The 54,967-nt window shown below is 62.2% G+C and carries 56 protein-coding genes and 1 pseudogene (1 of these 57 running past the window's edge); 29 read left to right on the top strand and 28 right to left on the bottom strand.

Annotated elements, in window-relative coordinates:
* From ACGLHT_RS08740 to ACGLHT_RS08705, 8 genes are all read left to right on the top strand, one after another.
* A protein-coding gene (locus ACGLHT_RS08740; protein ID WP_137164251.1) for a NahK/ErcS family hybrid sensor histidine kinase/response regulator crosses the window boundary here: on the top strand, positions 1-945 show its 3' portion. The gene continues 783 nt to the left of window position 1, outside the view; only the last 945 of its 1,728 coding nucleotides appear in the window; the start codon falls outside the window, past its left edge; its stop codon occupies positions 943-945.
* 363 nt (positions 946-1,308) lie between these two features.
* Positions 1,309-1,929 (top strand): isochorismate family cysteine hydrolase YcaC, encoded by a 621-nt coding sequence (gene ycaC, locus ACGLHT_RS08735; protein ID WP_046613875.1) that lies wholly within the window; start codon positions 1,309-1,311, stop codon positions 1,927-1,929.
* A 272-nt stretch (positions 1,930-2,201) separates the two neighbouring features.
* Positions 2,202-4,355 (top strand): FUSC family protein, encoded by a 2,154-nt coding sequence (locus ACGLHT_RS08730; protein WP_274119974.1) that lies wholly within the window; start codon positions 2,202-2,204, stop codon positions 4,353-4,355.
* Positions 4,345-4,551, top strand: coding sequence for a DUF1656 domain-containing protein (locus ACGLHT_RS08725; protein WP_025339545.1), 207 nt, complete (start codon positions 4,345-4,347; stop codon positions 4,549-4,551). Before ACGLHT_RS08730 ends, ACGLHT_RS08725 begins: the two co-directional genes overlap by 11 nt.
* A gap of 11 nt (positions 4,552-4,562) precedes the next feature.
* On the top strand, positions 4,563-5,501 hold the full coding sequence (locus ACGLHT_RS08720; RefSeq protein WP_085588350.1) for an HlyD family secretion protein: 939 nt from the start codon (positions 4,563-4,565) through the stop codon (positions 5,499-5,501).
* Between the two features lie 22 nt (positions 5,502-5,523).
* Positions 5,524-6,423 (top strand): LysR substrate-binding domain-containing protein, encoded by a 900-nt coding sequence (locus ACGLHT_RS08715; RefSeq protein WP_274078535.1) that lies wholly within the window; start codon positions 5,524-5,526, stop codon positions 6,421-6,423.
* Between the two features lie 145 nt (positions 6,424-6,568).
* Complete coding sequence (locus tag ACGLHT_RS08710; RefSeq protein ID WP_085616138.1) at positions 6,569-6,976, top strand: OsmC family protein; 408 nt, start codon at positions 6,569-6,571, stop codon at positions 6,974-6,976.
* 104 nt (positions 6,977-7,080) lie between these two features.
* Positions 7,081-8,505, top strand: a complete 1,425-nt coding sequence (locus ACGLHT_RS08705) for an OprD family outer membrane porin (RefSeq protein ID WP_274119973.1) — start codon at positions 7,081-7,083, stop codon at positions 8,503-8,505.
* A 328-nt stretch (positions 8,506-8,833) separates the two neighbouring features.
* Here ACGLHT_RS08705 and ACGLHT_RS08700 read toward each other — a convergent pair whose 3' ends face one another.
* The gene (locus tag ACGLHT_RS08700) at positions 8,834-9,730 is read right to left on the bottom strand and encodes a LysR family transcriptional regulator (protein WP_085616145.1); all 897 of its coding nucleotides are present in this window, start codon (positions 9,728-9,730) and stop codon (positions 8,834-8,836) included.
* A gap of 118 nt (positions 9,731-9,848) precedes the next feature.
* On the opposite strand from ACGLHT_RS08700, the gene ACGLHT_RS08695 reads away from it, so the two are divergent.
* Positions 9,849-10,775: a transporter gene (locus tag ACGLHT_RS08695; RefSeq protein WP_274119971.1), complete on the top strand. Its 927-nt coding sequence runs from the start codon at positions 9,849-9,851 to the stop codon at positions 10,773-10,775.
* Positions 10,776-11,018: 243 nt separating this feature from the next.
* Here ACGLHT_RS08695 and ACGLHT_RS08690 read toward each other — a convergent pair whose 3' ends face one another.
* Together ACGLHT_RS08690 and ACGLHT_RS08685 are read right to left on the bottom strand one after the other, a co-directional pair.
* Positions 11,019-11,807: a formate/nitrite transporter family protein gene (locus tag ACGLHT_RS08690; protein ID WP_046613854.1), complete on the bottom strand. Its 789-nt coding sequence runs from the start codon at positions 11,805-11,807 to the stop codon at positions 11,019-11,021.
* Positions 11,808-12,020: 213 nt separating this feature from the next.
* On the bottom strand, positions 12,021-13,742 hold the full coding sequence (locus tag ACGLHT_RS08685; protein WP_274119970.1) for an amidohydrolase: 1,722 nt from the start codon (positions 13,740-13,742) through the stop codon (positions 12,021-12,023).
* Positions 13,743-13,986: 244 nt separating this feature from the next.
* Here ACGLHT_RS08685 and ACGLHT_RS08680 point away from each other — a divergent pair, with 244 nt between their 5' ends.
* The 4 genes from ACGLHT_RS08680 (at position 13,987) to ACGLHT_RS08665 (ending at position 18,774) form a co-directional block, all read left to right on the top strand.
* On the top strand, positions 13,987-14,916 hold the full coding sequence (locus ACGLHT_RS08680; protein WP_137164245.1) for a LysR family transcriptional regulator: 930 nt from the start codon (positions 13,987-13,989) through the stop codon (positions 14,914-14,916).
* Positions 14,917-15,033: 117 nt separating this feature from the next.
* Positions 15,034-16,104 carry a C45 family peptidase gene (locus ACGLHT_RS08675; protein ID WP_274120015.1) on the top strand — a complete coding sequence of 357 codons (1,071 nt, stop codon included), beginning with the start codon at positions 15,034-15,036 and terminating at the stop codon, positions 16,102-16,104.
* Positions 16,105-16,157: 53 nt separating this feature from the next.
* Positions 16,158-17,492 carry an MFS transporter gene (locus ACGLHT_RS08670; protein WP_274119969.1) on the top strand — a complete coding sequence of 445 codons (1,335 nt, stop codon included), beginning with the start codon at positions 16,158-16,160 and terminating at the stop codon, positions 17,490-17,492.
* Between the two features lie 667 nt (positions 17,493-18,159).
* Positions 18,160-18,774: a hypothetical protein gene (locus ACGLHT_RS08665; RefSeq protein ID WP_274120014.1), complete on the top strand. Its 615-nt coding sequence runs from the start codon at positions 18,160-18,162 to the stop codon at positions 18,772-18,774.
* A 387-nt stretch (positions 18,775-19,161) separates the two neighbouring features.
* On the opposite strand, the gene ACGLHT_RS08660 is transcribed toward ACGLHT_RS08665, so the two are convergent.
* A complete protein-coding gene (locus tag ACGLHT_RS08660) occupies positions 19,162-19,311 on the bottom strand; it encodes a hypothetical protein (protein ID WP_170978856.1) in 150 nt (49 codons plus the stop codon).
* A 42-nt stretch (positions 19,312-19,353) separates the two neighbouring features.
* Here ACGLHT_RS08660 and ACGLHT_RS08655 point away from each other — a divergent pair, with 42 nt between their 5' ends.
* Positions 19,354-19,596: a hypothetical protein gene (locus ACGLHT_RS08655; RefSeq protein ID WP_003257678.1), complete on the top strand. Its 243-nt coding sequence runs from the start codon at positions 19,354-19,356 to the stop codon at positions 19,594-19,596.
* Complete coding sequence (gene xth, locus ACGLHT_RS08650; RefSeq protein ID WP_274119968.1) at positions 19,593-20,387, top strand: exodeoxyribonuclease III; 795 nt, start codon at positions 19,593-19,595, stop codon at positions 20,385-20,387. Before ACGLHT_RS08655 ends, xth begins: the two co-directional genes overlap by 4 nt.
* A gap of 18 nt (positions 20,388-20,405) precedes the next feature.
* Here xth and ACGLHT_RS08645 read toward each other — a convergent pair whose 3' ends face one another.
* From ACGLHT_RS08645 to ACGLHT_RS08610, 8 genes are all read right to left on the bottom strand, one after another.
* A complete protein-coding gene (locus tag ACGLHT_RS08645; RefSeq protein ID WP_274078457.1) occupies positions 20,406-20,741 on the bottom strand; it encodes a hypothetical protein in 336 nt (111 codons plus the stop codon).
* A 107-nt stretch (positions 20,742-20,848) separates the two neighbouring features.
* Entirely contained in the window at positions 20,849-21,958 is a 1,110-nt protein-coding gene (locus ACGLHT_RS08640) for a mechanosensitive ion channel family protein (RefSeq protein WP_274119967.1), read from the bottom strand.
* An 86-nt stretch (positions 21,959-22,044) separates the two neighbouring features.
* A complete protein-coding gene (locus tag ACGLHT_RS08635; RefSeq protein WP_274119966.1) occupies positions 22,045-22,182 on the bottom strand; it encodes a hypothetical protein in 138 nt (45 codons plus the stop codon).
* Between the two features lie 45 nt (positions 22,183-22,227).
* Complete coding sequence (locus ACGLHT_RS08630; protein WP_025339513.1) at positions 22,228-22,473, bottom strand: hypothetical protein; 246 nt, start codon at positions 22,471-22,473, stop codon at positions 22,228-22,230.
* Entirely contained in the window at positions 22,473-22,937 is a 465-nt protein-coding gene (locus ACGLHT_RS08625; protein WP_025339512.1) for a hemerythrin domain-containing protein, read from the bottom strand. The genes ACGLHT_RS08630 and ACGLHT_RS08625 overlap by 1 nt, the downstream gene beginning before the upstream one ends.
* 147 nt (positions 22,938-23,084) lie before the next feature.
* Complete coding sequence (locus ACGLHT_RS08620; RefSeq protein ID WP_004376294.1) at positions 23,085-23,528, bottom strand: DUF421 domain-containing protein; 444 nt, start codon at positions 23,526-23,528, stop codon at positions 23,085-23,087.
* 9 nt (positions 23,529-23,537) lie between these two features.
* Positions 23,538-24,044: a hypothetical protein gene (locus tag ACGLHT_RS08615; protein WP_075045506.1), complete on the bottom strand. Its 507-nt coding sequence runs from the start codon at positions 24,042-24,044 to the stop codon at positions 23,538-23,540.
* Between the two features lie 23 nt (positions 24,045-24,067).
* Entirely contained in the window at positions 24,068-24,571 is a 504-nt protein-coding gene (locus tag ACGLHT_RS08610) for a CinA family protein (RefSeq protein WP_274078453.1), read from the bottom strand.
* A 185-nt stretch (positions 24,572-24,756) separates the two neighbouring features.
* On the opposite strand from ACGLHT_RS08610, the gene ACGLHT_RS08605 reads away from it, so the two are divergent.
* Positions 24,757-24,990 carry a PLDc N-terminal domain-containing protein gene (locus tag ACGLHT_RS08605; RefSeq protein ID WP_004376302.1) on the top strand — a complete coding sequence of 78 codons (234 nt, stop codon included), beginning with the start codon at positions 24,757-24,759 and terminating at the stop codon, positions 24,988-24,990.
* A gap of 288 nt (positions 24,991-25,278) precedes the next feature.
* Here the strand turns inward: ACGLHT_RS08605 and ACGLHT_RS08600 are convergent, their stop codons facing one another.
* Positions 25,279-26,493 (bottom strand): zinc-dependent alcohol dehydrogenase, encoded by a 1,215-nt coding sequence (locus ACGLHT_RS08600; RefSeq protein WP_274119965.1) that lies wholly within the window; start codon positions 26,491-26,493, stop codon positions 25,279-25,281.
* Between the two features lie 84 nt (positions 26,494-26,577).
* Between ACGLHT_RS08600 and ACGLHT_RS08595 the strand changes: the two genes are divergently transcribed.
* Positions 26,578-27,411 (top strand): DUF2238 domain-containing protein, encoded by an 834-nt coding sequence (locus tag ACGLHT_RS08595; RefSeq protein WP_274119964.1) that lies wholly within the window; start codon positions 26,578-26,580, stop codon positions 27,409-27,411.
* A 336-nt stretch (positions 27,412-27,747) separates the two neighbouring features.
* Positions 27,748-28,233, top strand: a complete 486-nt coding sequence (locus tag ACGLHT_RS08590) for a glycine zipper domain-containing protein (protein WP_274119963.1) — start codon at positions 27,748-27,750, stop codon at positions 28,231-28,233.
* Positions 28,234-28,377: 144 nt separating this feature from the next.
* On the opposite strand, the gene ACGLHT_RS08585 is transcribed toward ACGLHT_RS08590, so the two are convergent.
* The 7 genes from ACGLHT_RS08585 to ACGLHT_RS08555 all read right to left on the bottom strand — a co-directional run bounded on the left by ACGLHT_RS08585 (position 28,378) and on the right by ACGLHT_RS08555 (position 34,424).
* The gene (locus ACGLHT_RS08585; RefSeq protein ID WP_085588129.1) at positions 28,378-28,737 is read right to left on the bottom strand and encodes a cupin domain-containing protein; all 360 of its coding nucleotides are present in this window, start codon (positions 28,735-28,737) and stop codon (positions 28,378-28,380) included.
* Entirely contained in the window at positions 28,734-29,327 is a 594-nt protein-coding gene (locus tag ACGLHT_RS08580) for a GNAT family N-acetyltransferase (protein ID WP_274078451.1), read from the bottom strand. The genes ACGLHT_RS08585 and ACGLHT_RS08580 overlap by 4 nt, the downstream gene beginning before the upstream one ends.
* Positions 29,328-29,891: 564 nt before the next feature.
* The gene (gene arsJ, locus ACGLHT_RS08575; protein WP_274119962.1) at positions 29,892-31,136 is read right to left on the bottom strand and encodes an organoarsenical effux MFS transporter ArsJ; all 1,245 of its coding nucleotides are present in this window, start codon (positions 31,134-31,136) and stop codon (positions 29,892-29,894) included.
* Between the two features lie 9 nt (positions 31,137-31,145).
* A complete protein-coding gene (locus ACGLHT_RS08570) occupies positions 31,146-32,150 on the bottom strand; it encodes an ArsJ-associated glyceraldehyde-3-phosphate dehydrogenase (RefSeq protein WP_274119961.1) in 1,005 nt (334 codons plus the stop codon).
* A gap of 22 nt (positions 32,151-32,172) precedes the next feature.
* Positions 32,173-32,889 (bottom strand): arsenical resistance protein ArsH, encoded by a 717-nt coding sequence (gene arsH, locus ACGLHT_RS08565; protein WP_137164236.1) that lies wholly within the window; start codon positions 32,887-32,889, stop codon positions 32,173-32,175.
* Positions 32,890-32,893: 4 nt separating this feature from the next.
* Positions 32,894-33,955 carry an ACR3 family arsenite efflux transporter gene (arsB, locus tag ACGLHT_RS08560; RefSeq protein WP_075045498.1) on the bottom strand — a complete coding sequence of 354 codons (1,062 nt, stop codon included), beginning with the start codon at positions 33,953-33,955 and terminating at the stop codon, positions 32,894-32,896.
* A gap of 112 nt (positions 33,956-34,067) precedes the next feature.
* The gene (locus ACGLHT_RS08555) at positions 34,068-34,424 is read right to left on the bottom strand and encodes a metalloregulator ArsR/SmtB family transcription factor (RefSeq protein ID WP_075045497.1); all 357 of its coding nucleotides are present in this window, start codon (positions 34,422-34,424) and stop codon (positions 34,068-34,070) included.
* 382 nt (positions 34,425-34,806) lie between these two features.
* On the opposite strand from ACGLHT_RS08555, the gene ACGLHT_RS08550 reads away from it, so the two are divergent.
* The 3 genes from ACGLHT_RS08550 (at position 34,807) to tcuB (ending at position 38,492) form a co-directional block, all read left to right on the top strand.
* A complete protein-coding gene (locus ACGLHT_RS08550) occupies positions 34,807-35,727 on the top strand; it encodes a LysR family transcriptional regulator (protein WP_274119960.1) in 921 nt (306 codons plus the stop codon).
* Positions 35,728-35,875: 148 nt separating this feature from the next.
* A complete protein-coding gene (gene tcuA, locus ACGLHT_RS08545; protein ID WP_274119959.1) occupies positions 35,876-37,330 on the top strand; it encodes an FAD-dependent tricarballylate dehydrogenase TcuA in 1,455 nt (484 codons plus the stop codon).
* Complete coding sequence (tcuB, locus tag ACGLHT_RS08540) at positions 37,311-38,492, top strand: tricarballylate utilization 4Fe-4S protein TcuB (RefSeq protein ID WP_274119958.1); 1,182 nt, start codon at positions 37,311-37,313, stop codon at positions 38,490-38,492. Before tcuA ends, tcuB begins: the two co-directional genes overlap by 20 nt.
* A gap of 60 nt (positions 38,493-38,552) precedes the next feature.
* Here tcuB and ACGLHT_RS08535 read toward each other — a convergent pair whose 3' ends face one another.
* Complete coding sequence (locus ACGLHT_RS08535) at positions 38,553-39,446, bottom strand: LysR family transcriptional regulator (protein WP_274119957.1); 894 nt, start codon at positions 39,444-39,446, stop codon at positions 38,553-38,555.
* A gap of 147 nt (positions 39,447-39,593) precedes the next feature.
* Between ACGLHT_RS08535 and ACGLHT_RS08530 the strand changes: the two genes are divergently transcribed.
* From ACGLHT_RS08530 to ACGLHT_RS08515, 4 genes are all read left to right on the top strand, one after another.
* Positions 39,594-40,673 carry a 4-oxalomesaconate tautomerase gene (locus tag ACGLHT_RS08530; RefSeq protein ID WP_003256767.1) on the top strand — a complete coding sequence of 360 codons (1,080 nt, stop codon included), beginning with the start codon at positions 39,594-39,596 and terminating at the stop codon, positions 40,671-40,673.
* Positions 40,674-40,746: 73 nt separating this feature from the next.
* Positions 40,747-42,060: a C4-dicarboxylate transporter DctA gene (gene dctA / locus ACGLHT_RS08525; protein WP_025339496.1), complete on the top strand. Its 1,314-nt coding sequence runs from the start codon at positions 40,747-40,749 to the stop codon at positions 42,058-42,060.
* 123 nt (positions 42,061-42,183) lie between these two features.
* Positions 42,184-43,488 carry a CitMHS family transporter gene (locus tag ACGLHT_RS08520; RefSeq protein ID WP_025339495.1) on the top strand — a complete coding sequence of 435 codons (1,305 nt, stop codon included), beginning with the start codon at positions 42,184-42,186 and terminating at the stop codon, positions 43,486-43,488.
* 58 nt (positions 43,489-43,546) lie between these two features.
* Positions 43,547-44,800, top strand: coding sequence for an OprD family porin (locus ACGLHT_RS08515; protein WP_274119956.1), 1,254 nt, complete (start codon positions 43,547-43,549; stop codon positions 44,798-44,800).
* A 48-nt stretch (positions 44,801-44,848) separates the two neighbouring features.
* Here ACGLHT_RS08515 and ACGLHT_RS08510 read toward each other — a convergent pair.
* From ACGLHT_RS08510 to ACGLHT_RS08500, 3 genes and pseudogenes are all read right to left on the bottom strand, one after another.
* Positions 44,849-45,001 (bottom strand): annotated as a pseudogene (locus tag ACGLHT_RS08510) (EamA/RhaT family transporter); the annotation flags it as partial.
* 157 nt (positions 45,002-45,158) lie between these two features.
* Complete coding sequence (locus ACGLHT_RS08505) at positions 45,159-46,670, bottom strand: sensor domain-containing diguanylate cyclase (protein WP_274119955.1); 1,512 nt, start codon at positions 46,668-46,670, stop codon at positions 45,159-45,161.
* A 160-nt stretch (positions 46,671-46,830) separates the two neighbouring features.
* Positions 46,831-47,931 (bottom strand): SDR family oxidoreductase, encoded by a 1,101-nt coding sequence (locus tag ACGLHT_RS08500; RefSeq protein ID WP_274119954.1) that lies wholly within the window; start codon positions 47,929-47,931, stop codon positions 46,831-46,833.
* 73 nt (positions 47,932-48,004) lie between these two features.
* On the opposite strand from ACGLHT_RS08500, the gene ACGLHT_RS08495 reads away from it, so the two are divergent.
* A complete protein-coding gene (locus tag ACGLHT_RS08495; RefSeq protein ID WP_137164227.1) occupies positions 48,005-48,418 on the top strand; it encodes a MerR family transcriptional regulator in 414 nt (137 codons plus the stop codon).
* Positions 48,419-48,494: 76 nt separating this feature from the next.
* Here ACGLHT_RS08495 and ACGLHT_RS08490 read toward each other — a convergent pair whose 3' ends face one another.
* The gene (locus tag ACGLHT_RS08490) at positions 48,495-49,556 is read right to left on the bottom strand and encodes an alkene reductase (protein WP_137164226.1); all 1,062 of its coding nucleotides are present in this window, start codon (positions 49,554-49,556) and stop codon (positions 48,495-48,497) included.
* Positions 49,557-49,675: 119 nt separating this feature from the next.
* Between ACGLHT_RS08490 and ACGLHT_RS08485 the strand changes: the two genes are divergently transcribed.
* Positions 49,676-50,578, top strand: coding sequence for a LysR family transcriptional regulator (locus tag ACGLHT_RS08485; RefSeq protein WP_274119953.1), 903 nt, complete (start codon positions 49,676-49,678; stop codon positions 50,576-50,578).
* Here the strand turns inward: ACGLHT_RS08485 and ACGLHT_RS08480 are convergent.
* The gene (locus ACGLHT_RS08480) at positions 50,567-51,379 is read right to left on the bottom strand and encodes an alpha/beta fold hydrolase (protein WP_274078444.1); all 813 of its coding nucleotides are present in this window, start codon (positions 51,377-51,379) and stop codon (positions 50,567-50,569) included. The two genes, ACGLHT_RS08485 and ACGLHT_RS08480, sit on opposite strands and share 12 nt — an antisense overlap.
* Before the next feature lie 282 nt (positions 51,380-51,661).
* Between ACGLHT_RS08480 and ACGLHT_RS08475 the strand changes: the two genes are divergently transcribed.
* Both ACGLHT_RS08475 and ACGLHT_RS08470 read left to right on the top strand, forming a co-directional pair.
* Positions 51,662-52,147: a DUF2165 domain-containing protein gene (locus tag ACGLHT_RS08475; RefSeq protein ID WP_085706092.1), complete on the top strand. Its 486-nt coding sequence runs from the start codon at positions 51,662-51,664 to the stop codon at positions 52,145-52,147.
* Positions 52,148-52,189: 42 nt separating this feature from the next.
* Entirely contained in the window at positions 52,190-52,906 is a 717-nt protein-coding gene (locus ACGLHT_RS08470; RefSeq protein WP_274119952.1) for an SDR family oxidoreductase, read from the top strand.
* Between the two features lie 22 nt (positions 52,907-52,928).
* Here the strand turns inward: ACGLHT_RS08470 and ACGLHT_RS08465 are convergent, their stop codons facing one another.
* Both ACGLHT_RS08465 and ACGLHT_RS08460 read right to left on the bottom strand, forming a co-directional pair.
* Positions 52,929-53,933, bottom strand: a complete 1,005-nt coding sequence (locus ACGLHT_RS08465; RefSeq protein ID WP_274078441.1) for an AraC family transcriptional regulator — start codon at positions 53,931-53,933, stop codon at positions 52,929-52,931.
* Positions 53,934-54,011: 78 nt separating this feature from the next.
* Positions 54,012-54,794, bottom strand: a complete 783-nt coding sequence (locus ACGLHT_RS08460; RefSeq protein WP_274078440.1) for an SDR family oxidoreductase — start codon at positions 54,792-54,794, stop codon at positions 54,012-54,014.
* Positions 54,795-54,967 lie beyond the last annotated feature (173 nt).

The following is a 54,967-nucleotide window of genomic DNA, read 5'->3' as shown; positions in this document are numbered from 1 at the left end:
CTGGAGGGCGCCGAAGACCTGCTGACCGACCTGCTGGACATTTCCCGGCTCGACCAGGCGGCGGTCAAGCCGGACGTGGCGCTGTACCGCCTCGACGAACTGTTCGGGCCACTGGTCTCGGAGTTTCGCACGGTGGCCGATGCGGCAGGCCTGAAGCTGCGCGCGCGCATTGGCGACTACGCCATCAGTACCGACCTGCGGCTGATGACGCGTATCCTGCGCAACTTTCTCAGCAACGCCTGCCGTTATACCGACGAGGGCAGGATCCTGCTGGGGGCCAGGCGCCGCGGCGATCACTTGCGCCTGGAGGTGTGGGATACCGGGCGGGGCATCGCGGCGGATCGGCTGCAGGCCATTTTCCTCGAGTTCAACCAACTGGACGTTGGCCGCGCCGCTGACCGCAAGGGCGTGGGCCTGGGGCTGGCCATCGTCGAGCGGATCGCCAAGATTCTCGGCTACCGCATCGAGGTGCGTTCGTGGCCGGGGCGTGGCTCGATGTTCAGCATCGACGTGCCGATCGGCGAAGCCATGCCGTTGCCTATCCACCAGGCCGCGCCGCAGCCGGGCGCCGGCAACCCGTTGCCGGGCCGCCGCCTGCTGGTACTGGACAACGAAGTGAGCATCCTCGAGAGCATGGGCGCGCTGCTCGGGCAGTGGGGCTGCGAGGTGGTTACCGCGACCGACCAGGCCGGGGCCTTGGTGGCCTTGCAGGAGCGGGCACCGGAATTGATCCTGGCGGACTTTCACCTGGACCACGGTGTTGTCGGCTGCGAGGTGGTCAGGCACTTGCGTGAACATTTCGGCGTCGCCATTCCCGCGGTGATCATCACTGCCGACCGCAGCGATCAATGCCGACGCTCCTTGAACAAGCTCGGTGCGCCGTTGTTGAACAAGCCCGTCAAACCGGGGAAGTTGCGTGCGGTGTTGAGCCAGTTGCTGGGCTGAAGCCTCAACTCACGGCCTTGCGCGACAGATAACTGAATTCGCAAGCGATCCTCGAACCCTGTGGGAGCGGCTTTAGCCGCGAAGAATCCAACGCGGTGCATGGCACCGGCTGCGCCGGTGTTCGCGGCTAAAGCCGCTCCCACAAGGGCCCTGCTAATTCAATGAGTCATGTGCAGTTCTATGAGAGCAGCCTTGTGCTGCTCCTACAGGGGGGCGCGCAGTGCCAGGTGGCTGTTCCCGAAATGGGACTCTGTGTTGCGGATGCCAGCCTGTCACGGCTCTGCCTGGCTGGTTATCTTACCGGGGCGCCATTGTTTGGGCGAAGTCATACCAAACGCATCCAACCCGAGTAAGGAAAACATCATGGCCTTTCAATACAAGCGACTGGACAAGAACAACGCCGCCGTACTGCTGGTGGATCACCAGACGGGTTTGCTCTCTTTGGTAAGGGATATCGAACCCGACCGTTTCAAGAACAATGTGCTGGCCCTGTCGGACCTGGCCAAGTACTTCAAGTTGCCGACCATCCTCACCACCAGCTTCGAGAACGGCCCAAATGGCCCGCTGGTGCCCGAACTCAAGGAGCAGTTCCCTGACGCGCCGTACATCGCGCGCCCGGGCAACATCAATGCCTGGGACAACGAAGACTTCGTCAAGGCGGTCAAGGCCACCGGCAAGAAGCAGCTGATCATCGCCGGTGTGGTGACCGAGGTTTGCGTGGCCTTCCCGGCGCTGTCGGCCCTGGAAGAAGGCTTCGATGTGTTCGTGGTCACCGATGCCTCCGGTACCTTCAACGAACTGACTCGTGATTCGGCCTGGCGCCGGATGGAAGCCGCCGGTGCGCAGCTGATGACCTGGTTCGGCGTGGCCTGCGAGCTGCACCGCGACTGGCGCAACGACATCGAAGGCCTGGGCACGCTGTTCTCCAACCACATCCCGGACTACCGCAACCTGATGACCAGCTTCAGCAAGCTGTCGAAGTAATCCGGCCGGGGAGCCATGCGCGTGCATGGCTCCCCGATCGCTTGTGTCACACGTCAGTTTTGTGCCGCCGGTACCTGCGCCTCGAGCAGGGCGGTACCCAACCTGTCGTCAGTTAATCTGCTTATATATCTTACGGTTGCTCGACTCGCGCACTTGAACGGTAATGTGAGTGTGCTCGCGGATGCGTAGAGACGCCTCCAGCTCATGAATCAACCCGGCCCGGAATGCCATGCGCCCATGCGCGGCTCCCTGGCCGTGTCCCGAGGTGCCGGATGGCTCCACTGATTTCCTATTTCAAGATGGCCTTGAACCCTGGCCGTGGGGTGCTGTTCTTCGCGCTGCGTACCATCGTTGCAGGCCTGTTGTGCCTCTACCTGGCGTTCATCTTCGACCTGGAACAACCGAAGTGGGCGCTGATGACCGTGATCATCATCAGCCTGCCGTTGGCCGGCATGACCCTCAAGCGCAGTTTCGCCCAGGTACTGGGCACCGCAGCGGGGGCGGCCATGGCGGTGGTGATCATGGCCTTGTTCCCCCAGGCGCCAATGCCTTTCATCGTCTGCCTGGCCCTGTGGCTGGCGTTCTGCACGGCGGGCGGCACGCTGCTGCGCTATACAGACTCGCATGCCTTCGTCCTCAGCGGGTTTACCGCTGTGGTGGTCGCGATGCTGGCCGTGCCGGAACCGGACGGCATCCTCCTGCTGGCCATCATCCGGTTGACCGAAACCCTGCTGGCGGTGGCCTGCGTGGCCGTGGTCAGTTTGTTGAGCGCGCGCCCACAGGCAGTGGCGCAGGGCTACTTCAGCAAGGTCGATAGCCTGGTCAAGCTGATCGCCCGGCACGCCGCCGAGGTGGTGCGCAGCGAAGAGGACGAAGCCGCGCTGCACCAGCGGCAGGCGCAATTGATCAGCGAGATCAGTGCGCTGGAAGGCCTGCGCCGCCATCTCTATTTCGATGCGCCGCACCTGCGCAACGCCGATGGGCTGGTGCAGCTGCTGGCCAACCAACTGGTGCTGCTGGTGTCGCGCCTGCTGGTATTGCGCCAACAGCGCGAGTTGATCAAGCAGCACTGGCAAGGGCCGTTGCCAGACGAAATCCAGCTGTTGCGCCAGGACGAACTGGACAACCTGGAGGCACTGGCCCGTGACGGCGTGAAGTTGTCGGCGCAGCGCCGCGAAGCGATCCACCACCTGTACCAGCGCTTCGACGCCGCCGCTGACCGGGTCGAGTTTCTCGACGAGCCCTTGCCCCCGCGCATGCGCTCGCTGGCCTGGGCCCTGCGCTGGGAGCAGGCGCGCCTGCTGCAGCAGCTGAACGAACTGATCGAGCTCAACGAGGCGATCCAGCAGGGCAGGGGCGCCAGTTGCCCCCATGCCCAGGGGCAGGCCAGCGCGCTGCATCTGGACTTCCGCCTGGCCGGCATGAACGCCGTGCGGGCGTTCCTGGCGCTGTTTCTCGCCGGTTGGTTGTGGATCGAAACGGCCTGGGACGGCGCGCGTTCCGGGGTGATCCTGATCGGGGTCATGTGCTCGCTGATGGCGACGCTGCCGCGGCCGTTGCTGGCCAGCCAGAACTACAACCGTGGCCTGCTGGTCGCGCTGCTGTTGTCCGCCGTGTACCAGTTTGCCCTGCTGCCGATGTTCACCGATTTCGAAATGCTTGCCGTGTGCCTGGTGCCGTTGCTGTACCTGGCGGCCGTTGGCCTGGCCAGCCCCATGACCGCGGGCATCGGCATGGGCATCGGGTTGATCAGCCTGTTGATGATCGGGCCGCAGAATGTCGGCGCCTACCACAACAGTGCCATGCAGTGGTTCGAGTTTGCCGGTGGCTATGCGGCGGCTGGCGGGCTGGCGATGGTGGTGTTCGCCCTGGTGTTCCCGTTCAACCCGCAAAAGCGCATGGCCCGGCTGTTCCGCCAGACCCGCGAGGATGTGCATGAGTACGTGACGGCACCTGCCAGCGTGGCGCGTCAGTTCGATTTCGAGAGCCGCATGCTGGACCGCCTTTCGGCGATGATCGGCCTGTTGCCCGCCGCCACTGATGCGCGCTCCCGGGAACTGTTCGATTGCAGCCTGGTGTGCCCGGCGCTGGCCATTGCGCTGGGCCAGGCGCATGCCCAGTGCGTCAACCTCACGGTGTTGCCTGAAGGCACGAGGGCGCGTTTGCGCCTAGGGTTGCAGGAGATGGCGAATCTGATCGGTGCACGCCGGCGGGTGGATGTGGACGGGCTGTTGCGCGAGCTGGCCGAGCTTGCCGAAACCCTGGATGCGCTGCACCAGGCACACGCCGAGGCGGGCCGCGAGACGCTGCGGCAGTTGTTCATCCTGCGGGTCGCGCTATCGGTTGCCGGCCAGTTGCTGCAGCGCTATCGACTGGTGCTGGCAGCGCAGACGTTGCCTGAGGAGGAGGGCGCCTATGCCCGTTGATTTCGAGTTTGGCGGGGTCTACCTGCCGCCGATTGCCCAGGCGTTGTTGCTGGGGTTGCCGTTGTTTCTGGTGCTGGACGCCCTGTTGCGGCGCAGTGGCGTGCTGGCGCGTGTGTGGCACCCGGCGCTGTTGCAGGGCGCCTTGTATGCCGCGATCTGCGCGGCGCTGGTGTTGTCGATGGGAGCGAGTGCCTGAATATGCCTGTGTTGAAACCTGTTCTTGCCAAAGCCGTGACCCTGGCGGTGCTGGCGCTTGCGGTGGTGCTGGGCTGGTTTGCCTGGGACTACTACACCCGTGCGCCCTGGACCCGTGATGCCCGTGTGCGGGCCGATGTGGTGACCCTGTCGGCCGAGGTGGCAGGGCGCATCATCGAGCTGCCAGTGCAGGACAACCAGTTCGTCAGGCAGGGCGACCTGCTGCTGCAGATCGACCCGGCGCGCTACGAGCTGGCCGTGCTGCATGCTGTGCGAGCCGTCGAAGTCGCGCGTGCGGCGCTGGGCCAGTCGCAGGCCGCCATCGTCGCCAACGAGGCGCAGCTCAAGCAGCGGCGCAGCGAAGAGCAACGCCGACGCAAGCTGCAATCGATGTCGGCAATCTCTGCCGAAGAGTGGGAAAAGGCCGGCACCGACGTGGCCGTGGCCCAGGCCGACCTGCTGCGCGAACAGTCCAACCTCGGCCTGGCACAGGCCAACGTGCAACTCGCCGAGGCCACGCTGCAGCAGGCCCGGCTCGACCTCGAACGCACCCGGGTCAGCGCCCCGGTCAGCGGTTACGTGACCAACCTGCTGACCCGCCAGGGCGACTATGCCCAGCCGGGCATGCCGCTGCTGGCGCTGGTCGACAGTTCGTCGTTCCACGTCAGTGGCTATTTCGAGGAAACCAAGTTGCCGAAAATCAAGGTGGGCAGCCGTGCGCGCATCGCCCTGATGAGTGGCGAGGTGCTGGATGGCACGGTAGAGAGCATCGCCTATGCCATCACCGACCGCGAGAACCAGCCGGGCAACCGCCTGCTGGCCAACGTCAACCCAAGCTACACCTGGGTCAAGCTTGCCCAGCGGATCCCGGTACGGCTGCGCCTGGAGCGCAGTGCCGATGCGCCACCCTTGCGTGCGGGGACCACTGCCACCGTGACCATTCTCGAATAGCTGGGGGTGGGCGATGAGCATGATGTTCGATTTGAATGAGCTGTACCTGTATACCAAGGTGGTCGAGTGTGGCGGTTTCGCATCGGCCGGGCGCGCGCTCGGCCTGCCCAAGTCGCGGCTGAGCCGGCGAGTCGCCAATCTGGAGGACCGCCTGGGAGTGCGCCTGATCCAGCGCTCCACCCGGCAGTTCGCGGTCACCGAAGTGGGGTTGGAGTACTACCATCACTGTATGTCGATGGTCGATCGGGCATTTGCTGCCGAGGACGCTATCCAGCGCAGCCGCGCCGTGCCCAGCGGCATTGTCCGGCTGGCCTGCAGCACCTCGCTGCTGGATGCACGCCTGGCGCCGATGCTTGGGCAGTTCATGGTGCAATGCCCGGCGGTGGAGTTGCTGGTGAAGAGCTACAACCGGCGGGTCGATGTGATCGGCGAGGGCTTCGACCTGGTCCTGAGCGTGCGCCATCAACCGCTGGAAAGCAGCGAGCTGGTGATGCGCAAACTGGCGCAGAGCCGCCAGTGCCTGGTGGCTTCGCCCGGCTTGCTGGCGCAGTACGACCGCCCTCTGCAGCCTGCCGACCTGTTTGAACTGCCCAGCCTTGGCTGGGGGGCGAATGTTCAGGAGTACGTCTGGGACCTGGACGGCCCCGAAGGCGGGGTGGCGTCCATTCGCTTCCGCCCACGGTTGGTCTCCGACGATATCGCGGTGCTGTACCAAGGCGCGCTCGCGGGCGTGGGCGTGGTGCTGCTGCCAGCGGATATGGTGAAGGATGACCTGGCCGCCGGGCGTTTGCTGAACGTGCTGGAGAGCTGGGTACCCAGGATGGGCGAGGTAATCGCCCTGTTTCCTTCGCGGCGAGGGCTGACGCCTGCAGTGCGGGAGTTGATCGACTTTCTTGCGGTGGCGTTCGAGCGGACGGCGTAGCGCCTTTGACCGGGCGCAGCGTTCACCAGGCAGAACGCTGCGGCGCATTTCATCGCCTACCGTCAGTTACGTCGGGCATCTATCATTCAAGCTTTGCAGCCTGTGCAGCAGGGTGGCCGCAGGCAATCGTCAATCAGGAGTTTCAATGTCAGAGCGAGCAATCCGCGCTTCGTTTGCAGGCGTGGCGTACCAGGTGAACGTGACAGATGGCCTGCACCAGTGGGCCAGCGATGTTGATGCGGCGGCAGGCGGCGGAGATGTCGGGCCGTCACCCCATGGGCTGTTGCTGTCATCCCTCGGCGCCTGCACTTCCATCACGGTTGCCATGTACGCACAGCGCAAGGAAATGCCGCTGCAAGCCATCGATGTGGATATCCGCATCGAGCAGGAACAACTGGGGCGCGAACCTCGGATCCAGATCGCTCGTGACATTCGCTTGAGCGGGCCGCTGAGCGAAGAGCAACGCACGCGCTTGCTGGAAGTTGCCAATGCCTGCCCCATTCACAAGGTGTTGAGCGGCGAAATCATCATCGCCAGCAAGCTGGTTGGATGAGGCCAGGCGCAGCGTTGCGCCTGCCGGCTGCCGGCTGCCGGTTAGAGGAGCAGCACATGAGTACATGCGCCAACTATCCCTTGGCGGGCATGAGGTGCACGACGATGGCGACCCTCGACGCGAATCGGCGCCTGCTGCTTTGCCCGTTGGGGCTCGGCCTGGTGCTTGCGGCGCCTGCCCAGGCCGACAACGCCCTGGGCCAGAAGGACAACATCTTCACCGGTGTCAATGACCGGCAGGCCGTGGAACTGGGCATCCCGCCCGGTCTGGTCGAAGGCGCGCGCCTGGATGCGCTGGTGAGGAACTACTATTTCCAGCGCGATAACCACTCTGACCTGGTACCCCGCAACCCGACCGAATGGGCCCAGGGTTTTCTGTTTTCGTTCCGCTCGGGCTTCACCGATACGCCTGTCGGGTTGGGCGTGGATGCGCACGCCTTCCTCGGCATCAAGCTCGATGGCGGTGGTGGAAGTGGCGGCGCTGGCTTGCTCCCGCTGGACTCATCGCTCAAGCCGGGTGACACGTTTTCCAGTGCCGGCGCGGCGCTCAAGCTCAGGTACCTCGACACCTTGCTGAAGGCCGGCGACCAATTGGTCGAGAACCCGGTGGTGGCGAGCGGCACAAGCCGCCTGTTCCCGCAGACGTATCGTGGCGTCACCCTGAAGAACCATGGCATCGACGACCTGTGGCTGGATGCCGGGTTCGTGGAATCTACCCGGCTGCGCAACCAGAGCGGCCACTCCCACCTGGTCACCGCCTATGGCGCGCGCAACAGCGCGGGTGTGGCGGCGGACCGCGAAAGCCCTCATATCGGCTGGCTTGGCGCGGTGTATGGCCGGCCGCAAGGGCTGCAGCTGACAGTTTATGGCGGCCAGCTGGAAGACATCTGGAATCAGTATTACCTGGGGGTTTCGCAGGTGTTTCGGGTCAATGATGCGCTGCTGCTCAAACCCTACCTGCACTACTTCAAGACCCGGGACCAAGGGCGCAGCCAGCTGGGTGACATCGATAACGACACCTACAGCGCCGGTATCTCCGCGACAGCCTATGGCCAGACCCTGACCCTGGGCTTGCAGAAGGTCGACGGCCGAACGCCGTTCGACTACATCACGCAGAACGACCGTGTCTTCCTTTACCTGAGCAACTCCCAGCAATTTGCCGATTTCAACGGCCCCGGTGAAAAGTCCTGGCGCCTGCAGTACGAAACCAGCCTGGCGCCGCTGGGGGCACCTTCGCTGCAGTTCATCGCGGCCTATACCCGGGGCGAGGCCGACCTCACCCGTGTCGACCCAGCAAGCGTCGGTTATGGCTATATCTACAACCCGGACGGCAAGCACGCCAAGCACTGGGAACGCGACCTTGCCCTCAAGTACCAGGTGCCAGCCGGCCCGGCGAAGGACCTGTCGCTGACCCTGCGCTGGGCAACGCACCGCGAGGGTGATGGCTATACCGCGCCTGGCAATACCCGCGGCAACTCCAGTGCCGATGAGTACCGCCTGATCGTCGATTACCCGATCAGCCTGTTCTGATTGCGTGATGTGCGTTGGCCACGACGCACAGGCCCGCTGAAGGGATGATGCTTGGTCATGCAAGCCCGCTCTCATGGAACTGCACATAACTCATTGAATTAGCAGGGGCCCTGTGGGAGCGGCTTTAGCCGCGAACACCGGCGTAGCCGGTGCCATGCACCGCGTTGGATTCTTCGCGGCTAAAGCCGCTCCCACAGGGTGACGCGGATTGCTTGCGAATTCAGTTCTCTACGCGACAGCGCAGCCGTACTTGTGGGAGCGGGCGTGCCCGCGAAGGGCCGCAAGGCGGCCCCGGCCTGACATCGGCCAGGCGCCGGCATAGCGCCGGTCATTCCCAGATATGTTCGGCCAGAAAGTCGATCAGGCTGCGCACTGAGGGCAACAGGCCGCGGCGGGAAGGGAACACCGCATGGACGATGCCGCAGCGCGGTTCCCATTGCGGGTTGAGCTCCACCAAGCGGCCGTTTTCCAGGTCCTGGTCAACCACCATGAACGGCAATTGCACGATGCCTACACCGTCAAGTGCTGCCTGCCGCAGTGCGCTCATGTCATCGGTGATGTAGCGCGGCGTGTGGCGGATTTCGGCATGCGCGCCGTCGGGCCCTTCAAGTTGCCAGATGTGGTCCCTGGGTGGCCCCCAATCCAGGCTTGGCTGCTCACCCAGCTGCTCTGGTTCGACGGGCAGCTGCAGCGCCAGCCGCTCCACCAGCGAGGGGCTCGCGACCAGCCGCTGCGGGCTCCTGGCCAGTGTGCGCATGACCAGGTCGCTGTCCTCCAGCGGCGGGAAGCGCACCCGCAGCGCCAGGTCGAGGCCTTCGCCCAATACATCCACACGGCGGTTGGTGGGTTCCAGGTGCACCTTCACTTTCGGGTTTTCGGCCATGAATCGACTGACCAGCCCGCCAACCCGGTAATGCAGCAGGGTTGTCGGGCAGCTCATGCGCACGGTGCCCTGGGGCTCGGCGCGGGTGCGTTCGACCACCCATCGGGCCGCTTCCGCTTCCACCAGCATGGCCCTGCAATGCTGGAAGAACTCCTGGCCCGTCTCGGTCACCGAAAAGTGTCGGGTGGAACGCTGGAGCAGGCGTACGCCCAGGCGTTCCTCCAGCTGCAGGACGCGCCGGCTGAGTGTGGATTTCGGAATGTTCAGTGCCCGCCCGGCCGGTGCGAAACCGCCGTGCTCGACGACTTGGGCGAAGTAATACAGGTCGTTCAGGTCTTCCATGTTCGATCGTTCCCCAGATGGAACTCTGTGACCAATTTATCAGCTCTAGCGCATGCAGCGTGAGAGCTCTAACGTTTCCAGATTGGCGTTGAAACATGAATGCCCACAGGAGACCTGGATGAGGCCTTATAGAAAGTCCGCTGCACTGTTGTCGCTGGCGACGGCACTGGGCAGCGCAGAAGTCGTGGCCGATGCTGTCGGCCTGCCGCCGTTGCCGCTGGGCAACACCAGCTTCCTGGATGGGGTCGTACGGCCAGGCATGCTGTTCGAACTGCCGATCCAGCACTATCGCGCTCAGGACGCCACGGACAGCCACGGCAGTGCGGTGCCGGGGCGTCAGAAAGTACACAGCACCACGGTGCTGCCGCACCTGGCCTACATCACCGAGCACAAGCTGCTGGGCGCCAACTACGGTATGGAAGTGCTGTTGCCGCTGGTGCACCTGGAAGTCGATATCGATAACGGCCCGGACGGTTCACGCACGCGTCAGGGCGACCTGATCTTCAGCCCGTTGCTCCTGCAATGGGCGCCGGTGCAACTGTTCGGGCGCCCGTACTGGCAGCGTTTGAACCTGGTAATCACCGCGCCCACCGGGGATTACGACCGTGATGCCAGCATCAACGTCGGCAGCAACCTGTGGGTGGTCAGCCCGCACTACGCCTTTACCTGGGAGCTGACCGACCGGCTCGAGGTCAGTGGGCGCCTTCATTACGCCTGGTCGAGCCGCAACGAAGACCCGGCCAGGCGTTTGCAGGCCGACGACATTCAGCCCGGCGAGGCGGTGCACAGCAACTTCTCGGTGTCTTACGCAATCTCCAATGCCTGGCGGGTGGGCCTTGCCGGTTATCACCTGGAGCAGGTATCGGCCGACCGGATCGACGGCCACCGGCAGTCAGCGTCCAAGGAGCGCGTGCTGGCCCTGGGGCCTGGCGTGATGTACGGCAGAGGCAAGCAGGCGTTCTACGCCAACTTCTATGTGGAGCAGGGTGCAAGGAACCGGTCCGAGGGCAATCAGCTGACGTTGCGCTATCTGTTGCCCTTCTAGATCGGCACTGATTCGCCCGAATGAAAACCTGTGGGAGCGGGCAAGCCCGCGAAGGGCCGCAAAGCGGCCCCAATTGCCTAAACGACCGGCATTAGGCTACAGCCCGACTGCGTCAGCAACGGTAGGCGATACGCGCAGCTTGCAGAACCGCGCCTGGCGCAAGGCTTGCGCTGTACCTGTGGGAGCGGCTTCAGCCGCGAACACCGGCCAAGCCGGTGCCAGACACCGCGGTTGCGCAATGCCTCACTGCACCTCGCACGCCTCCTGCGAAGGCACACCGTAGGACACGTAGTACGCCAACCCCACGAAGATCGCCCCACCCACCGCATTCCCCAGGAACACGGCCACCAGATTCTCCACCAACTGCCCCCAGCTCAGGTAGCCGGCAAAGATCGCTGCGGGAATCAGGAACATGTTGGCTACCACGTGCTGGAAACCGATGGCGACGAACGCCATGATCGGGAACCAGATGCCGAGAATCTTGCCGCTCATTTCACGGCTGGCATACGACAGCCACACTGCCAGGCACACCAGCCAGTTGCAGCCGATTCCGGACACGAAGGCGTGGAGGAAGTCGGCGTTGGTCTTGCTGGTCGCAGCCGCCAACATCTTGTTCAGGTAGGCCCCCTCGGTCAGGCCCAGCAAGTGACCGAAGCACCCGGCAACGAACAGTGCACCGAACAGGTTGGCGACGGTCACCAGCAGCCAGTTGCGCGCCACGGCGCCTGGGCCGATACGCCGGGCGAACATCGCCAAGGGCAAGCTCATCATGTTGCCGGTGAGCAGTTCGCCACCGGCCAGGATCACCAGGATCAGGCCGATGGGAAATACCGCGGCGCCCAGCAGTGTGCCGAACGAGGCCCACTGTACCGGGATCATGGTGCTGACGTGGATAGCCAGGAGAAACCCCAGCGAAATGAATGCACCTGCGAGAAACCCCAGGACCAGTGTCGCATGGGTGGATAGATGGGCTTTTTTGACGCCGCTCTCGATGACGAGCTCGGTGATACGGGTGGGGCTGTTGACGGACATTTCGCAAACTCGAACACAGTGACGGCGACGCAACTGGCAGGCACGCCGTGGTGGGGCTTGATCAGTACGGGGTAGGCTGCGCAGCTGGCGCAAAGGTGTAACGCGCACCTTTGGGCCAGCTGCGAAGAGGGCGGCAAGCTACATGAGGCAATTTGACGCGGTCAAATCGATGGAATGGATGAGCTGATAGACCGCGTCGATGAGGCCCGCAGGTCAGCGCGCGTAGATCAGCTTCCCGGCAAACCAGGTCTGCAGCACTTGGGTATCGCGCAGCGTTTCGGCATCGACGTCGAGCACGTCGCGGTCAACCACGATCATGTCGGCCTGCTTGCCGACCTTGAGCGAACCGATCTGCTGCTCCAGGCGCATGGTGCGGGCGGCGTTGAGTGTATAGGCCTGGAACATCACCTGACGGTCGATGGCTTCAGCAGCGTTGAGCACACCTTTGGGCCCCTTGCGGCTGATGGCCTGGTAGATCGCCTGCCAAGGGTCCGGGGTGGTGATCGGCCAGTCGCTGGCGCCGGCAAGGGTGGCGCCATGCTTGAGCAGCGAACGGGCCGGGAAGGTGTGCATGAAGGCCATGGCGTTCACGTACGGCTTGACCAGTTCCATGTTCGATTGGTCGGCGCTGGCCCAGTACAGCTGCATTGCTGCAATCACGTCGAGCTGCTTGAAGCGGGCGTATTCCGTGGGGTTGACCATCTGCAAGTGGGTGATGGAATGGGGGATGCCGCTGTGGCGATCACGCCGGGCCTGCTCGATGCCGTTGAGCGCCTCGCGCACGGCGCGGTCGCCGATGGCATGCACGTGCACCAGCCAGCCACGGGCGTCGGCGGCACTGACCAGCTCGCCAAAGTGCTTCGGGTCCAGCAGCAGTTCGCCGTGCTTGCCGGAGTTGCTGTAGGGCTCGAGCATCGCCGCCGTTTGCGCTGGCGCTTCGGCAACGCCGTCGGCAAACACCTTGATGCCCGGCAGGGTGAGGTTGTGCACGCCGAGAAATTGCCGGCGTACCTTGTCCAGTTCGTCCAGGTCGGCAGGGCGGGCCCTGGAATCGGCCATCAGCAGGGCGGCGACGTGGGCGGTCAGCTCGCCGCGCGCGGAGAGGTCCTTGTACACCGGCAGTACGCCCAGCGAATGGTTGTTCACATCGGCCCCCGGCAGCTCGTTGGCCAGCGGGTCCATCCAGCCGGTGATGCCCAGCTGCTTGTAATGGTCAAGGGCCATGCGCCCTGCGCTCAGCAGGGTGGCGTGGGGCAGCGCGGGCAGCAGGTCGGTCACCGGGTAGTAGCTGGCATCGGCGAGGAAACCGTTTGGTGTTCCGTCCGGGTGTTGGCCGATGGTGTTGCGTGCCTCGGCAGGCAGGGCAGCGATGGTGTCGGCATCGATTGCGGCGCGCTTGAGCATGGCCTGGTTGGCCCAGCCGGTGTGCATGTCGTTGGCGGCGAACAGGATCGGTTGCTCGGCCCATTCGCCGTGGTTGAAGCGTTGTTCCAGCGCCGGAATGTCATTCCAGTAGGTGCCCGGTACACCACCGACGACAAGGAACTCGCCGCGCACGGCCTTGCCGTCGCTGCGCCACTGGCGCAGGCGCCGTTCCAGTTCGTCCAGGGCAACCTGCTCGCCGGCGAGGTCGGCCAGCACCAGTTGCAGGCCACCCTTTATGGCATGCGAGTGGGCGTCGAGCATGCCCGGCATCAGCACCTTGCCACCCAGGTCGATGACCCGGGTGCCTTTGGCCTTCAGGCGTAGCACGGCCTGGTCGGCACCTACCGCGACGATTTTCTCGCCTTCGACAGCCACGGCCTGCTGCAAGGGCTGGCTGGGCTCGGCGGTGTAGACCTTGGCGTTGTGCAGGATCAGGTCCACTGACGCGAAACCCGGCATGCAGGTGCAGGCCAGGCCGGCGCTGATTGCCATCTTCAGGAGCTGCTTCATGCTGTGCCTCGTTGTTGTCGTGATGGCGCCGCAGCCTAGCCAGGGGGCCAGGGCGGATAAAGGCGAGGGCGGGCACAACTTTTTTCGTGATGAGGAAAGAATCCCGAGCCCGTATTTGCCAGGGTGCAAGCAGCGGACCTTGCCGTGCCTATTCAAATCGGCGGCATTTGCGGGTTTGATAGGAGGGGCAGATACTCGCCACCCTCGCATCACTCCAACCGTTTGTGCCGAACAGGAAGAAACCATGGACAAGATGATGGCCCTGACCATCTTCGTCGCTGCCGCCGAGCACGGCAGCTTCAGCCGTGCGGCCGAGCAACTGGGCAAGACGCCGTCTGCCATCACCAAGGCTGTTGCGCACCTGGAGAGCGAACTGGGCGTGCGCCTGTTCGAACGCACCACCCGGCGCATGGCGCTGACCGAGGCCGGTACCTTGTACCTGGAAGGCGCGCGCCAGGCGTTGATGCACCTGCAACGGGTGACCGAGGAAGTGGAGCAGTTGCAGCACGCGCTGCGCGGTACCCTGCGCATTACCGCGCCACCGTCGTTCGGCCCCGCGTTTCTCAACCAGGTGTGTTGCCGCTTCATGCGCGAGCACCCGCAGGTGCGCCTGGAGGTCAACCTCAACGATGCCAACGAAGACCTGATCGATGGCGGCTACGACCTGTCGCTGCGCGACGGCCCCACCGACCAGCCGGAGCTGATCGCCCAGCCGCTGATCGAGAACCGCGTGATCCTTTGCGCCAGCCCTGCCTACCTGGCCCAAAAAGGCGAGGCGATCACTCTGGAGAACTATGCCCAACACGACTGGCTGCTGTTGCGCCACCCGCTGCTCAACCGCAGCTTCTGGTGGATCGAACACGGCGGCCAGACGCTGCGTGTGCGTCAGCCCACCCCTCGACTGGTGAGCGATAACTTCGACTTCCTGCTGGCCTGCCTGCTCGATGGGCAGGGCTTGCAGTTCGTACCCACCTGGTGTGCCGCCCCCTACCTGGCCAACGGGCAGCTGGTGGAGGTGATGCCCGACTACTGGCGGGCGCTGAGCGCGTTCGGCCCCTGGGTGCACGTGCTTTACCTGCCGCACCGGCGCAATACCCGCAAGGTGCAGGCGTTCATTGCCTTGCTGCATGAGCACCTGCACGGGCAGGGCGCGCAGGCGCTGGCACGGGGCTGAGTTTTTCCATCGGGGCACAAAAGTTGTGCGGGTTGTGGCGATGATCGATTGGGGGAGGCCTCGTTAGGCTAGCGGGGCTTGCCTGACCACCGCGGCCTGTACCAGGAGTTCCCCGCCTTGAAGATCCACACCCATGTCAGCGACATCCGCAACCCCCTCGAGCGTGGCCACCAGATAGGTGCGCGCTTCGCCGAGCAGATCCGTACCACCACCGCACTGTACCTGGGCTTTTTCCCGCGGGTTGGCGTGCCCTTGAGTGAGGCGCAGCGCATCGGCGAAAACAGCTTGGCAGCCCTGGAAGCCTGGAGCCCGGGCCTGGCCGCGGAAGTGGCCGGCATGGCCAGCGGTGCCGAGCTGCCGCTGTGGCAGCTGGCGAGCCTGAACGCCCGCACTGAAGTACTGGCGGCCCGAACCCGCCACAGCGAATGCTCCACCACCGTGCATGCACCCCGTGGCGCACGTGCGCCGCAGACCCTGCAGACCTGGGATTGGCATGACAGCCTGTGCCCCCATGGCCTGATGCTGGCGCTGCACACCGAGCGCGGCATGAACGTCAAGCTGTTCTGCGAGTTCGGCATGCTCGCCAAGCTTGGTGTGAACAGCGCGGGCCTCGGCCTGCACTTCAATATCCTCCACCACGCCAGTGACAACGACAGTGGTGGTGTGCCGGTGCACGCCATCGCCCGGCGTCTGCTGGAGGAGGCCAGCAGTGTCGAGGAGGCCATCGAGCTTGCCCGTTCGGCGCGGGTCAGTGCCTCCACCGTGCTGACAGTGTTCTCCCGCCAGGACCGCAGCCCGCGCGCGGCCAGCATCGAATTGAGCCCCGCGCGCACCGCCTTGGTTTTGCCACGGGAAGACGGCTGGCTGCTGCACACCAATCACTTCCTCGACCCACAGCTGAGCCTGGGCGAGCAGGTCGCCGACCGTGCCGATACCCAATGCCGCCTGGGCCACCTCGAGCAGGTGGTCGGCCAGATGACCAGCGCTGACCTGCGTGCCCGGGCCGAGGCCATGTGCGGCGCCGAGGGCGACAGGGCGCCAATCTGCTTCCACCCGGACATGGCCATGCCCGATACCGAACGCTGGGAAACCTTGCTCAGCGTCGGCATCGACACCGAACGCTGTGCCCTGCAGTACGTGGCCGGCACGCCTGTGCAACTGGCCAAAGCCGGCTTCGACACTTTCTGAGCCAACCCGGTGCCGCCAGCTCAAGGCGGCGCCGCTGAACGAGAACAACAACAATGCATGCGCAACATTCCCGCCCTGCGTCATCCCGTTCCGCCTTGCGAACCTTCTGCGTCTCCGGACTGGGGACGGCGCTGGAATTCTATGACTTCATCATCTACGGCACCGCCGCCGCACTGGTGTTTCCCCAGGTGTTCTTTCCGCAGATGGACCACCTGACAGCCACGTTGGTGGCCTTCAGCGCTTTCGGTGCGGGCTTTCTTGCCCGACCGTTGGGAGGCCTGGTGTTCGGCCACTTCGGTGACCGCATCGGCCGGCAGAAGGTGCTGGTTGCCACCTTGCTGCTGATGGGCATGAGCACCTTCCTCATCGGCTGCCTGCCCGGCCATGCCAGCGTCGGCGTGGCCGCGCCGATCCTGCTGGTGCTGCTGCGCCTGGTCCAGGGCTTTGCGGCTGGCGGGGAGTGGGGTGGTGCCGCGCTGTTCGGCATCGAGTCTGCGCCACCGGGGCGGCGCGGGCTGTGGGGTAGCTTCACAAGCATGGGGATTGGCGTGGGTGGCATCCTCGGGGCTGGGGTGTTCGCCATCGTCAGCGCGGCCTTTGACGACAACCTGGTCGATTTCGCCTGGCGCATCCCGTTCTGGCTGGGCGGTACCTTGGTGCTGATCGGCCTGTACACGCGCCTGAAGGCACCGGCAGCGGCCACCACGCCCGTGACCAAACCTGAACATGCACCGTTGGCCGCGGCCCTGCGCCAACGTCCGCGGCAGCTGTTGCTGTGCACCGGGATCGCCTTCGGTTACTGCACCATCGCCTACATCGGCAGCACCTTCTTCCTGACTTACGCCACGCAGGTGGGCTTTGGCAGCACCGAGGCGTTGATGTTCGACCTGGCGATGTCGGTCGCCATCGTGCTGTCGGCACCGTTGTTCGGCTACCTGTCGGACCGTTTGGGGCGGCGCACGGTGATGTGCTTTGGCGCAGTGGCAATGGCCGTGGGGCTGTTCGTGTTCTTTTCCCTGGTGGGCATGAAGAGCTTCGCCATCGCCTTGTGCGCCTACAGCCTGACCGGCCTGCTGATGGGCGCGACCCAAGGGCCTATCCCGGCCTTCCTCGGCGAGCAGTTCCCGCGCAGCATGCGCTACTCGGGTATCTCGGCCAGCTACCAGATCGGCGCCGCGCTGGGCGGCGGCACCGCATCGAGCATCGCCACGGCCATCCTGATCCTCACCAACCATGACCCGTTGGGCGTGGCGCTGTATGGCGCGGGGGCACTTGCACTGGTTGCGGTGTGTTCGCTCATGCTGCGCGAGACATCGCGATTGAGCATGGCGCAGATCGATGAGGAGGTGCCGGGGCGCGTGGCGTCTGCGGCATTGGGCAGTCATTGAGGGTATTTGCGCTGCCTGCCATCACCCAGGACAAATTTGAGGGTGTTGGCAGGCTGGAGGCGACAGACGGGCTGCTGGCAGCGCGAGGCGATCGGAATGGGGCTGGCCTTGGCCTGACTGATGGCACTTCAGCCACGGCCACCTGCAAAACGAGATCTGCGAAACTGCGGAATAGAGCATTCAAAGTCACTTGCGAAGTTTGGATCCAGTTGCCGATAAAACTTTCCACTCGGTCAAATTACAACAACTTAGCAAACTAACTAACTTGATTTAGTGTACCGCCTGTCGGTCGTTTTGCTTGAGAAATGAACGATTTGGGCGACGCTGACTCCTATTTGCCAGCAGGTGCCTTCAATGTGATTGCACCTCGCGCCTTTCCCCCAGAACTTATGGACGTTCAACCTCATCGGCATCGCAGGGATGCTCATGGGGCTTTTTTTTTCCTGAATAGTGGAGCAATGCCATGCCCAACCGAGGCTCTTCGGGTGAGCCACCGTGTGTATTGAATAATGATCTGCTTTTTCATTTAACGAGTCGAATTTGGCTTTGCCGCTGCGATTAAATCGTTCGCACGCCTATTGCAAGGTCATCTAGCGCTAACGCATTACGTGGAGAAAACGTCGTGGAGATTAATACAATTATTAGCCTGTTCGGGCAGAAAGAATCCATGGAGCTGGTGCGGTTGTCGGTGATTTACGTTCATTTACTGGCCTGTTGCATTGCCATCGGCCTGGTATTCGCCAGTGACGCCGAGATGGTCAGGAACTTGTTGAAAGGTAATAAAGAGGCCGGGCATGACAGTAAGCATATGACGAGCTTGCAGAAGTCCGTGGCCAATGCCCTGATATTCTTGTGGCTCACGGGCGCCGCAGTGATTGGAATTGACTACCTTGATAAAGGTATGAACTATTTTGCCAATCCGAAACTTCAAGCGAAGGTCATTATTGTCATGTTGCTGACCTTCAATGGCATGTTGTTGCATCGTTATGTATTGCCTGCCCTGCTCAAGGCGGGCAACTTGCTGGATCTTAATTTTGGCGTGCGGATGTTCGCACTGTTCTCCGGCGCACTGTCGGGTGTGTCCTGGTTGTATGCGGCGATGCTGGGCGTTGGCCGGCCACTGGCCTGGAAATACTCGCTGACCGAGTTGCTGCTGGCTTATCCGGTACTGATCCTGCTTGGCTTTGCCATGATGGCTGCCCTGACCCAGTGGGCACGCAAACGCAGCCAGGCCGAACCGGTTCCGGCGCCTGTCTGGCGGCTGGCTGGCATTCCTACCTGATTGCCTGAATAACGCTTCAATTACGCCGCGAACCGGGAAACCTGGTTCGCGGCGAGCTCGTTTCATGCGCAGCGTCTGGGCGGTTCGACTGGCGGTTGGTAAAGGCCCGAAGTGATGTGTCGCCTGATCTGGCCTCTTCGCGGGCGCGCCCGCTCCCACAAGGTCCCGCGCAGTTCTGTGGGATATCGCCCGGTCCTTTGGGCTGCGCTGTCGCGTAGAGAACTGAATCCGCAAACAGTGCGCGTACCCTGTGGGAGCGGCTTTAGCCGCGAAGAATCCAACGCGGTGCATGGCACCGGCTGCGCCGGTGTTCGCGGCTAAAGCCGCTCCCACAAAGTCCCCGTTAATTCAATGAGTTATGTGCTGTTCTCCCCATCCGCTGACGGCTCAGGCGCGAACCAATAGAAATATCGCGGGTAGCAGCTGCCCGCCGTCAGGCGGCAGGCCGCCTGCATTGGTTTTTTGCGCTCGTTGCAGCGTGGTGGCGATGGTGATTTCCGTTCGCGACTCGATACTCGGATTTGAACGTCGCTGCATGGTTGAGGCTCTTAATGCAAAGGACACCGTGAGGGCTCCCTTATGAGCATTGAACGCAGCATCCCTGAGCTTGAGGCCTGGTACGCCCAGTATGACGACATCAGTTACCGGCGTGAGTCGCCGGATGCCTACCACCATGAACTGCTGCGCACCGCCGAGGCTTTGCGTGACGATGGCGCCATCGATTGGGACGACTGGCTGGCACTCAAGGCATTGGCCGATGACGCCCATGTGCGTGCTCTGGAAGATGCCGTGCAGGCCCACGTCAGCGACCCAGACGCATGAAAGCGCTGAAGATTGCCACGTTCAACATCAACGGCATTCGTAGCCGGCTGCCGGCACTACTGGCCTGGCTGGAGCGGGAAAAGCCCGACATCGCCTGCCTGCAGGAACTCAAGGCGGCGGATCAGCAGTTTCCTCGCCAGGCGCTCGAAGCGGCGGGTTATGGTTGCCTCTACCAAGGGCAGCCTTCGTGGAATGGCGTGGCCATTCTGGCGCGGGGCAGCGAACCGCTGGAAGTACGTCGTGGCCTGCCTGGCATGGAAAACGACAACCAGAGCCGCTACCTCGAGGCAGCGGTGCAGGGCGTGCTGGTGGCATGCCTGTATCTGCCGAACGGCAACCCGCAACCGGGGCCGAAATTCGATTACAAGCTCCGCTGGTTCGAAAGCCTGATCGCCCATGTGAAAGGGCTGCATGACAGTGGTCATCCCGCGGTGCTGGCGGGTGATTTCAATGTGGTGCCTACCGACATGGATATCTACAACACGCGCTCCTGGATGAAGGACGCGCTGCTGCAGCCCGAATCACGTGCGTGCTACCAGAAACTGCTGAATCAAGGCTGGGTCGATGCCATTCGTCATCTGTATCCGGACGAACGCATCTATACCTTTTGGGATTATTTCCGCAACCACTGGGCCCGCAACGCCGGGTTGCGTATCGACCACCTGCTGCTCAACCCCGAGCTCGCGCCTTACCTGAAGCGGGCTGGTGTCGATGCCTGGGTGCGTAACGAACCCAAGGCCAGCGACCATGCACCAGTCTGGATCGAGCTGAGCACGCGTCGTCGGCCGTAGGGCAGTTCGAGCGAACCTTCAACTACCGGAACTACCGCTGGAGCCCGAACCACCGGAGCTTCCTGTCCCGTTGCCGCGTTCCGATCCATTGCTGTCACTACCCGATCGGTCGGTAGTGCCATCGCCACCGGTATTGTCAGTATCATTGCTATCGGTGCCGCCAGAGCCCGACCCCATGGCATCCGCAGGCGTGCCGGAGCCGGTCGCTCCGCCTTGGCCGTTCATGTGCCCACTGTCATGCGGCTGCGTGCCAGGAGCACGCTGATCGTTCAGGTCGGTGGCTGCCAGCACCACAGGTGCGCTGACCCCCAGGTACAGCGCGAGCAGTAACGAATGAGGCTTCATGATCTTCATGGCGATACTCCGTTGCGGGTTGGTCACCTTCTGTTCGGCCTGCATTACCCACGGCCGTGCCGTGAAAGCGACGGAATGCTTCGAGCGCTGACATGCACGGGGGCGGGTTACCCCACGTGAATACTTTGAGGCCCGCGCTTCGATTCCTCTGGCAAGGCCGTGACCTTGATCGCGCGTACCGGTACGGCGAATTTTGCACCCACCTTCGAGAAGCGCTCGAGCAGGTGGAAATTGATCGCTTGCTGGATGTCCATGTACAGGTTGTAGCCGGGGTCCTTGACGATATACACGCACTCGAATTCCAGCGCCTCCTTGCCGAAGCCGCGCAGGTGGGCACGGTCGAAGCGCACCTGCTGCTGTGCCCTGATCGCTTCCTCGACAATGGCGGGTGCTTTCTTCACGGCCTCGGTTGGCGTGTCGTAGGACAGGCCGAATTCGAACACGATCCGTCGTTCCTGCAGGCGCTTGTAGTTCTGGATGGTACTGCTGATCATGCTGGCGTTGGCCATGACGATCTGCTCGCCGCCCAGGCTGCGGATGCGTGTGGTCTTCAGCCCCACGTGCTCCACCGTGCCGGCCAGCGGGCCGATGACGATGAAATCGCCCACTTCGAACGGTTTGTCGACGGCGATGGATAGCGAGGCGAACAGGTCGCCGAGGATGTTCTGCACTGCCAGTGCAACGGCGATACCGCCTACCCCCAGGCTGGCGACGAAGGCGGTGATGTTCACGCCCAGGTTGGACAGCATCGCCAGCAGCACCACTGACCACAACAGCACCCGCGCGCCCCATGCCGACAGCGTGGCCAGCGCGCTGCCCTGGTTCAAACCGTCGGTGCGATGCCGGGCGAAGTAGCGACTCAGGCCCAGGCCGATGGCGCGGTTGGCCCACAGCCCGATCTGCAATGCCGCGACCACGAACCACAGGCTACCGACCCGGGTCAGCCAGCGCTCGGGCAGGTCGAGCATGCTCAGGCCCACCAACAGCGAGGCAAGGAACAGCAGAAAATTGCTGGTCCCGGCGAGCACTTTGGCCAGCACCTGGCTGAGCGCGCCGTCACGCTCGGACCAGCGCCTGACCCGATGCAGCATGAAACTGATGGCCGCCCGCGCCACGAGGAATGTCAGCAGCGCTACCGTCAGTGCCAGCAACAAATTGAGAACGGAAACTCCGAACAATGTGGTATCGGTGAACAAGGCGATGATGCGATCACTCATGAGACACTTGCCTCCTTGCGCAGGATTGGGTGACTGGGGGAGCGGCATTGCCGGCGAAGCAGGCAACGCCACTCGTTAGGTGAGCCTCAGCCGTCGGACTGCTCCTCCGGCGGCACCTGGCCTTCGGGCCAGTCGGGCGCTTCCTGCTCCTGTTCAGGCACAGGCTCGCCTGGGTTGTGGGGTACTTCGTCCACGTACGGGTCGGGTGTGTTGGGTTCGATCATGGTCTGGCTCCTCGCCGTTGGGCTTTCAGGCATGAAACCGGGCTTTCAGCCCGACTCCACGGCAGTGTTTTTCTTCCAGCCTCGCAGGTTCATGGCGCACAGGCAGCCCTGGAGGAGGATCAGCGCCCAGGCTTGCGCCTGCCACCCCCAGGCGGCCCACAGCACGTTGCTGGCAATGAAGCAGCAGAAACCCAGCTTGCGCCGGCCTGGGCGCCGTGAGCCGATGCACCAGGCGGCAAGTACCGTCAGGACCATGGCGGGCCATTCAAGAAAGTCGATCCAGGCCTCCATCACGCGGCACGCTGTTCGCCCTTGAGCAGTTTCTTCTGCGCTTCCATGGCCTGGCCGAGCTCATCCAGTTCCTGCTTGCCCAGCAGCTTGCGGGCGGTCGGGAACAGCTCGCTTTCTTCCTCCTCGATATGGTGTTCCAACAGTTCCTTCATCACCTTGACCCGCCCGGCGAACTCGACGGTACCGGTCTCGGTTTGCAGCAGGTCCGGCAGCACCAGTGAGTCGACGGTGCGGTGCTCTTCCTTGGCTTCGTAATACATCTTCGCTTCTTCCTTGCCGCCGGCCTGCTTGATGGCCGGGTACAGGAGCTCTTCTTCCAGGGCGGTGTGGATGCTTACTTCCTGCTTGATGCGTTCGAGCAACTCGGCGCGCTTCTTCACTGCGCGCTCAGTGGTGGAGGACAGTTCCTCCAGCAGCTTCTTCACCAGTTCATGGTCCTGGATCAACAAATCGATAGCGTTCATGCAACACCTCTTAGGGGCTGGAAAAATCACGATTGCCTTCGATGGAGTAGGGCCCGCGCGCCAAGGTTCAAAGCGGATGATCAACGTACTGGTTTCGCGAAGGCTGCACCCACAAGGAACCACGCAGGTTGCACCGGTGCGACAGGGTCACTCCTGCGGGATGATCGAGATCTTGCCGTTGCGCTCGACGATGGCGAACTTGATCTGCCCGACGCTTTCGATGCCCTGGCTGTCCCGCGCCGATTCGAGAATGTCGTCTTCGGTCAGCCGTGCCCGCCGCATTCGGTGGTGGAGAAAGCGCCCGTGATCCACGACCAGTGTCGCGTGGCCGTCGACCAGCCGGGCCAGGCGCTTGGAGTTGAGCTTGGCCAGCGAAAGGCCGACATCCAGGACGATCAGTGTGGCGATCACCAGCATGGCGTTGGTGAACGAGAAGTCCTCGCCGAGCAATGCCTGCTGGGTTGCTTCGCCGATGATCAGCAGCAGGACGAAGTCGAAGGTGGTCAAGTCTGCCAGCGAGCGCCTGCCAGCCACGCGAAACAGCAGCATCAGCGCGATGTACATGCCTGTCGCACGGAGAATGGAGTCCATGTCGCGCTCCTACGGGTAAAGAAAGGTCGAGAAATGCACTGTGCTGTCCGGGCCCGCGCTGACAACACCTTCGAGAGTACCGACGTATTCGCTGCGCAGGGTGAGGTAGAGGGTGGCGATACCCTCTTTGCTGGTGCCGAGCTGGAGCAGAAGCGACCTGCCATGGGAACGCGACACTTGCGGCTCTGGCTGCAGCGTTTCGATGCTGGCTTCGCGTAGCAGGGTCCCCCCGAGCAACAACATCACAGGCTCCCCGGCAGTACCGCGAACCGTGATGCGCAGGTTGTCGGTGGTGCCGCTGCGGCTGAGGCGCTGATACTCCACATGCACCCGGCCGTCCTCGCTCATGACCTGGGCGTCACTGAGCGGACCGTTGCCGAACAACCCGGCCAGGCCCAGCAGCACGACCAGCACCAGCGCGTACCATCCCACCCGTTCGAAACGCCAGACCCGCTGCTGCATTCGCATGTCTTCTTCGACGGGGTGGTGCCTTGAAGCCAGCTCGTCTTCGTCCATGCTCGTAGCCCCTCACGTAGCCCTCAGGCGCGCTCACCGCGCAGCCAGCGTTGGTGGTAATGGGCCAGGTGCGACAAGCCGAAGAGCGCGCCCTGGCGGATTACCTCCGCGCGCTCGCCAAAAAAGCGCTGGCTGCGAGTGAACACGGCCAAGGGCTCGCCGGCAAAGGCCCAGGCAAAGCACACCGTGCCCGGGGCGATGGCACCCTGCGGCTCCGGCCCGGCGACACCCGTGCTGGCGATGGCGACGGTGGCGTCGCTGTCTTTCAATGCGCCGAGCGCCATCTCCCAGGCGACCGCCTCGCTGGTCAGGCCGTAGCGTTCGATAGTCTGCGGGCTGACGCCGAGCAGACGTTTCTTGGCACTGGGCGAGTACACCACGTAGCCGCTTTCCAGTACCTCGCCGGTCCCCGGCACTGCTGCCAGCAGCGCAACCATGGCACCGGCCGTGCACGATTCTGCGGTGGTCAGTACCAGCTTGTGGGCCTTGAGGTAATCAAGGGCCTCGAGTACGGGGTCGGTCGTCATGGATAGTCACTCGTGCATTGTCTTGTGGTGGACGTGTTTCCTGCGGGATTGGTTCATTGCTTGTGCCACCGATCAATGGCGGGGAAAGCTTCCTGAACTTTGTTCCGCTTGCCGGCTTCCTCTAGGTAGGAGGGCGGCGGTGCGGACCTCGCGCTGCTGCCGGAACAAGCAGAGGAGAAGCGATCATGACCGAGCCTGTGACGTATTTCTGGATCGCTGTGGCGGCGATCATTGTGTTGCTCGATCTGTGGGCCATCGTCAGTGTTTTCCGCAGTGACAAGAGCGATGTGACGAAGGCGATGTGGGCACTGTTGCTGTTGGCGCTGCCCATTGTCGGCCTTGCCATCTGGGGCGTGCTTGGGCCGCGTGGAATCAAACGCGGTACCGGGCCGTCGTCGCCTGAACATAGCAAGGGGTAGGAGGGGAAATGAAGAAAGGATCGGAGACACCTCGCAGCGGAACCCAAGGTGAAGAGGAACGGGACAATGATGCGCAGCGTCCTGATGGGTCAACTGGCACGTCCCATGATTCCACTGCGCAGAAAACAGCTCGTGATGAAACGCAACGCAAGCGGTCCGCGTAACCTGTGGGAGCGGCTTTAGCCGCGAAGAATCCAACGCAGTGCATGGCACCGGCTGCGCCGGTGTTCGCGGCTAAAGGCGCTCCCACAGGTTCCCTGCTAATTCAATGAGTCATGGGCAGTTCGATCATCGCCCCCCGAATGCATGGTCAGGTCCCAATGTACCGGCGGCAGCGCCCGGCACTAGGATGACCTTGCGGCAGTCGTCCTGCTTCTGGTCGAACAACTTGTAACCTAACGCCGCTTCTTCCAGGGCCAGACGGTGGGTGACGATCAGTTCCGGTTCCAGGCGCCCGGCCTCGATATGTTCGAGCAGTTCAGGAAGGAATTTCTGCACGTGGGTCTGGCCCATCTTGAATGTCAGGCCCTTGTCAAAGGCATCACCGAACATGAACGCATGGATAAAGCCCGCATAGACCCCAGGCACGCTGACCACGCCGCCCCGGCGCACCGCGGCGATGCTCTGGCGCAGCGCCTTGCCGCTGCTGCCCTCGATCTTCAGCGTGGTCAGTACTGTTTCGGTGGTACTGCCCTTGGCCTCGAAACCGACCGCATCGATGACGGCGTCCACGCCGCGCATGCCTGGGGTCAGGCGGATGATGCTGTCTGCCGGGTCATCATCCTGCTCGAAGTTGATCGGCACCACGCCGTAGGCGTCGCGAGCGAACGCCAGGCGGTAGTCATTGTCGTCGACCATGAAAATGGTCTGGGCGCCCAGCATGCGCGCGCAGGCTGCGCTCAGCAGGCCGACTGGCCCGGCGCCATAGATGGCTACTGTCGAGCCGGGGCCGACCTGCGCATTGGTAACGGCCTGCCAGGCTGTTGGCAGGATATCCGAGAGGAACAGCACCTTGTCGTCCGGCAGTGCGGTAGGCACCTTGAACGGGCCGACGTTGGCCTTGGGCACCCGCACGAAATCCGCCTGGCCGCCGGGCACGCCGCCATACAGATGGCTATAGCCGAACAGTGCGGCCCCGGGCGGGATGCCTTTCTTGTTGATGATTGCACCGCGGCCGGTGTTGGTGGTTTCGCAAGCGGCAAACTGGTCGAGTTGGCAAAAGAAGCAGCTGCCGCAGGCGATCACGAAGGGAATCACCACGCGGTCACCGACCTGCAGGTTGGTCACCCCGCGGCCGGTATCTTCGACGATGCCCATGAACTCGTGGCCGAAGATATCACCCGGCTCGGTCTGTGGAATCTTGCCATGGTAGAGGTGCAGGTCGGAGCCGCAGATGGCGGTAGCGGTGACCCGAAGGATGATGTCGTCCTCGTCCTGGATGATCGGGTCGGGGACATTGTCGACCCTGACGTCCTGGCTTCCGTGGTATGTCAGTGCTCTCATTGGTTCATCTCCTGCAGTGGCGGGTCCGGGTGGTCTATGCAGGGGAAGCCAAGGGGGGAGGTAAAGTTCAGGTGGAATCATCCAGTGGCAAGTTTCAGTGCCATCGGCGCCAGCCAAGGTAACGAAGTCGTTGGGGTGACATGGCATCAGCTGAAAACAGCTACCGGAGGAAACTTTAGCTGCCCTGTCAGGCTCAACCGTGCTCAAGCCGAGCGTAAAGCCATGAACAATAATCCAGCGTCGCAAACAAGCTTTGCCCCGTCGGCCACGCCAAGGCAGGTTGCGGGCTTGCTGGCATCGGCCACGTTGATGGTGCTTGCTTCGGGGGTTGCGCCGCATGACCGTGCAGATTGGTGGCTGGAAAACGTTTTGCCGCTGGCACTCCTGCTCACCTTGGCTGCAACCAGCCGCTATTGGCGCTTTTCGCGGCATGCCTACCTGGCAATTATGGTGATGCTGGCGATTCATGAGCTAGGCGCGCATTTCACCTATGCCAAGGTTCCCTATGACGCTTGGCTGCGTGCGCTTACCGATCACTCTCTAAATACCTGGATGGGCTGGCAACGCAACCAGTTCGATCGTCTGGTGCATCTGAGCTACGGCCTTCTGTTCGTCTTGCCGATCAGGGAACTGCTCCAGCGCCAGGCCCTGTTGCGGGGCGGCTGGTTGGCGTTGTGCACTGTTTCTTTCGTGCTTGCGACATCGGCGCTGTACGAACTGCTGGAGTGGATAGGCGGCCAATACCTGGGCGATGACCGGGCACAAGCCTTTCTCGCGACCCAGCAAGACCCTTGGGATGCGCAAAAGGACATGGCCTTGGCTTTGCTCGGCGCACTTTTCACCTTGTTGATCCAGTGGTTTGGGTTGCGCAAGCTTTGGGGTAGAAAAGTAGTGTTTGTGGAGGACAGGCACGGCTGACGGGGCAGGACTTATCGCTGTGTAGGAGCGGCCTTGTGTCGCGAAAGGGCTGCGAAGCAGTCCCAGGGTTTCGGCGCAGACGCATAAGTTGCTGGGGCTGCTTCGCAGCCCTTTCGCGACACAAGGCCGCTCCTACAAGGCCAGCAGGTAGCATCCAGCGCGACACTGGAAAGGCCTTTCGCAATCAGCCTGTGACCAGCGAAAATCCCTAAAGTTTCCGTCGGGAAAACAGTAACTTGGAGAATTTTTCCAAGTCGTGTCACTCGTCGGATTTCCATTGTAAGGCCCTGTGCAGAGCCTCAGGATCGCCTCCGTATCCCTCTGAGGCTTTCACATATGAAGTACTCCTCGATTCTCTTGTTGTCACTTGGCCTGCTGAGCGGCGTTGCGTCGGCAGGCGGCAATACCGAAGCAGGTATAGGTGGCGCATTGGGTGGAGTATTGGGCTCGGTCGTCGGCCAGTCGATCGGCGGCAGCACCGGCTCGGCAATCGGCGCCGGCCTGGGTGGCGCGGCCGGTGGTGCGGTGGGTGCCGACAAGCACAGCCGTGGCGAGGCGGCCATCGGCGGCGCACTGGGTGCAGCTGGCGGTAACGTGGTGGGTCGCCAGATGGGCGGCACCACTGGCAGCATGATCGGCGCAGCAGCCGGTGGCGGTGTGGGCGGTGCCTTGGGCAACCACATGGGCCGGGAATACGATGACGATAGCGGGCATCGCTATCGTGATTATGACGACGATGACGATGATCGGGGCTGGCGTCGTCACCGCCACGACCGTGGCAATCACTACGGCTGGCGCAACAAACACCGCCACGACGACTGACCCGCCGAGGCGGTTACGCTGTTTTCTTTACCTGCTTGGGGCCGCTTTGCGGCCCTTTCGCGTCACAAGGCCGCTCCCACAATGGCTCTGTTGCATGCGCGACAGCGCAGCCGTGAGGCAGAGGGCTGTTGTGGCCTGCCGTGCCTAGTTCGCTGGCAAGAGGATCACAAAGTTCTTTTTCATGTCTTCCAGCACGGTCCATTTGCCCTTGGCGCCCGGTTCGATGATGAACGTGTCGCCAGCGGCCAGTTTGACGGGGGCGCAACCCTCAAGCTCGATGACGCAGCATCCACTCAGGACATGGCAGAACTCCCAAACCTTGTAGTCAATGCGCCACGCTCCGGTGCTGGCTTCCCATTCTCCGGAAATGCGACCTTGCTGTTCATCGTGATAGTACTTGGACGTCAGCGTATGAGGGGTGCCTTCCACCACCTCTTCAAAAAAGGGAAGGTCGCGTATCGGTTGGATATCCAGTTCGCGGAACACGGTCAGTTTCTTGTTCATGGTTTTTTCTCGAGCACGTTGTGGTTAGGGCGATACATCAAATAGGCTTCACCGGTTACGCCCAGCATCGGGTGCGGAACGATCTGGCAGGTTTTAACAATTTGAAAACCGTGACGTTCGTAGAAGCGGCGTGCACCGTGGTTTTCTGCATAATCGATCAGGCATAGCCCATTCAGGCCAGACTCCTCGGCGCGCTGCTGGGCGTGGCGAAGAAACTGGACGCCCAGCCCCTGGCTGCGCCAGGCCTCATCCAGGGCCAGGCTGGATATGTACAAGGTGTCGGGTATTTCCATGTCGGAATAAGGCGCGAGGACCGGGTCTGCCTCGACAGGCCTGTCAGGGGTCTCGCGCAAGGCATAGCTATGCATCATGCCGATGACACGCCCTTCGAAAGTGGCCATCAGGCAGTTCTTGTAGGAAAAGTCGCCCTGTTCCCTGGCATAGCGAGACGCACCGACGCTCAGCAATGCTTCTCCAGGAGCGGCAAGCTTGCTCCATATGTAATCGGCCATGCCCTCCGATGTCAGTTGAAAGAAGCGCGCAATATCGTGCGCGTCCGAGGCTTGAGCGGGCCTGAAGTCGATAGGCATGTGCAGTGCTCCCATGGGACCGGGTGGTTAGTTTTCAAGGATTACGCCTTTGGCAGGGAGGCAGGGTAGGCGGGTTGAACGGTGCCCATCATGCTGTGGGCGAACACCGTCAGCACGGTGTGCGACGCTGTCCCATGCGCAAAGGCATTCCGTCATCTGTAACCGGGGCCGCTTCGCGGCCCATCGCCGGCAAGCGCGGCTCCCACAGGTACAGCGCATGCATGAAGGCTGGTGATATTCCCGAGGAAGATTGCCCAGCCCCTTTGGGCTGCGCTGTCGCGCAGAGAACAAATATCGCTCGTCTGATGCGTCCTTTGTAGGAGCAGCCTTGTGCTGCGAAGAGGCCGTTACAAGCAACAGAGCGTGGATCAGTGTCCGCGCTGGGTCTAACTGATTTTGTAAGCGCGACGCGTACTCTGTGGGAGCGGGTTTACCCGCGAAGCAGGCGCCGCGGTGGATGGCACCGGCTGTGCCGGTGTTCGCGGGTGAATCCGCTCCCACAATGATTTCTGTTGGGCAGCACGACAGCCAAGGATCGATTGTGGGCAGCTGTGGATCACCCCTTTACCTTTTCTCTTCGCTAGCCTGGAGCACCCCGCCAGCATGCCTTGGCAATGCGATAGAAATCAGGGCAGCCAGCAGAACAAACGCTGTGGAGATCCACAGGCAGGCTCCCAGCCCGTAAGCCTGGAATACCCAACCGGAAAGCAGCGTACCGACCAGCCGCCCTAGCGCGTTGGACATGTAATAGAAGCCCACATCCAGCGATACCCCGTCTTCCTTGGCATAGCTGACGATCAGGTAGCTGTGCAGCGACGAATTCACGGCGAACAGCACGCCGAACAGCATCAGCCCGCCCAGTAGCACCACCTGCGCCGACCAGCCAGCCGACAGGCCCAGGGCGATGAGCGCCGGCAGCCCGGCAAGGGCGATCGCCCAGATGAAGGCTGCGCGACCGTCGGGCACATGGCCGCGTTTCTTGCCAGTGATGTGGGGCGCAAGCGACTGGACGATGCCGTAGCCGATTATCCATGCAGCCAGGAAGCCGCCGACCAGCCAGAAGTCCCAGCCAAAAGCCGTGCTCAGGTACACCGGCAATGCCACGACGAACCAGACGTCACGGGCGCCAAAGAGAAACAGCCGTGCGGCCGAGAGAATGTTGATGGCCCGGCTCTTGGACAGCATGTCGCGGAACTTCGGTTTGGCCTTGGCCTTGCCCAGGTCCTTCTTCAGCAGGATCAGGCTGCCGATCCAGATCAATGCCAGTACCGCCGCCATGGCCAGCACCGCCAGGGTGAAGCCGAGCAGGGCGAGCAGGGCACCACCAAGGAAGAAGCCCACACCCTTTAGCGCGTTTTTCGAACCGGTGAGAATGGCTACCCACGTGTACAGGGTGCCTTGCTGGCTGTCCGGCACCAGAAGCTTGATGGAGCTCTTGGCGCTCATCTTGTTCAGGTCCTTGGCGATGCCGGACAGCGCCTGTGCCGCCATCACCCAGGGCACTGTCAGCCAGGCTGCCGGCACCGTGAGCATCAGCAAGGCCAGCACCTGCATGCCCAGGCCGATGTTCATGGTGCGGTTGAGCCCCAGACGGGCGCCGAGGTAGCCGCCCACCAGGTTGGTGATCACGCCGAACACTTCGTAGAACAGGAACAGCGCCGCAATCTGCAGCGGCGTGTAGCCCAGCGAATGGAAGTGCAGTACCACCAGCATGCGCAATGCGCCGTCGGTGAGAGTGAAGGCCCAGTAGTTGCCGGTAACCAGCAGGTACTGACGCACTTCCGCAGACAGGGCTGACAACGCCTTCATGATCGCCGGTTACTCCGCCGTGCCGACCAAGCGTGCCAGTTCAGCTGCACGGTTGGCGTAGCCCCACTCGTTGTCGTACCAGGCGTAGATCTTCACCTGGGTGCCATTGACCACCATGGTGGACAGCGCGTCGATGATCGAAGACCGTGGATCGGTGCGGTAGTCGATGGATACCAGAGGGCGTTCTTCGTAGCCCAGGATGTCCTTGAGCGGCCCTTCGGCAGCGGCTTGCAGCAGCGCATTGACCTCGTCAACCGTCGTCTCACGCTCCACCTCGAACACGCAGTCGGTGAGCGAGGCGTTGGCCAGCGGTACACGCACAGCGTGACCATTCAGCTTGCCGCGCAGCTCAGGGAAGATCTCGGCGATTGCGGTGGCCGAGCCTGTGGTGGTCGGGATCAGGCTCATGCCCGAGGCACGGGCACGACGCAGGTCCTTGTGTGGCGTATCGAGGATGCTCTGGGTATTGGTCAGGTCGTGGATGGTGGTGATCGAGCCGTGGCGGATGCCCAGGTTCTCGTGAATCACCTTGACCACCGGGGCCAGGCAATTGGTGGTGCAGGAAGCGGCGGTGACGATACGGTGCTGCGCCGGGTCGAACAGGTGCTGGTTGACGCCCATCACCACGTTCAGCGCGCCTTTCTCCTTCACCGGAGCGCAGACCACCACGCGTTTGACGCCCTGATCCAGGTAGGCCTGGAGCACCGCTACCGACTTCATCTTGCCGCTGGCCTCGATGACCAGGTCGCAGCCCGACCAGTCGGTGTCCGCAATGTTCTTGTTCGCGGTGACCTTGATGCGCTTGCCCTCGATCACCACCGAGTCGCCTTCTGCCCCGGCTTCACGCTGCCAGCGGCCGTGGACCGAATCGAAGTTGATCAGGTGGGCGTGGGTCTCGGCGTCCCCGGCCGGGTCATTGATCTGGACGAATTCGAATTCCGGCCAGCCCCAGGACGCGCGCAGCGCCAGGCGACCGATACGGCCAAACCCATTGATGCCTACTTTGATTGCCATGGTCTTGTTCTCGAGTTGTGATTCAGATGGATCGTTGATTGACACGCCTGGACAGTTCCTCGGCCGACTCTTTGCGCTCGGAGTAGCGGTCGACGAGGTAGTCGGCGCGGTCGCGCAACAGCAGGGTGAACTTCACCAGCTCTTCCATGACATCGACGACACGGTCGTAGTACGGGGACGGTTTCATGCGGCCCGTTTCGTCGAACTCCAGGTAGGCCTTGGGTACGGACGACTGGTTGGGGATGGTGAACATGCGCATCCAGCGGCCAAGCACGCGCAACTGGTTGACCACGTTGAACGACTGCGAACCGCCGCATACCTGCATGACCGCAAGGGTCTTGCCCTGGGTCGGCCGTACGGCGCCCATGCTCAGGGGGATCCAGTCGATCTGCGACTTGAACACACCAGTCATCGCGCCATGACGTTCCGGGGAGCACCAGACCATGCCTTCCGACCAGAGCACCAGGTCACGCAGCTGCTTGACCAGCGGATGGTCATCGGGCGCGTCATCCGCCAATGGCAGGCCGGACGGGTTGAAGATTCGCGTCTCGGCACCGAAGTGCTCCAGCAGGCGGGCGGCTTCTTCGGTCAGCAGGCGGCTGAAGGAGCGTTCGCGGGTCGAGCCGTACAGCAGCAAGATGCGAGGCTTGTGGGTGGACTGTTGCTCGATCGCCAGTTTCTCGGCTGTCGGCACATCGACCAGGTCGTTGTCGATGTTGGGAATGGGGTGTTCGGTCATGGTTTCACTCCTGGGAGAAGGCGCCAGATGGCTGATCGAACCAGCGACGCTTGAGCCACCAGGCCACGCCAACCAGCGAGATCAGTACCGGCACTTCCACCAAGGGCCCGATGACGGTGGCAAATGCGACCGGCGAGGCGAGGCCGAAGGTGGCGATGGCCACCGCAATGGCCAGTTCGAAGTTGTTGCTTGCCGCAGTGAAGGCCAGCGCAGTGGTGCGGGGGTAGTCGGCCTCCAGCAGCTTGCCCATCCAGAAGCTGATGAAGAACATCACCACGAAATAGATGGTCAGCGGGATGGCGATGCGCAGCACGTCCAGCGGTAGTTGCAGCACCATGTCGCCTTTCAGGCTGAACATGGCAACGATGGTCAGCAGCAACGCCACGAGGGTCAGCGGGCTGATTTTCGGAATGAAGTGCTCCTGGTACCAGGTGGCGCCTTTACGGCTGATCAGGGTCTTGCGAGTCAGGAAACCGGCCAGGAACGGGATGCCCAGGTAGATCAGCACCGATTGGGCTATATCGAGGAAGCTGGTCTCGATGACGCTACCTTCCAGGCCGAACAGTGGCGGCAGCAGGCCCAGGAAGATCCAGGCGTACACGCTGAAGAACAGGATCTGGAAAATGCTGTTGAAGGCGACCAGGCCGGCCACGTACTGGTTATTGCCGCCGGCGATCTGGTTCCATACCAGCACCATGGCGATGCAACGCGCCAGGCCGATGAGTATCAGGCCGGTCATGTACTCGGGCTTGTCGGAAAGGAACACTACTGCCAGCCCGAACATCAGCACCGGGCCGATCACCCAGTTCTGGATCAGCGACAGGGCAAGGATGCGCTTGTCCTTGAAGACCTGTGGCAACTCCTCGTATTTCACCTTCGCCAATGGCGGGTACATCATGACGATCAGGCCGATTGCGATGGGGATGTTCGTCGAGCCCACCGACAGACTGTGCAGCCACGCTGGCAACCCCTGGAACAGGCTGCCGAGAGCGATCCCCAGGCCCATGGCCAGGAAGATCCAGACCGTCAGGTAGCGGTCGAGGAATGAAAGCCGGCTTTTGCTCATGGTGTATCTCCTGAACGTCAGAGCGTTCCGATGATCGCCAGCTCGGCCTTGAGCCGGGCGGCATCCGGTTGTTCGAAAGGCAATGCGAGAAATGCCTTTTTCTCGGCAGTGGTCAGCAGCAGGCAGCGACGCGCTGAGGGCGGTCACCCATGGTGTCCAGTCGTTTGGCGCTGGTGCTCAACCATTCGCGATTGGCTTCCAGCGTGGTTACCAGGACATCGCGTACCCAGGCGGGCAGCTCTGGATGCAGGCGGTAGTAAACCCATTGGCCCTGCCTGCGGTCTTCAAGCAGGCCGCAGGTGCGCAGTTGTGCGAGGTGGCGAGAAACCTTGGGTTGGCTTTCTTCCAGGGCGCAGATCAGTTCACAGACGCACAGCTCTTCCTCGCGAGTGATCAGCAGCATCATCCGAATGCGGTTCTCGTCGGCGAGGCATTTGAAGACCTGGGTCGGGGTCAGCGAGTCAGTCATGGGCGTTCTCGGGGCGGGCAGCTGGTGCCTATGGCGGTATTCAATGTATATGTTTTTTCGAATATACGGATTTTCGAATGTATTGCAAGGCCGCCGGATCTGTTCTGCGCACCTTGTGAAAGCAACGGCCTTGCTCAATTCCCAAAGCTGGCGCGATCCCTGTAGGAGCGGCCTTGTGTCGCGAAAGGGCTGCAAAGCGGCCCCAGGTTTGATGCGCAACAGTTGAAATTGCTGGGGCTGCTTTGCAGCCCTTTCGCGACACAAGGCCGCTCCTACAGGGTCCCTGTCAACTTGATAAGGTACGGTAGCGTTCTGTCGATCAAGGCCGTGCAAATACGTTTAACATGCTCCAGGCCCGCCCCCATCGTTGAAAGAGATTCGCATGGAATTACGTCAGCTTCGCTATTTCCTGAGTGTTCTGGAGTACGGCAGCCTTGGCAGGGCTGCGGTCGAACTTGGGGTCGGCGCCTCGGCATTGAGCCAACAGCTGTCCAAGCTGGAGAGCGAGCTGTGTACCCGACTTTTGACACGTTCGAGCACCGGCGTCGCGCCGACGGCGGCCGGACTGGCCTTCGAATACCATGCGCGTCTTGCGCTTCGTCAGGCGGAGCATGCTGTCCTGGCGGCACAGAGTGGTCGCATGAGCGGCTATGCCAGCGTGGGGCTGGCCCCGACCACTGCATCGATCCTTGGCTTGGCGTTGATCGACAGGATGCGCGAACGCTATCCCGACATCCGGCTGCACCTGGTGGAAATGCTGTCTGGTTATCTGATGAACCAACTCAATGCCCGGCACCTCGACCTGGCGGTGCTGTTCCAGGCAGAGACGGGGCCGCGGCTGGAGGTACGGGCGCTTCTGACGGAGCGGCTGTTCGTGCTGGTTCCCGCGCCACTGGTCAAGGACGGCTGGGGCGAGTCGCTCACGTTGCAACAGATCGCGACGCTGCCGTTGGTTATGCCAAGCACGCAACACGGTCTGCGAACGACGTTGCGCTCGATTTTCGAGCGGGCAGGGCTGGAGGCCAGCATCGTCATGGAAGTCGATGGTTTGTCGCTGTTGATGGATTGCGTGTGTGCGGGCCATGCCGCCACCATCCAGCCCGGCGCGACGGTGGCCCGTGCGCATCAGGCGGGCCTGCGCGTGTTTGCTGTCGACGAAGCCCTGGCGCAGCGTCGCAATGTGATTGTCAGCCTGACTGATGACGAGCTCTCACCGGCGGCGCTGGCGACGCGGATCGTACTGCAGGACGTTGCCCGGGAGCAGGTGGAGCAGGGCCGATGGCCAGGCGCACGGCAGCTTTGACCCAGGCGCCGAGGGCGCTTGCTCCGACCCTTTAGAAAAACTGAATGCCTCCCCCCGACCATCGCGTTTCGCGGTCTGCGGGCGCTCATTAAAGTCCCCGGTCACGAGGAGCAGCCGAACATTCGGCTCTTCGTGATCTGGAGGCGAAATGATCGATGTGCTAGTCATCGGAGGGGGCAATGCCGCCCTCTGTGCCGCGCTGATGGCGCGAGAGGCCGGAGCCAGCGTGCTGCTGCTCGAGGCCGCACCCCGCGCCTGGCGTGGTGGCAACTCACAACACACGCGTAACCTGCGGTGCATGCATGATGGCCCCCAGGACGTACTGCTCGAGGCGTACCCGGAAGAGGAGTTCTGGCAGGATCTGCTGAAGGTCACCGGTGGCCAGACCGACGAAAAGCTGGCGCGCCTGGTGATTCGCGCATCCTCCAGCTGTCGCGGGTGGATGCGCCGGCATGGCGTGCATTTCCAGCCCTCATTGTCTGGTGCACTGCACACCGCACGGACCAACGCCTTCTTCATGGGCGGCGGCAAGGCGCTGGTCAATGCCTACTTTCGCAGCGCCGAAAACCTTGGCGTACAGATACGCTACGACACACCGGTAGCCGACATTGAACTGCGGGACGGACGCTTCGTTGCGGCCCATGTGCCGGCACGCGAGGTTCAGGGGCGACACCTCCCCGCCGAGCGCATCGAGGCGCGTACCTGTGTGCTTGCCGCCGGTGGTTTCGAGTCCAACCGCCAATGGTTGCGCGAGGCGTGGGGGCAGAACGAGCGAGGGGAGTGGCCTTCGGACAACTTCCTTATCCGTGGTACGCGTTTCAATGATGGTGTGCTGTTGCGCCGCATGATCGAACAGGGCGCCGACACGATTGGCGACCCGACCCAGGCACATATGGTGGCGATCGATGCCCGCGCACCGCTATACGACGGCGGCATCTGCACGCGCATCGATTGTGTGTCGCTGGGCGTGGTGGTCAACCGCGACGGCCAGCGCTTCTACGATGAAGGCGAGGATTTCTGGCCCAAGCGCTATGCCATCTGGGGGCGGCTGGTGGCGCATCAGCCAGGGCAGGTGGGGTTTTCGATCATCGACCGGAAAGCCCTCGGGCGCTTCATGCCACCGGTTTTCCCGGGCGCCACCGCCGATAGCCTTGAGGCGTTGGCCGGCCTGCTTGGTTTGCCTGTGCAGGCCTTCCTCGAAACCGTGCATGCCTACAACCGAGCCTGCCAGGTGGGCACTTTCGACCACACCCGGCTGGACGACTGCCACACCGTTGGCCTAGAACCGGTGAAAAGCCACTGGGCGCGCCCGATCGATACGCCCCCCTACTACGGCTACCCGCTGCGCCCTGGCGTGACTTTCACCTACCTGGGGCTGCGCACCGATGAAACCGCCGCCGTCCATTTCGACGGGCGCCCCAGCCCGAACCTGTTCGTTGCCGGTGAAATGATGGCGGGCAATGTACTGGGCAAGGGCTACACCGCAGGTGTCGGCATGTCCATCGGCACCGCTTTCGGCCGTATCGCCGGGACCAGCGCCGCTGCAGCGGCGGGTTACGAACATCCAGAAAAAGAGAATCGCCATGACTGCGCAACTGCCTGAACCACGCCAGCCTGACACCGCCGGGCCGGCCCTCGAACTGATCCCGGTGTTGAACGTCGAGGAGCAGGAAGTGGACCGGCAAATGAGGATATGCAACGCCTGTCGCTACTGCGAGGGCTTTTGCGCAGTTTTCCCGGCAATGACCCGCAAGCTGGAGTTCGGCAAGGCCGACATCCATTACCTGGCCAACCTGTGCCACAACTGCGGCGCTTGCCTGCATGCCTGCCAGTACGCTCAGCCCCACGAATTCGCCGTCAACGTGCCGCAGGCGATGGCCAAGGTGCGCGGGCAGACCTACGCCGAGTACGCATGGCCGGCCCTGTTCGGCCGGCTGTATCGGCACAACGGCGCCTATGTTGCCAGTGCCTTGGCAGTGGCCTTGTCGCTGTTCCTGCTGCTGGCGTTGTGGGTCAATGGCACGCTGCTACCTGGTCGGCTGGCGGGCAATTTCTATGCGATCTTCCCCCACAACACCCTGGCGCTGATGTTCGGTTGCGTCTTTGTCGCTGCAGGCTTGGCTCTGGCGGTGGCGGTACGTCGCTTCTGGCGTTCGGTCTCGCCTGCCGAGGCGCTGGCGCAACCGGCAAAAGGGGCTGTGCTTGAGGCATCAAGCGCGGCGTTGACCCTGAAATACCTGGACGGCGGGCACGGCCAAGGTTGCAACAACGCCGATGATCGCTACACGCTCTGGCGCCGTCGCTTCCATCACTTCACCTTCTACGGCTTCATGCTGTGCTTTGCCGCCACGGTGGTCGCCACCGGGTATCACTATCTGCTGGGCCAGCAGGCGCCGTACCCGCTGCTGAGCGCACCGGTGTTGCTCGGAACCCTGGGTGGAATTGGCTTGATTGTCGGGCCTGCCGGGTTGCTGGCGCTGAACCTGCGCAGGGCGCCGGAGCAGGGCGATGTGGCCCAGCGCCCCATGGACCGGGCCTTCATCCTGCTTCTGCTGTTGGTCAGCGCCACAGGCCTTGCCTTGCTGGGGCTGCGTGATACCGCAGCGATGGCTATCGTGCTGGCGCTTCACCTGGGGACGGTGATGGCGCTGTTCATCACGCTGCCCTATGGCAAGTTTGCCCATGGCCTGTTCCGCAGCGCGGCACTGTTCAAGTTTGCAATCGAGAAGCGCCGCCCCAACAAGCTGGGCCTGGGCGGGGAGTGAACCATGAACTCAGCCCGTATTTCCCCCGCGCCGTGCCGAGCCGGAAGCAAGGCATTTCGTTCAGCGGTTGGGCCACTTGTCCAGCAGGATCGACACGAACTTCTCCGCTGCCGGCGACAGCGACGCCCCTCTGCGGTAGACCAAACCAAGGGTACGGGTTACCTGGGGTTCGATCAGCGGCACGCTGACCAGCGTCGGGTGGTCGGCGCTGGGCATGGCCAGGCTGGGCATGGCCGACACGCCCAGCCCGGCCTCGACCATGCCCAGCGAGGTGGACAGGTGCTGAACCTCGTAGAACCACTTGGGCCGCAGGTTGAGACCGGACAGGGCATGGTCCAGCAGCATCCGGTTACCGCTAAGCCGGCCTACGCCAATCAGGCGGTAGTCGGCCAGTTCTGCCCAGGTGACGGCTTCACGGTTCGCCAGCTTGTGGTCCCTGCGGCAGGCCAGGACGAAGTGCTCCTGTACCAGGGAGACGAACTCGATGTCCGGGTGCTGGCCGCTCATCATGTTGATGCCGAAATCGGCTTCACCGCGCAGTACGGCTTCGAGCCCGTCGTTGGCACTGAGGTCCAGCAGACGAATGCGGATCTTGGGGTATTGCTCGTTGTAGTCACGGATCACCGACGGCAGGAAATAGAACGCTGCAGTCGGAATACAGGCGAGGGTTACCTGACCGGTCTGCCGTTCTGCGAGTTCGCGAATGCTCAGGATCGAGTCTTCGAAGTCATCCAGCAGGCGCCTGGCCTTGGGCAGGAAGTCACGCCCGACGCTGGTCAGGCTGACGCGACGAGTAGTGCGTTCCAGCAACGAAGTGCCCAAGCCTTCCTCGAGCTTCTTGATCCGTCGGCTCAAGGCGGGCTGGGACAGGTGCAGCGCTTCTGCGGCTTCGTGGAAGCTGCCGAGTTCGGCGATTTTCACGAAAGATCGTATGTCTTGCAGCTCATATTCCATCTCGGATCGCTCTTGGCATTGGGTTCGGTATTGATGCTCAAATCGGAACAATAACTACGATATTTGCATTGGATTGATTTATCCATCCCTGTCAATCTTTTGTCCACAGCATCAATGATGTCCATTGATCAACAAGAGTGCGAAATCATGCAACGAATTCCTTGCGTACTCATGCGCGGTGGCACCTCCAAGGGCCCCTTTTTCCACGCATGGGACCTTCCTGCCAATGTGGTCGAACGCGACGAATTGCTGATCAACCTGATGGGTTCCGGGCATGAACTGGAAATCGACGGCATCGGTGGCGGTAGCCCGCAGACCAGCAAGGTAGCGATTGTCAGCCCCTCGCTGCATGCCGACGCCGACGTCGACTACCTGTTCGTGCAGGTCATGGTCGCCCAGCGCCGGGTCGATACCGCGCCCAACTGCGGCAACATGCTGTGCGCCGTTGGCCCGTTCGCCATCGAGCAAGGTCTTGTCAAAGGCCAGGACGGCAAGACGCTGGTGCGTATTCGCAACCTCAACACCGGCACTTTCGTCAATTCGCTGGTGGAAACCCCCGGCGGCATCGTGCGCTATGAAGGCCGCACGGCGATCGATGGCGTACCGGGCACTGCCGCTCCGGTGCACCTGACCTTCCTCGACGCGGTCGGCAGCAAGACCGGCAAGCTGTTCCCGACCGGCAAGGCCAAGGATGTGATCGACGGCGTTGCGGTCACCTGCATCGACATGGCCATGCCGATGATGGTGGTGGAGGCCAGCCAGCTGGGCGTCACCGGCTCGGAATCCCCGGCCGAACTCGACGCCAACGGCGAACTGCTCGAGCGCCTCGAGGCGTTGCGGCTGAAAGCCGGCAAGGCCATGGGCCTGGGTGATGTCAGCGGTATGGTCATCCCCAAGCCTGTTCTGGTGTCCAAGCCCCGTTATGACGGCACGTTGCAGGTCCGCTACTTCATGCCGCACAACTGCCACCGCGCCTTGGCCATCACCGGAGCGATAGGGCTGGCGACTGCCTGCGTCAGCCCAGGTACGGTGATCGGCGAACTGCTGGGCGAGGGCGCCGAGCAACTGGCCGAGGTACGCCTGGAACACCCAAGCGGCGGTATCGATGTCGCGCTGTCACGCAGCGGCGCCGATGGCAAGACGATTCAGGCCTCTGTGGTGCGAACCGCCCGGCGGCTGTTCTCAGGCTTCGTTTACGCGCCTACATTCCGCAGGTTGGCGGGGTAGGCCCAGGCGGTAGTCCAGACCTGTACATTCGCAACAAGCGCATCCGCACAATTTCAACAATGGGTGATGCCTCATGAGACTCGCCAAATCGCTGTACTTCCAGATCCTCTGCGCCGTCCTGCTGGGCGTGGTGGTCGGTCACTTCTGGGCGCAACAGGCCGTTGCGCTCAAGCCCCTGGGTGATGCGTTCATCAAGCTGATCAAGATGATGATCGCGCCGGTGGTCTTCTGCACCATCGTCACCGGTATCGCCGGGATGACCGACAAGCGCTCCCTCGGGCGTTTGATGAGCAAGACCTTGCTGCTGTTCCTGGTATTGACCGTCATCAGCCTGATGATCGGCCTGGCAGCGGTTTACCTGTTCCGCCCAGGTGTCGGCATGAACATCGACCCTGCCACGCTAAGCACCGCGGGGCTCGGCCAGTACGCCGCGTCTGCGGCAAAGCTCAGCGTGGTCGACTTCTTCATGCACATCATTCCCGACACCTTCATCGGGGCGTTCAACAAGGGCGAAGTGTTGCCGGTGCTGTTCATCGCGGTGCTCAGCGGTTTTGCCCTGTCGTCCATGGGCGAGAAGGGCAAGCCGGTACTCGATGTGCTGGAATCTGCCTCGACCATGGTGTTTCGCATCTTTGGCTACCTGATGCGCTTCGCCCCGGTCGGCGCCTTCGGTGCGCTGGCCTTTACCGTCGGGCAGTACGGCGTGACGTCCCTGGGGGCACTGGCCAAGCTGGTCGGTACGCTCTACATCGCCTGTGCGTTCTTCGTGCTGGTGGTGCTCGGTGGTATCTGCCGTGCTCACGGCTTCAGCCTGTGGAAGCTGCTGCGCTATTTCCGCGAGGAGTTTCTGGTGGTGCTCGGCACCTCGTCCACCGAGCCCGTGCTGCCGCGCATGCTGGAGAAACTGGAGAAATTGGGCTGCAAGAAAGGCGTGGTCGGGTTGGTATTGCCAACCGGTTACTCCTTCAACCTCGACGGTACAGCCATCTACCTGTCGTTGGCGGCAGTCTTCATCGCTCAAGCCTGCAACATCGACCTGAGCCTGGGCCAGACGGTGACGATGCTGGCGATCATGCTGTTGTCGTCAAAAGGCGCAGCGGGTGTGACCGGTAGTGGCTTTGTTGCACTGGCTTCGACCTTGACCGTGATTCACGACATCCCGTTGGCAGGGCTTGCCTTGCTGATCGGCATCGATCGCTTCATGTCCGAGGCGCGTGCCCTGACCAGCCTGGCCAGCAACGCCGTGGCCACCGTGGTCATCTCGCTGTCGGAAAATGCCTGTGAACGGGAAACCTTGCTGCGCCGCCTGAACGGCATTCCGGCTGCACCGGACGAGGCGGATATTGCGCAGGCCGACTGGTCTGCCGAGCCTCGGCATCACAGCTGAAAGCCTCTTCCATCTCCCATTGTTGACTTAGAATCCCACTCAGCATCCTGGCGATGCCGAGTGGGGTAGGGGGCCGTCTGCCTTGTCGATGGCCGCGATAGAATAAAAACAAGAGAAAAGACCATGCTCGCACTCCTGGGCCTGATCATGGTGGTGACCTTCACCTACCTGATCATGAGCAAACGCCTGTCGCCAATCGTTGCGCTCACCGTGGTACCCATTGTCTTCGCTGTGATCGGTGGCTTCGCCCCTGAACTGGGCAAGATGATGCTCGATGGCTTGAAAATGGTGGCGCCCTCGGCAGCGCTGTTGCTGTTCGCCATCCTGTTCTTCGGCCTGATGATCGATGCCGGCCTGTTCGACCCGCTGATCCGCAAGATCCTCAAGCGCGTCAATGGCGACCCGGTCAAGATCGCCATCGGTACCGCGCTGCTGTCGCTGCTGGTGGCGCTCGACGGTGACGGCACCACCACCTACATGATTACCTGCGCAGCCATGCTGCCGCTGTACAAGCGCATCGGCATGAACCCGATGATCCTGGCCACGGTATCCATGCTGTCGTTGAGCATCATGAGTGGCATGAGCCCTTGGGGTGGGCCGGCCACCCGGGCCATTGCCGCGCTCGGGCTGGATGCGACCGAGTACTTCATCCCGATGCTGCCGACCGTGATCGGCGGTGCGGCCTGGGTGGTGTTCACCGCCTTCCTGCTGGGCCGTGCCGAGCGCCGACGCATCGGCAACATCGCCCTGGAGTCGGGTGGCGGCAACTGCTACATCAAGGAAATCCTCGGCGACAACCCGCACAAGCGCCCGCGCCTGGCGTATGTGAACCTGGTGCTGGTGATTGCCGTCATGACGGCGCTGGTGATGGGCGTCATGCACTCCGCTCTGTTGTTCATGATCGGTTTCGTCGCAGCGCTGATGATCAACTACCCGCAACTGGATCTGCAGAAAGAACGCATCCTCGCCCACTCCGGCAACGCCATGACCGTGGTACTGCTGGTATTCGCCGCAGGCATCTTCGCGGGGATCTTCTCGGGCACCAAGATGGTCGATGCACTGGCGCAGACCCTGGTCGACTGGATTCCCGAGGCTTGGAGCCACTGGTTCCCGCTGGTGGTGGCGCTGACCAGCATGCCGCTGACCTTCGTACTGTCCAACGACGCTTACTACTTTGGCGTGGTGCCGATCCTTGCCAACGCTGCGGCCGCCTACGGCATCGACCCGGTTGAAATCGCCCGCGCCTCGGTGCTGGGGCAGCCGGTGCACCTGATGAGCCCGCTGGTGGCCTCGACCTTGCTGCTGGTGGGCATGGTCGATCGCGACATCGGCGACTTCCAGAAGGCCACCGTGAAATGGGCGGTGCTGACATCACTGGTCATCACCGCACTGGCCTTGGTCACGGGTGCCTTGTCCTTCTTCGTCTGATCTGCCTCGGGCGCTGCTGGCGCCCACCTCATCCAAGAACAACAACAGAGTATCGAAAATGTCCCGAACTGTTTTCCGTGGGGCCACCTGTGGCCTGCTCTGCGGCTGGCTGCCTGTGGCCGGCGCTGCCGGATTCATCGACGACGGCAAGCTCAAGCTGCAGCTGCGCAACGTTTACTTCAACGAAAACTTCCGCGACGAACAAGGCATGAGCGCCCGCGCTGCTGCAACTGCAAAGAGCGAGCGTGTGGAATGGGCACAGGGTTTTCTGCTCGACTACCAATCAGGGTTCACCCAAGGCCCGCTGGGGCTGGGACTCGATGCCCTGGGGCTTGTAGGCGTACGGCTCGATTCGGGCCGCGGGCGCAGCGGTACCGGCTTGCTGCCGGTGCATGACGATGGCCGTGCCGCGGACGAGTTCGCCAGTGCCGGTGTGACGGCCAAGGCGCGACTGGGGCAGACCATCGTCAAGCATGGCACCTTGCTGCCCAAGACACCGGTGCTGGTGTACAACGATGCGCGATTGTTGCCGCAGACCTACCAGGGTACGCAGCTGACCAGTACTGATGTCGATGGCCTGACCCTGACCGCCGGCCACCTGGACCGTTTCAAGCAGCGGGACTCCTCCGACAGCACCGGCCTGTTCCTGGATGGTTACAGTGGCAGCGAGTCTGGCGATTTCAGCTTTGCCGGGGCCGACTATACCGCCAGCAAGCAGCTGCGCTTGAGCTATTTCCACGGCCAGCTCGAACACTTCTATCGCCAGGACTACCTAGGTCTGGTCCACGACCTGCCGTTGGCCGGCGGTGTATTGACCACCGACTTGCGCTATTTCAAGAGCCGCGACAGCGGGGCCGCTCATGGTGGTCAGATAGACAATGACATGTTCAGTGGGCAGCTGTCCTATACCCACTCCGGGCACACTGTCGGGGCCGGTTACCAGGTGCTCGACGGCGAGGCAGGGCTGCCATACATCAGCGGCGCGACGGTCTACTCGTTCAGTAACGTTGGCATCGGCAAGTTCATCGAGGAGGAAGAGAAAACCTGGATGGCCAGCTATGCCTACAACTTTGCTGCGGCCGGTGTCCCCGGGCTGACCTTCATGGCGCGCTACCTGAGCGGGGACAACGGTCGCTCGGCTGATGCCGGGCTCAGCGAGTGGGAGCGTGACGTGGAGCTTGCCTATGTGGTGCAATCCGGGCCTGTGAAAGGTCTGGGTGTGAAGCTTCGCAACTACGTCTACCGCTCTGGCTTTTCCCGAGGACGCGACAGCAACCGGATCTACCTGACCTACGATATTGCGATCTGGTAATGCGGCCGTGCGAGCATGCATGCCTCGAGGTGCTTGCTCGCACGCGTTTCATGCTTTGGACGGCTGTGGCGCTTTCTTGCCCAGTCGGATCAGCTCATTGGAGAAGCACAGGCCGAAGAGAATCAGCCCGGCCCCCAGGTACAACGTGTCCCGCGGTACTTCATTGAGCACCACGAACGCCAGCAGTGCGGCAAACAGAGGACTGTTTTTATCAGGGCGATGCTGCTGGAGCTGAATCCACTGTTCATCAACACTTTGCTGAGTACGCCGATCGTTGCATTCAATGCAGCGGCGCAGAGTGCAAAGAGTACGCCTTTGCCGAAATGAGATTGCATTTGTACATTCCTTGTTATTGGCTTTATGCCTTCGCCCGGTCGACATGCAGGCGATTGCGGCCCGCCTGCTTGGCGATGTAGAGCGCCCGGTCGGCGCGTTCAATCAGCGATGGCGGGCTTTCGAGGGCCGTTCCGTCGGCGCAGGCGATGCCGATGCTGGCGGTCACATGCCCGAAAGGGCTGCCTTCGTGAGGGATAGGTTGCAAGGCCAGGCGCTCGAGCATCAGCCTGGCGACGACGACCGCTCCGTCGGTGTCGGTATCGGGCAGGATCACGGCCAGTTCCTCACCCCCGTAGCGCGCCAGCAGGTCGCGAGGGCGGCGGATGCAGGAAGAGAGCAGGGCAGCCATCTGCTGCAGGCAGGCGTCGCCAGCTGGATGCCCGTAGGTGTCGTTGTAGCGTTTGAAATGATCGATGTCGATCATCAGCAAAGCCAGTGTGGTGCCGTTTCGATGGGCGGTGCGGATTTCCTGGGTCAGCGCCTCGTCAAAGCAGCGCCGGTTGGCAAGCCCCGTGAGCGCATCGTGCATCGCCAGGCTTTCGAGTTGTTGATTGCTCTCCAGCAACTGCTGCTGGGTCAGTCGAAGCTCGCTTTCGACCGCACTGCGCCGGCTCATGGCGCGAATCAGCAGCCAGCCAATGGCCCCGATCAGTGCCAGCAGCGCAGCGACCACCAGTGACGACAGCAGCGCCTCGAGCCGCCAGGCCGAGAGTGCTTCCTGCTTGCCCAGCGCGACCGTTGTCACCAGGGGTAGCTTGTCGCTCTTGCGAAACGCATAGAGGCGCTCCACGCCGTCCAGGCTGGAGGTGAACGATGCGGTGCCCGCTGGCTGGTCAACGAGATACTTGGTAAAGATGGGCGACTTCGAAAAGTTGCGCCCCATGTCCTGTTCCCGAAATGGGTAGCGCACCAGCATGGAACCGTCGGTGTAGGCCAGCCCGATGGCACCGTCATGGCCGACATCCAGTTTGCCGAAAAGCTGCAGGAAGTTCTCCACGCCAAGCGTCATGGCGACAACGCCGGCGAACTCGCCGTGGTCATCGTTGAACCGCCGGCTGATGGTGATCACCCATTCCTGGTTGACGCGGCTACGGATTGGCAGCCCGATGAAGGGGTCGCGGGATGGGTCGTCACGGTGGTGGATGAAAAAGGCTCGATCGCTGCTGTTGGCACCGACGGGTGTCGGCTGGTTGGACGACATCAGCCAGCGTCCGTCCCTGGCGTAGATCATGATGCCGCTCATCGGCGGCATCAATGGTTGCTGGCGCTTGACCAGTTGATCCAGACGTTCGATCTGCGCAGGCCCGGCGCCCTCGGTTTCCAGGCGCTCGACCAGGCCGAGCAGCAGCATCGAGCTCTGCCGGACGATACCTTCCGAATAGGTGGACAGTGCCTGGGTCAGGTTCAGGCCATGGACATTGACGTCTTCCAGGGCGCGCTCGCGAGAAGCCATGACCTTCCACAGCGTTAACGAGGCGAGAGAGCAACCGATGACCGATAGCAGTAGCACAACGAGGTGGATGTCACGCTTCACGTCAATTCACACGCCTTTTTCCCTAAAGACCAAGTTGAGCGTCGACACGCTTTAACTAACCAGACGGTCAGGAAGTAACCATCCGGTTCATGTGCAATAATATAACACCGAAGTTGCCGGAGTGTTCGACAGAATTACGCGCTCTGTCAGAACCCATTTGTTATCTTCCGCCAGGATTTGCAGAAGTGTGAACATGACGAGAGGGCAAGTAACCCTGGACGTAGCGCACGGTCTTTTCCAAAGTTCGCGCCATGTCGGGATGTGCCAACTGATACTTTTGTTCCAGGTGCTGGCTGTCACTCATGTCGAAGCGCTGCGTCTGGATGAAGTTCAATGACTCGGCGCTGATCGACAATCGGGTGGCCAGGCCGGGAATCGCCAATAGCCATTTCAGCAACCCTATGGGTACATGGCGGCGGGGTGCCTTGATATCCAGCGTTTGTGCCAATTGCTCGAGCATACCCTGCAGGTTCGGGGTGTGCTCATACAGCGCCAGGACCTGCCGGTTGGCCATCGACGGGTCGAAAGCCACGCAGGTCATCATCTTTACCAGGTAATCGACGCTGACCAATGGCAACCAGTGCCTGGCGGAACCAGGGACAGCCTTGAACCGGCCCAGTGCCAGGTTTCGAATGAGGTCGGCCAGTGGTTGCCCTTCAGGGATATGCCCGCTCTCGCTATGGCCACACACCGTAGCAGGATGAACAATCGTGTAATCCGCGCCTGCCTCCTGCATGTAGCGGATAACTGCAAAATGGGACTCCAGCTTGCTGCCTTCGTAGCCACCCACACGACCGTAGACTGCGGGCCAATTGGTGTTTTCAGGGCGCTCGTGATCAACCCCGATACTTGAAAGATGAGTAAGGTTCTGCAGCATATAGCCGCCCACCATCAGCAAGCGAATACGCTGGCTCGCCGCGAGCCTGGCGACTCTCAGTGCCCCTTGTACATTGACTGCGCGGGCCTGCTCAATTGTCAGGCCCCAGGTAAACTGCGCCGCGAGGTGGAAGACCACAGCGACTGAAGCTACGCATTGCCTGTCTGTTTCGCTGAGTCCAAGTCCATCCCTGCTGATGTCTCCTTCAACTGCATTTATATATGCAGGGTTACCTCCCAGTTGGCTTACTTGCGCTTTGAGGCGTTCGATATTTTCAGGGTTGCGCATGAGCACCCAGGTCTTGTGCCCTGTCGCAGTAAGACGGGCCAGCAGATGTTGACCCACAAACCCACTGCCGCCGGTGACGAAGCATTCCACGCTCATATCTGAATCCTTGTCTGGATGATTGGCGCAGGCTAAGGTGTGGAGCGTACTCTACAGTCAAGGAATTTTTACTGTGAATGTTGGAGAGTTGGAGCGCCGGAGTGGAGTCGGCCGCCATACATTGCGCTATTACGAGCAACTCGGGCTTATCGTGGCCCATCGCCAAGCCAACAATTACCGCAGCTACAGCGACCAGACCGTTGTTGATCTGGCCTTTATTCAAAGCGCTCAGAGCGGCGGTTTCTCGCTTGCCGAGATTGGCGACATCCTTGCGGCCAAGCGGGGTAATACGATCGATTGCGCGCAAGGCGCGATGTTGGTAGCCAGCAAGATGGCCGACATTCAAGCGAAGATCACCACGCTGCAAGCCGCCTATGTCCTTCTGGACGCGGAGCGTGCAAAGCTTGAAGCCAGTGCCATTGCCAACGGGCTGACCATTCCTGACCTTCCTGCCCATGCGCCTGCCTCGACGTCGGGGATGTACTGATGCGGCTACCGACGCTTGGCTACCCGGGTGCTGGCGAACTCTTGGTGATTCGCCAGCAACTCAGGGGCTTGTGTGCTTACACCGCGAGCACCGGATAATCCGTATATCCCTTGGCGCCGCCGCCATAGAAGGTTTGCGGATCGGCTTCGTTCAACGGAAGGTCGCCACGCAGGCGCTGCACCAGGTCGGGGTTGGCCAGTGCCCAGCGCCCGACAGGTGCCATGTCGGCAAGGCCGGCCTCGATGTCGGCTGCCAGGTGCTCGCGGGCGCGGTTCACCCGGTTGACCAGCAGTACGCCTGGCCATGCCTGGCGCAGCGTCTTGAGCAAGGCGTCGTCACCGTTGTGGGCAAGGTGCAGGTACGCCAGGTTGCGCTGTGCCAGTTCGGCAACCAGGATGCGGTACAGCTCGGCGTGCTCCGGACCTTCTGCGATGCCGCCCAACGCTGAACCCGGCGACAGGCGGATGCCAGTACGCTCGGCACCGATCTCGGCCACCACGGCATCGACCACCTCGAGGGCAAAGCGCATGCGGCGGCTGATCGAGCCACCGTAGGCGTCGTCCCGCTGGTTGGCATTGACGGCCAGGAACTGCTGGATCAGGTAGCCGTTGGCGCCGTGGATCTCCACGCCGTCGGCACCGGCTTCGATGGCGCGGGCTGCAGCCTGACGGAAATCGTCCACGGTAGTACGAATGTCCTGCTCGCTCATCGCTCGCGGCGTCGGCACCTGCTGCATGCCCTGAGGCGTGTAGATCTGCGCATCTGGGGCTATCGCCGATGGCGCCAGGGCCTGACGGCCATGGGCGGTGTTGGATGGATGCGACATGCGTCCGGCGTGCATCAGCTGGATGAACAGGTGGCCACCACCGGCATGCACTGCATCGCTGACCTGACGCCAGCCCGCCACATGGGCATCGCTGTGCAGGCCGGGAGAGTCGAGAAAACCCTGGCCGTCGGCGCTGGGTTGCGTGCCTTCGCTGATCAACAGGCCCAACGAGGCGCGCTGGCCATAATATTCAGCGGCCAGCGGGCCTGGTGTGCCGTTGGGCAGTGCACGGCTACGGGTCAGGGGTGACATGGCCAGACGATGTGGCAGTTGCAGTTTGCCGAGTTGGATAGGGTCCCAGAGCGAGGTCATCAGGTGTCTCCTGCAGATGGATTGGGGTGAAACATTCGCATGGGATACAGCTTATTTCGTTCCATATTCGGTTGGTATAGTCTAATATTTGGAGCCGATGTCTCAAAAATGGATCGATCATGGACCTTTCAGCTCTGGCTGACTTCAACCTCGTAGCGGCTCACGGCGGCTTTGGCAAGGCCAGCCGCCTAAGCGGCCGCCCCAAGGCCACGCTGTCGCGGCGAGTCATGGATCTTGAGCAAAGCCTAGGCGTGCGGCTTCTGGAGCGCGGGGCACGGTCGTTGCGCCTGACCGAGGAAGGTCAGGTGCTGTACGAGCGCACCCATGGCCTGCTGGACGAGATCGTAGAGGCGGGTGAACTGGTGTCGGCAGGGCAGACCAGCCCACGCGGTCAATTGCGTGTCAGTGCCCCGGTGCTGTTCTCCCATACCTTGCTCGGGCGCCTGGCTGTGGGCTTTGCCCAACGCTATCCGCAAGTACGGTTGGACATCACCGCCGAAGACCGCAATGTCGATCTGGTAGAGGATGGATATGACGTGGTGATTCGCGTTAATCCCAGGCCGGATGCGCTGCTGGTGGGGCGCTGTTTTGCCCGCGACGACATGCTGCTGGTGGCGCCGCCAACCTTGTCGCGGCCTGCTGCGTGCAGCAATGGCCAGATCGCCGAAGTGCCCGCCGTGGCCTTGGCCAACCGTTTCGACAACGGGCCCTGGCACTACCAGGACGGTGACACCTTGGGCGCGGTAATGCCCGATGTGCGCCTGCGCCTGTCATCGCTGATCATGATCCGTGATGCGGTGCTCGCCGGCGCGGGTGCCGCACTGATCCCGCGCTCCCTGCTGCTGGGCGACGAGCACCTGGCACGGCTGTCCATCTGGGGGCGAATGCCCGATAGGCCGATCGAGTTGTGGGCCCTGCACGCCTCACGCCGGCTGGCTAGTCGCAAGGTCTCGGCGTTCATCGACTACCTGTGCGAAGCCTTCCCCGACCAGACGCTCAGCCATGGGTTCTCAGCCGATTGACCTGTCGCCTGCAAGAAACGCCAGCAGGTCGCGAAGCACGGCGTCCTTTTGCTCGATCAGCAGGTAATGGCCGGCTTCGGGGTACTCAAGGTATTGCGATTGCCCGATCAGTTGCGCTGCCAGCCGGCCGGTGGTGGCAGCCGGGGCGTTTTCATCGCGTGCACCGTGCAGAATCAAGGTCGGCACCTTGATCCCGGTCAGGTCCTGGCGGAAGTCCGTGATGTACCAGGCCTGGGCACAAGCTGCGATGGCGCGTTCACTGGCCTGGTAAGTCTGGGCCAGATACCAGTCGCGCAGGCCCGGCTCCGAGAACAAGGCGTGCGCATAATCCCCGAAGAAGCGCTGACGATCCTGGCGCAACGCCTGCATCAAACCGTCGAAGGCCGCTGGCGGCATGCCTTCGGGGTTGTCCGGCGAGCTGGCCAGTTGCGGTGTCACCCCAGCCAGCAGCACGGTCGCGGCGATTCGGCGATCGCCGTGGCGGGCCAGGTAACGTGCCACTTCGCCACTACCCATCGAATACCCCACCAGCGTGACATCTTGCAGGTTCAGGTGCTCGATCAATTGCGCGAGGTCGTCGCTGAGTGTGTTGTAGTCGTAGCCGCTCCAGGGCTGGTCGGAGCGCCCGAAACCGCGGCGGTCATAGCTGATTACGCGGTAACCTGACTCGGCCAGGCGGGTGGCATGGTAATCCCAACTGGCAGACGACATCGGCCAGCCATGGATCAACACCACTGGGCGACCGTGGCCCCAGTCGTTGTAGTGCAGGGAAACTGCGTCCGAGGTGCGGAACATAGGCATGCGAGATGACTCCGGGCAGGGAAGAAGCCGGCATTCTGGCGGGGGCGGGGAGAGGGGGATAGCCCCTAAACCGGGACACGCTGATCCGGATCATGGACACCGCGCCGCACGGATCATCAGCTGCCGCGGGAGAGTATCGAGGTAGTTGCGGCTGCGTTACCTGGTTTGCCAGCATGCAAGCCTTACTGGAAAACCGGTATTGACCTCGAGTTAAGTCAAGGTTTTAGAGTGTCGTCCGGACTCTCTCGCAACTTCCGGAAACGAACTCACAAAGGACCAGGAATGGACACTCCGACCTCACTGCTGATTTTCCAGATAACCTGCTGCATCGGCTTGAGCCTGTGGCTGAGTATCAGCCTGATCAACAACCTGCATGCCTTTGCCAGTTCGGCCGGGGCGATCGGGGCAACCATGTCGATGGCGCCGCTGGCCCAACCGCCCGCAATCAGCCTCCCACTGCTGGGGCGAGCGATGACTTCTCCCTCCCTCCATCGCCTGGCCTTGTCGATCATCGTGCTGATACAGGCAGCCGCCGCCCTCACGGCCTGGGTCGGGTGCTATGAACTGGTGCTTGGCGCCGGCCTGGAGGCTTCACTGCCCTGGTTGAACCTGGCCTTGAGCGCAACGCTCGGGTTCCTGCTTGCGATGCTGCTGGGCGGGATATGGTTCGGCTACTGGATCCGCCAGGAAGGGTTGCAACTGACCCATCTGCTGCTGATGGTCTGGGTCCTGCTGCACTTCGTCGTACTCAATGTCCGGTGGGGTTGATCGGTCGATGGATACTTGCAGGATGCCAGGAAGGAGCAACAGATGAAGACGATGATCGTAGGCGCCAGCAGAGGGTTGGGCCGTGCCTTGCTCGAAGGGCTCGGCAAGCCAGGGGACACGCTGATCGGCGTATCCCGCAAACAGCCGGTCGACCTGGCCCTTGCCTCGGGCATCGATCTGCACTGGATCGATGCCGACCTTGCCAAGCCAACGGCGGCTGTAGCACAGATCGCGGATCGAACACCTGCCGATCTGGATGTCCTGATCTGCAACGTGGGCATCTGGGAAGAACACGCCTTCAGCGAGCACTACGCATTCCTCGACGACAGCGACGAATCGATCACCAGGCTGGTCGAGGTGAACATCACCGCCACGCTGCTTCTGCTCAAGCGGCTGGTGCCAAAGTTGCTAGGTGCGCCCCGACCGCAGTTGATCCTCACCGGTTCGACCTCGGCCCTTCGCCAGAGCGGGCGCCCGGAGGTGGCGTTCGGTGCCTCCAAGTTCGCCCTCAACGGCATGGCTGATGCGCTACGCGAAGGCTTCAGGGATGACAACCTGGCGGTGACCGTGCTTCACCTGGGTTACCTGAATACCGACGACTCCCTGAACACGCCATTGGCGCAAGCCGCAACACGAGGCGAACGGCGCCAGGTACCGGTGCATGATGTGGTCACCATGGTCGACGCGCTGTTGCGCTTGTCCGGGGCTTCGTTCGTAAGGGAGCTGACCTTGCCGGCGATCGGCGATGAGCGCTTCTGACGCCAAAGCTGCCATTCAGCACTCACGTTTGGTGGCTGTGCTGCCTCCGGTACTCGCCCGGTGTCATGCCTGTCCAGGCTTTGAAGGCGCGCAGGAAAGAATTGGCATCCATGAACCCGATCAGGAACGCAATTTCTCCTGGGGACAGGGTTGAGCGAGACAGGTAATGGCAAGCCAGGCCCTGACGCGTGTCATTGAGTATCTCCTGATAGTTCAGCGCCTCGTCTGCAAGATGACGCTGGAGTGAGCGCTTGCTCATCGCCAGACGACTGGAGACATCATGGATGCTGCTCCGCCCGCTCGGCAGCATATCGAGCAGCGCGCTGTGTACTCGCTCTTGGGTTGTGGCGCCGGCTTCGAGCTTTGAAAGCCGCGTCCGGAGTTCCGGCTCGAAGAATTGCCACATGGCAACGTTCTCGGTAAGGAAAGGGCGCGCAGCATCTTCTTTGGAGAAGCGAATACGATTGCAGTTGCCTTGTCGCAAGAAACATCCCAGGAACTCTTCGCACGGTTTTGCTGGTTCGGGCAGCGCAACCAGCTCTGCCTCCAGCGGGGTGATCGTTTGCCTTGTGGCGAGGCGCGCCAGGTGGGTAAGGAAAACCAGTTCCATCGCAAGGAGGCTGCGCGGGAGCGGACGGTCGTATCCGTAGCACTCGATAAAAACCTCGGTATAAGCGTCGTGGAAGACCACATCCAGTGCCAAGGGACCACACAGACGCTTGTACTCGGCAAGCCGGGTGAGCGCTACGTTGAAGTCCGGGCTGCACAGGCAAGCAAAAAGAGCCGGATCGAAGGCTTCGACTGAAACGGCACCACCGAGTCGCAGTGGTAGATGCGACTCTCCGACCAGCTGCTCAAGGCTTTCGAAAAGTCGAAAATACTCAGGTGGCGAGAGCACGGAGTCCTTGCGGCTGAATAGATCAGCCGGTAGCTCGGCCAAGGCCAGCAGGTCCCCAGGCGCTACTCCCAAATCAGCAATGATCACCTTCCACCCAGCATGCACGGCGAAGTTCTTGGCTTGTTTCATTATCGAGGCATCTCTTTGCAGCGCATTGCCTTGGCACGCAAGTCAGCAAGGCGAACGGATAGGGCTTCTCTGGCCTTCTCAGGATGCCTTTTCCATTGCCTTGCGGGACATCCTGAGCACCAGTTTGCGAGGCAACAGCGGAACAATCCAGTCGAGCATGACGCGCAACTTGCCTTCATTGAACGCAACCAGTTCACCGCGCTCCATGGCCTGGTAACCGCATTGCGCCACGGATTGTGCCGTCCTGGCATTGTTCCAGGCATCCACACCCTGCAGATCACCTGCGGCGACGAAACCTGTTGCGACTGCTCCCGGGCACAGCGCAGTGGCGGTTACACCGTATTCCCGGGTTTCCTCGGCGATAGCCTGGGTGAAGGATGTCACGAATGCCTTGGTGGCGTAGTAAACCGCCTGCAGGGGGCCTGGTATGAACGAGGCGGTCGACGAGACGTTGAGAATACGCCCGCGTCGACGCAACACCATCGCCTTCAGATAATGATGGGTCAGAGCGGTAAGCGCGGCCATGTTCACTTGCATCATGGCTAGATCGGCAGCGATGTCGCGTTCGACGAACTTCCCGTGGCCACCGAACCCGGCGTTGTTGATCAGAACGTCGATGGACAACCCCAATGCTTCGGTGGCAGCGAATACCCGATCTGCTGCGCCAGGATCGGCCAGGTCTTCCACGATTACATACACTTTCACGCCGTATCGAGTCTGAAGTTCCTGCTTGATGGACTCCAGCTTGTCACGCGAGCGCGCTACCAGGACGACATCGCCACGCTTGGCCGCATGGAGGCGTGCCAGTTCCAGTCCGATGCCACCCGAGGCGCCAGTGATCAATGCGGTGTCAGTAACCATGTTTTCTCCTTGCTTGCTGCAAAACGTTTGGGCAAGGAGATGCTACGGTGCGGGTTTGGGGATGGCACTAGCACAAGATGCCATGGCTAATTCCGATTGCGCCAAGTTGTGGTTCGCGCAGCGCGAGCCAAGCGTTATCCATTACTTGATAGCGACTGCTTTCTAGCCGAAGC

The organism is Pseudomonas sp. PsB (assembly GCF_043658375.1).
Classification (GTDB): Bacteria; Pseudomonadota; Gammaproteobacteria; order Pseudomonadales; family Pseudomonadaceae; genus Aquipseudomonas; species Aquipseudomonas putida_Z.
This window is presented reverse-complemented; position numbering and strand designations above follow the sequence as displayed.

Bases quoted from the DNA above. Each gene is read 5' to 3' on its own strand.
- ACGLHT_RS08530 (WP_003256767.1), top strand. From the start codon at position 39,594: ATGCAACGAATTCCTTGCGTACTCATGCGCGGTGGCACCTCCAAGGGC.
- tcuA (WP_274119959.1), top strand. From the start codon at position 35,876: ATGATCGATGTGCTAGTCATCGGAGGGGGCAATGCCGCCCTCTGTGCC.
- dctA (WP_025339496.1), top strand. From the start codon at position 40,747: ATGAGACTCGCCAAATCGCTGTACTTCCAGATCCTCTGCGCCGTCCTG.
- ycaC (WP_046613875.1), top strand. From the start codon at position 1,309: ATGGCCTTTCAATACAAGCGACTGGACAAGAACAACGCCGCCGTACTG.
- ACGLHT_RS08465 (WP_274078441.1), bottom strand. From the start codon at position 53,933: ATGAAACAAGCCAAGAACTTCGCCGTGCATGCTGGGTGGAAGGTGATC.
- ACGLHT_RS08680 (WP_137164245.1), top strand. From the start codon at position 13,987: ATGGACAAGATGATGGCCCTGACCATCTTCGTCGCTGCCGCCGAGCAC.
- ACGLHT_RS08610 (WP_274078453.1), bottom strand. From the start codon at position 24,571: ATGACGACCGACCCCGTACTCGAGGCCCTTGATTACCTCAAGGCCCAC.
- ACGLHT_RS08555 (WP_075045497.1), bottom strand. From the start codon at position 34,424: ATGACTGACTCGCTGACCCCGACCCAGGTCTTCAAATGCCTCGCCGAC.
- ACGLHT_RS08460 (WP_274078440.1), bottom strand. From the start codon at position 54,794: ATGGTTACTGACACCGCATTGATCACTGGCGCCTCGGGTGGCATCGGA.
- ACGLHT_RS08655 (WP_003257678.1), top strand. From the start codon at position 19,354: ATGAGCATTGAACGCAGCATCCCTGAGCTTGAGGCCTGGTACGCCCAG.
- tcuB (WP_274119958.1), top strand. From the start codon at position 37,311: ATGACTGCGCAACTGCCTGAACCACGCCAGCCTGACACCGCCGGGCCG.
- ACGLHT_RS08615 (WP_075045506.1), bottom strand. From the start codon at position 24,044: ATGGACGAAGACGAGCTGGCTTCAAGGCACCACCCCGTCGAAGAAGAC.
- ACGLHT_RS08700 (WP_085616145.1), bottom strand. From the start codon at position 9,730: ATGGAAGACCTGAACGACCTGTATTACTTCGCCCAAGTCGTCGAGCAC.
- ACGLHT_RS08625 (WP_025339512.1), bottom strand. From the start codon at position 22,937: ATGAACGCTATCGATTTGTTGATCCAGGACCATGAACTGGTGAAGAAG.
- ACGLHT_RS08605 (WP_004376302.1), top strand. From the start codon at position 24,757: ATGACCGAGCCTGTGACGTATTTCTGGATCGCTGTGGCGGCGATCATT.
- ACGLHT_RS08705 (WP_274119973.1), top strand. From the start codon at position 7,081: ATGGCGACCCTCGACGCGAATCGGCGCCTGCTGCTTTGCCCGTTGGGG.
- ACGLHT_RS08690 (WP_046613854.1), bottom strand. From the start codon at position 11,807: ATGTCCGTCAACAGCCCCACCCGTATCACCGAGCTCGTCATCGAGAGC.
- ACGLHT_RS08580 (WP_274078451.1), bottom strand. From the start codon at position 29,327: ATGCCTATCGACTTCAGGCCCGCTCAAGCCTCGGACGCGCACGATATT.
- ACGLHT_RS08685 (WP_274119970.1), bottom strand. From the start codon at position 13,742: ATGAAGCAGCTCCTGAAGATGGCAATCAGCGCCGGCCTGGCCTGCACC.
- ACGLHT_RS08710 (WP_085616138.1), top strand. From the start codon at position 6,569: ATGTCAGAGCGAGCAATCCGCGCTTCGTTTGCAGGCGTGGCGTACCAG.
- ACGLHT_RS08475 (WP_085706092.1), top strand. From the start codon at position 51,662: ATGGACACTCCGACCTCACTGCTGATTTTCCAGATAACCTGCTGCATC.
- arsB (WP_075045498.1), bottom strand. From the start codon at position 33,955: ATGAGCAAAAGCCGGCTTTCATTCCTCGACCGCTACCTGACGGTCTGG.
- ACGLHT_RS08635 (WP_274119966.1), bottom strand. From the start codon at position 22,182: ATGATCGAACCCAACACACCCGACCCGTACGTGGACGAAGTACCCCAC.
- ACGLHT_RS08730 (WP_274119974.1), top strand. From the start codon at position 2,202: ATGGCTCCACTGATTTCCTATTTCAAGATGGCCTTGAACCCTGGCCGT.
- ACGLHT_RS08715 (WP_274078535.1), top strand. From the start codon at position 5,524: ATGTTCGATTTGAATGAGCTGTACCTGTATACCAAGGTGGTCGAGTGT.
- ACGLHT_RS08485 (WP_274119953.1), top strand. From the start codon at position 49,676: ATGGACCTTTCAGCTCTGGCTGACTTCAACCTCGTAGCGGCTCACGGC.
- ACGLHT_RS08570 (WP_274119961.1), bottom strand. From the start codon at position 32,150: ATGGCAATCAAAGTAGGCATCAATGGGTTTGGCCGTATCGGTCGCCTG.
- arsJ (WP_274119962.1), bottom strand. From the start codon at position 31,136: ATGAAGGCGTTGTCAGCCCTGTCTGCGGAAGTGCGTCAGTACCTGCTG.
- ACGLHT_RS08640 (WP_274119967.1), bottom strand. From the start codon at position 21,958: ATGAGTGATCGCATCATCGCCTTGTTCACCGATACCACATTGTTCGGA.
- ACGLHT_RS08665 (WP_274120014.1), top strand. From the start codon at position 18,160: ATGGAGCTGGTGCGGTTGTCGGTGATTTACGTTCATTTACTGGCCTGT.
- ACGLHT_RS08500 (WP_274119954.1), bottom strand. From the start codon at position 47,931: ATGAGCGTGGAATGCTTCGTCACCGGCGGCAGTGGGTTTGTGGGTCAA.
- ACGLHT_RS08620 (WP_004376294.1), bottom strand. From the start codon at position 23,528: ATGGACTCCATTCTCCGTGCGACAGGCATGTACATCGCGCTGATGCTG.
- ACGLHT_RS08535 (WP_274119957.1), bottom strand. From the start codon at position 39,446: ATGGAATATGAGCTGCAAGACATACGATCTTTCGTGAAAATCGCCGAA.
- ACGLHT_RS08630 (WP_025339513.1), bottom strand. From the start codon at position 22,473: ATGGAGGCCTGGATCGACTTTCTTGAATGGCCCGCCATGGTCCTGACG.
- ACGLHT_RS08490 (WP_137164226.1), bottom strand. From the start codon at position 49,556: ATGACCTCGCTCTGGGACCCTATCCAACTCGGCAAACTGCAACTGCCA.
- ACGLHT_RS08515 (WP_274119956.1), top strand. From the start codon at position 43,547: ATGTCCCGAACTGTTTTCCGTGGGGCCACCTGTGGCCTGCTCTGCGGC.
- ACGLHT_RS08670 (WP_274119969.1), top strand. From the start codon at position 16,158: ATGCATGCGCAACATTCCCGCCCTGCGTCATCCCGTTCCGCCTTGCGA.
- ACGLHT_RS08660 (WP_170978856.1), bottom strand. From the start codon at position 19,311: ATGCAGCGACGTTCAAATCCGAGTATCGAGTCGCGAACGGAAATCACC.
- ACGLHT_RS08645 (WP_274078457.1), bottom strand. From the start codon at position 20,741: ATGAAGATCATGAAGCCTCATTCGTTACTGCTCGCGCTGTACCTGGGG.
- ACGLHT_RS08585 (WP_085588129.1), bottom strand. From the start codon at position 28,737: ATGAACAAGAAACTGACCGTGTTCCGCGAACTGGATATCCAACCGATA.
- xth (WP_274119968.1), top strand. From the start codon at position 19,593: ATGAAAGCGCTGAAGATTGCCACGTTCAACATCAACGGCATTCGTAGC.
- ACGLHT_RS08520 (WP_025339495.1), top strand. From the start codon at position 42,184: ATGCTCGCACTCCTGGGCCTGATCATGGTGGTGACCTTCACCTACCTG.
- ACGLHT_RS08550 (WP_274119960.1), top strand. From the start codon at position 34,807: ATGGAATTACGTCAGCTTCGCTATTTCCTGAGTGTTCTGGAGTACGGC.
- ACGLHT_RS08725 (WP_025339545.1), top strand. From the start codon at position 4,345: ATGCCCGTTGATTTCGAGTTTGGCGGGGTCTACCTGCCGCCGATTGCC.
- ACGLHT_RS08600 (WP_274119965.1), bottom strand. From the start codon at position 26,493: ATGAGAGCACTGACATACCACGGAAGCCAGGACGTCAGGGTCGACAAT.
- arsH (WP_137164236.1), bottom strand. From the start codon at position 32,889: ATGACCGAACACCCCATTCCCAACATCGACAACGACCTGGTCGATGTG.
- ACGLHT_RS08695 (WP_274119971.1), top strand. From the start codon at position 9,849: ATGAGGCCTTATAGAAAGTCCGCTGCACTGTTGTCGCTGGCGACGGCA.
- ACGLHT_RS08480 (WP_274078444.1), bottom strand. From the start codon at position 51,379: ATGCCTATGTTCCGCACCTCGGACGCAGTTTCCCTGCACTACAACGAC.
- ACGLHT_RS08590 (WP_274119963.1), top strand. From the start codon at position 27,748: ATGAAGTACTCCTCGATTCTCTTGTTGTCACTTGGCCTGCTGAGCGGC.
- ACGLHT_RS08470 (WP_274119952.1), top strand. From the start codon at position 52,190: ATGAAGACGATGATCGTAGGCGCCAGCAGAGGGTTGGGCCGTGCCTTG.